Annotated in this window: 51 protein-coding genes, 1 tRNA gene and 1 pseudogene (1 of these 53 only partly in view); 25 read left to right on the top strand and 28 right to left on the bottom strand. The window is 65.9% G+C overall.

All coding sequences use genetic code 11. From position 1 onward, the window contains the following. From U4Y88_RS33460 to U4Y88_RS33425, 8 genes are all read left to right on the top strand, one after another. A protein-coding gene (locus tag U4Y88_RS33460) for a Nif3-like dinuclear metal center hexameric protein (protein WP_224011995.1) crosses the window boundary here: on the top strand, positions 1-603 show its 3' portion. Its footprint begins 144 nt before the window's first position; 603 of the gene's 747 nt are visible here — the last part of the coding sequence; the start codon falls outside the window, past its left edge; it ends in the stop codon at positions 601-603. Between the two features lie 65 nt (positions 604-668). Further along, positions 669-893, top strand: coding sequence for a hypothetical protein (locus U4Y88_RS33455; RefSeq protein WP_224011996.1), 225 nt, complete (start codon positions 669-671; stop codon positions 891-893). Then, entirely contained in the window at positions 874-1,494 is a 621-nt protein-coding gene (gene petA / locus U4Y88_RS33450) for a ubiquinol-cytochrome c reductase iron-sulfur subunit (protein ID WP_224011997.1), read from the top strand. The genes U4Y88_RS33455 and petA overlap by 20 nt, the downstream gene beginning before the upstream one ends. Next, positions 1,494-2,882: a cytochrome b gene (locus U4Y88_RS33445; RefSeq protein ID WP_224011998.1), complete on the top strand. Its 1,389-nt coding sequence runs from the start codon at positions 1,494-1,496 to the stop codon at positions 2,880-2,882. The genes petA and U4Y88_RS33445 overlap by 1 nt, the downstream gene beginning before the upstream one ends. 126 nt (positions 2,883-3,008) lie before the next feature. Beyond that, the gene (locus U4Y88_RS33440; protein WP_224012013.1) at positions 3,009-3,743 is read left to right on the top strand and encodes a cytochrome c1; all 735 of its coding nucleotides are present in this window, start codon (positions 3,009-3,011) and stop codon (positions 3,741-3,743) included. Positions 3,744-3,856: 113 nt separating this feature from the next. Further along, a complete protein-coding gene (locus tag U4Y88_RS33435; RefSeq protein WP_027797364.1) occupies positions 3,857-4,468 on the top strand; it encodes a glutathione S-transferase N-terminal domain-containing protein in 612 nt (203 codons plus the stop codon). 72 nt (positions 4,469-4,540) lie between these two features. Then, positions 4,541-5,083, top strand: a complete 543-nt coding sequence (locus tag U4Y88_RS33430; RefSeq protein ID WP_224011999.1) for a ClpXP protease specificity-enhancing factor — start codon at positions 4,541-4,543, stop codon at positions 5,081-5,083. A gap of 18 nt (positions 5,084-5,101) precedes the next feature. Then, positions 5,102-5,177, top strand: a tRNA-Thr gene (locus U4Y88_RS33425). 51 nt (positions 5,178-5,228) lie between these two features. Here U4Y88_RS33425 and U4Y88_RS33420 read toward each other — a convergent pair. Continuing rightward, positions 5,229-7,883 (bottom strand): Eco57I restriction-modification methylase domain-containing protein, encoded by a 2,655-nt coding sequence (locus U4Y88_RS33420; protein ID WP_321789159.1) that lies wholly within the window; start codon positions 7,881-7,883, stop codon positions 5,229-5,231. A 292-nt stretch (positions 7,884-8,175) separates the two neighbouring features. Between U4Y88_RS33420 and U4Y88_RS33415 the strand changes: the two genes are divergently transcribed. Then, complete coding sequence (locus U4Y88_RS33415) at positions 8,176-9,321, top strand: class I SAM-dependent methyltransferase (RefSeq protein ID WP_321789157.1); 1,146 nt, start codon at positions 8,176-8,178, stop codon at positions 9,319-9,321. A 253-nt stretch (positions 9,322-9,574) separates the two neighbouring features. On the opposite strand, the gene U4Y88_RS33410 is transcribed toward U4Y88_RS33415, so the two are convergent. After that, positions 9,575-9,895 carry a DNA-binding protein gene (locus U4Y88_RS33410; protein ID WP_065062658.1) on the bottom strand — a complete coding sequence of 107 codons (321 nt, stop codon included), beginning with the start codon at positions 9,893-9,895 and terminating at the stop codon, positions 9,575-9,577. A gap of 382 nt (positions 9,896-10,277) precedes the next feature. Between U4Y88_RS33410 and U4Y88_RS33405 the strand changes: the two genes are divergently transcribed. After that, positions 10,278-11,144, top strand: coding sequence for an SAM-dependent methyltransferase (locus tag U4Y88_RS33405; protein WP_321789156.1), 867 nt, complete (start codon positions 10,278-10,280; stop codon positions 11,142-11,144). A gap of 89 nt (positions 11,145-11,233) precedes the next feature. On the opposite strand, the gene U4Y88_RS33400 is transcribed toward U4Y88_RS33405, so the two are convergent. Both U4Y88_RS33400 and U4Y88_RS33395 read right to left on the bottom strand, forming a co-directional pair. Continuing rightward, on the bottom strand, positions 11,234-11,830 hold the full coding sequence (locus U4Y88_RS33400; protein ID WP_321789154.1) for a DUF1415 domain-containing protein: 597 nt from the start codon (positions 11,828-11,830) through the stop codon (positions 11,234-11,236). Between the two features lie 71 nt (positions 11,831-11,901). After that, positions 11,902-12,567 (bottom strand): TetR/AcrR family transcriptional regulator, encoded by a 666-nt coding sequence (locus tag U4Y88_RS33395; protein WP_321789152.1) that lies wholly within the window; start codon positions 12,565-12,567, stop codon positions 11,902-11,904. 183 nt (positions 12,568-12,750) lie between these two features. On the opposite strand from U4Y88_RS33395, the gene U4Y88_RS33390 reads away from it, so the two are divergent. The 3 genes from U4Y88_RS33390 to U4Y88_RS33380 all read left to right on the top strand — a co-directional run bounded on the left by U4Y88_RS33390 (position 12,751) and on the right by U4Y88_RS33380 (position 16,369). Continuing rightward, a complete protein-coding gene (locus U4Y88_RS33390; RefSeq protein WP_321789150.1) occupies positions 12,751-14,034 on the top strand; it encodes an MFS transporter in 1,284 nt (427 codons plus the stop codon). Positions 14,035-14,221: 187 nt separating this feature from the next. After that, on the top strand, positions 14,222-14,824 hold the full coding sequence (locus U4Y88_RS33385; RefSeq protein WP_224012006.1) for a nitroreductase family protein: 603 nt from the start codon (positions 14,222-14,224) through the stop codon (positions 14,822-14,824). Positions 14,825-15,022: 198 nt separating this feature from the next. Next, positions 15,023-16,369 carry an Hsp70 family protein gene (locus U4Y88_RS33380; RefSeq protein ID WP_321789148.1) on the top strand — a complete coding sequence of 449 codons (1,347 nt, stop codon included), beginning with the start codon at positions 15,023-15,025 and terminating at the stop codon, positions 16,367-16,369. A 133-nt stretch (positions 16,370-16,502) separates the two neighbouring features. On the opposite strand, the gene U4Y88_RS33375 is transcribed toward U4Y88_RS33380, so the two are convergent. Beyond that, a complete protein-coding gene (locus U4Y88_RS33375) occupies positions 16,503-16,706 on the bottom strand; it encodes a cold-shock protein (RefSeq protein ID WP_027797379.1) in 204 nt (67 codons plus the stop codon). A 432-nt stretch (positions 16,707-17,138) separates the two neighbouring features. Between U4Y88_RS33375 and U4Y88_RS33370 the strand changes: the two genes are divergently transcribed. Next, positions 17,139-18,734 (top strand): APC family permease, encoded by a 1,596-nt coding sequence (locus tag U4Y88_RS33370; RefSeq protein WP_310632556.1) that lies wholly within the window; start codon positions 17,139-17,141, stop codon positions 18,732-18,734. A gap of 105 nt (positions 18,735-18,839) precedes the next feature. Here the strand turns inward: U4Y88_RS33370 and U4Y88_RS33365 are convergent, their stop codons facing one another. The 7 genes and pseudogenes from U4Y88_RS33365 to U4Y88_RS33335 form a co-directional block, all read right to left on the bottom strand. Continuing rightward, positions 18,840-19,637, bottom strand: a complete 798-nt coding sequence (locus tag U4Y88_RS33365; RefSeq protein WP_224012009.1) for a DODA-type extradiol aromatic ring-opening family dioxygenase — start codon at positions 19,635-19,637, stop codon at positions 18,840-18,842. Between the two features lie 144 nt (positions 19,638-19,781). Beyond that, positions 19,782-20,387 carry a UbiX family flavin prenyltransferase gene (locus tag U4Y88_RS33360; protein WP_321789146.1) on the bottom strand — a complete coding sequence of 202 codons (606 nt, stop codon included), beginning with the start codon at positions 20,385-20,387 and terminating at the stop codon, positions 19,782-19,784. Between the two features lie 144 nt (positions 20,388-20,531). Then, positions 20,532-20,843, bottom strand: coding sequence for a Grx4 family monothiol glutaredoxin (gene grxD, locus U4Y88_RS33355; protein ID WP_224012011.1), 312 nt, complete (start codon positions 20,841-20,843; stop codon positions 20,532-20,534). A gap of 94 nt (positions 20,844-20,937) precedes the next feature. After that, positions 20,938-21,792, bottom strand: a complete 855-nt coding sequence (gene prmC / locus U4Y88_RS33350; protein ID WP_321789144.1) for a peptide chain release factor N(5)-glutamine methyltransferase — start codon at positions 21,790-21,792, stop codon at positions 20,938-20,940. Between the two features lie 42 nt (positions 21,793-21,834). After that, entirely contained in the window at positions 21,835-22,917 is a 1,083-nt protein-coding gene (gene prfA, locus U4Y88_RS33345) for a peptide chain release factor 1 (RefSeq protein ID WP_224016845.1), read from the bottom strand. Between the two features lie 214 nt (positions 22,918-23,131). Next, positions 23,132-24,400, bottom strand: a pseudogene (gene hemA, locus U4Y88_RS33340) (glutamyl-tRNA reductase); the annotation flags it as partial. Between the two features lie 72 nt (positions 24,401-24,472). Continuing rightward, positions 24,473-25,174, bottom strand: a complete 702-nt coding sequence (locus U4Y88_RS33335; RefSeq protein WP_224016854.1) for a response regulator transcription factor — start codon at positions 25,172-25,174, stop codon at positions 24,473-24,475. A gap of 197 nt (positions 25,175-25,371) precedes the next feature. Here U4Y88_RS33335 and U4Y88_RS33330 point away from each other — a divergent pair, with 197 nt between their 5' ends. From U4Y88_RS33330 to U4Y88_RS33320, 3 genes are all read left to right on the top strand, one after another. Beyond that, a complete protein-coding gene (locus U4Y88_RS33330) occupies positions 25,372-25,635 on the top strand; it encodes a hypothetical protein (protein ID WP_321789143.1) in 264 nt (87 codons plus the stop codon). 159 nt (positions 25,636-25,794) lie between these two features. Beyond that, complete coding sequence (locus U4Y88_RS33325) at positions 25,795-27,609, top strand: aminopeptidase P family protein (protein ID WP_321789141.1); 1,815 nt, start codon at positions 25,795-25,797, stop codon at positions 27,607-27,609. A gap of 72 nt (positions 27,610-27,681) precedes the next feature. Continuing rightward, positions 27,682-28,305 (top strand): HAD family phosphatase, encoded by a 624-nt coding sequence (locus U4Y88_RS33320; protein ID WP_321789205.1) that lies wholly within the window; start codon positions 27,682-27,684, stop codon positions 28,303-28,305. Between the two features lie 39 nt (positions 28,306-28,344). Here the strand turns inward: U4Y88_RS33320 and U4Y88_RS33315 are convergent, their stop codons facing one another. From U4Y88_RS33315 to ychF, 3 genes are all read right to left on the bottom strand, one after another. Next, positions 28,345-29,532: a DUF748 domain-containing protein gene (locus tag U4Y88_RS33315; protein WP_321789139.1), complete on the bottom strand. Its 1,188-nt coding sequence runs from the start codon at positions 29,530-29,532 to the stop codon at positions 28,345-28,347. A gap of 289 nt (positions 29,533-29,821) precedes the next feature. Beyond that, positions 29,822-31,486, bottom strand: coding sequence for an energy-dependent translational throttle protein EttA (gene ettA, locus U4Y88_RS33310; protein ID WP_224014239.1), 1,665 nt, complete (start codon positions 31,484-31,486; stop codon positions 29,822-29,824). Between the two features lie 275 nt (positions 31,487-31,761). Continuing rightward, the gene (ychF, locus tag U4Y88_RS33305) at positions 31,762-32,856 is read right to left on the bottom strand and encodes a redox-regulated ATPase YchF (RefSeq protein WP_224014247.1); all 1,095 of its coding nucleotides are present in this window, start codon (positions 32,854-32,856) and stop codon (positions 31,762-31,764) included. Between the two features lie 408 nt (positions 32,857-33,264). Between ychF and U4Y88_RS33300 the strand changes: the two genes are divergently transcribed. From U4Y88_RS33300 to U4Y88_RS33285, 4 genes are all read left to right on the top strand, one after another. Next, a complete protein-coding gene (locus U4Y88_RS33300; protein WP_321789137.1) occupies positions 33,265-34,437 on the top strand; it encodes a UbiH/UbiF family hydroxylase in 1,173 nt (390 codons plus the stop codon). Positions 34,438-34,652: 215 nt separating this feature from the next. Further along, complete coding sequence (locus U4Y88_RS33295; RefSeq protein WP_310632576.1) at positions 34,653-35,384, top strand: DsbC family protein; 732 nt, start codon at positions 34,653-34,655, stop codon at positions 35,382-35,384. Between the two features lie 168 nt (positions 35,385-35,552). Next, on the top strand, positions 35,553-37,343 hold the full coding sequence (locus tag U4Y88_RS33290; protein ID WP_321789135.1) for a PDZ domain-containing protein: 1,791 nt from the start codon (positions 35,553-35,555) through the stop codon (positions 37,341-37,343). A gap of 210 nt (positions 37,344-37,553) precedes the next feature. Continuing rightward, complete coding sequence (locus U4Y88_RS33285) at positions 37,554-38,150, top strand: FMN-dependent NADH-azoreductase (RefSeq protein WP_224014254.1); 597 nt, start codon at positions 37,554-37,556, stop codon at positions 38,148-38,150. A gap of 129 nt (positions 38,151-38,279) precedes the next feature. Here U4Y88_RS33285 and U4Y88_RS33280 read toward each other — a convergent pair whose 3' ends face one another. Then, positions 38,280-39,287: a uracil-DNA glycosylase gene (locus U4Y88_RS33280; protein WP_321789133.1), complete on the bottom strand. Its 1,008-nt coding sequence runs from the start codon at positions 39,285-39,287 to the stop codon at positions 38,280-38,282. A gap of 200 nt (positions 39,288-39,487) precedes the next feature. Between U4Y88_RS33280 and U4Y88_RS33275 the strand changes: the two genes are divergently transcribed. After that, positions 39,488-39,982, top strand: a complete 495-nt coding sequence (locus U4Y88_RS33275) for a class I SAM-dependent methyltransferase (RefSeq protein ID WP_321789131.1) — start codon at positions 39,488-39,490, stop codon at positions 39,980-39,982. A 3-nt stretch (positions 39,983-39,985) separates the two neighbouring features. Here U4Y88_RS33275 and U4Y88_RS33270 read toward each other — a convergent pair whose 3' ends face one another. The 7 genes from U4Y88_RS33270 to rpe form a co-directional block, all read right to left on the bottom strand. Next, on the bottom strand, positions 39,986-40,621 hold the full coding sequence (locus U4Y88_RS33270; RefSeq protein ID WP_310630347.1) for a CYTH domain-containing protein: 636 nt from the start codon (positions 40,619-40,621) through the stop codon (positions 39,986-39,988). Between the two features lie 12 nt (positions 40,622-40,633). After that, complete coding sequence (trpC, locus tag U4Y88_RS33265) at positions 40,634-41,419, bottom strand: indole-3-glycerol phosphate synthase TrpC (RefSeq protein WP_321789129.1); 786 nt, start codon at positions 41,417-41,419, stop codon at positions 40,634-40,636. A 68-nt stretch (positions 41,420-41,487) separates the two neighbouring features. Next, positions 41,488-42,522, bottom strand: a complete 1,035-nt coding sequence (gene trpD / locus U4Y88_RS33260; protein WP_224014263.1) for an anthranilate phosphoribosyltransferase — start codon at positions 42,520-42,522, stop codon at positions 41,488-41,490. Positions 42,523-42,538: 16 nt separating this feature from the next. Continuing rightward, entirely contained in the window at positions 42,539-43,114 is a 576-nt protein-coding gene (locus U4Y88_RS33255) for an aminodeoxychorismate/anthranilate synthase component II (RefSeq protein ID WP_321789127.1), read from the bottom strand. 13 nt (positions 43,115-43,127) lie between these two features. After that, a complete protein-coding gene (trpE, locus tag U4Y88_RS33250; protein ID WP_224014267.1) occupies positions 43,128-44,621 on the bottom strand; it encodes an anthranilate synthase component I in 1,494 nt (497 codons plus the stop codon). 486 nt (positions 44,622-45,107) lie between these two features. Next, positions 45,108-45,824, bottom strand: a complete 717-nt coding sequence (locus tag U4Y88_RS33245; RefSeq protein ID WP_310630349.1) for a phosphoglycolate phosphatase — start codon at positions 45,822-45,824, stop codon at positions 45,108-45,110. Beyond that, positions 45,821-46,513: a ribulose-phosphate 3-epimerase gene (gene rpe / locus U4Y88_RS33240; protein WP_224014271.1), complete on the bottom strand. Its 693-nt coding sequence runs from the start codon at positions 46,511-46,513 to the stop codon at positions 45,821-45,823. Before rpe ends, U4Y88_RS33245 begins: the two co-directional genes overlap by 4 nt. A 286-nt stretch (positions 46,514-46,799) precedes the next feature. Here rpe and apaG point away from each other — a divergent pair, with 286 nt between their 5' ends. Further along, the gene (apaG, locus tag U4Y88_RS33235) at positions 46,800-47,174 is read left to right on the top strand and encodes a Co2+/Mg2+ efflux protein ApaG (protein WP_321789125.1); all 375 of its coding nucleotides are present in this window, start codon (positions 46,800-46,802) and stop codon (positions 47,172-47,174) included. A gap of 110 nt (positions 47,175-47,284) precedes the next feature. Further along, positions 47,285-48,598 (top strand): murein transglycosylase A, encoded by a 1,314-nt coding sequence (locus U4Y88_RS33230; protein WP_321789123.1) that lies wholly within the window; start codon positions 47,285-47,287, stop codon positions 48,596-48,598. A gap of 91 nt (positions 48,599-48,689) precedes the next feature. On the opposite strand, the gene paaK is transcribed toward U4Y88_RS33230, so the two are convergent. The 5 genes from paaK to paaN all read right to left on the bottom strand — a co-directional run bounded on the left by paaK (position 48,690) and on the right by paaN (position 54,422). Continuing rightward, on the bottom strand, positions 48,690-49,988 hold the full coding sequence (gene paaK, locus U4Y88_RS33225; RefSeq protein ID WP_321789122.1) for a phenylacetate--CoA ligase PaaK: 1,299 nt from the start codon (positions 49,986-49,988) through the stop codon (positions 48,690-48,692). Between the two features lie 56 nt (positions 49,989-50,044). After that, entirely contained in the window at positions 50,045-50,512 is a 468-nt protein-coding gene (gene paaI / locus U4Y88_RS33220) for a hydroxyphenylacetyl-CoA thioesterase PaaI (RefSeq protein WP_321789120.1), read from the bottom strand. Position 50,513: 1 nt separating this feature from the next. Further along, positions 50,514-51,305, bottom strand: a complete 792-nt coding sequence (gene paaG, locus U4Y88_RS33215) for a 2-(1,2-epoxy-1,2-dihydrophenyl)acetyl-CoA isomerase PaaG (RefSeq protein WP_224014279.1) — start codon at positions 51,303-51,305, stop codon at positions 50,514-50,516. Positions 51,306-51,425: 120 nt separating this feature from the next. Next, positions 51,426-52,628: a 3-oxoadipyl-CoA thiolase gene (gene pcaF / locus U4Y88_RS33210; RefSeq protein WP_321789119.1), complete on the bottom strand. Its 1,203-nt coding sequence runs from the start codon at positions 52,626-52,628 to the stop codon at positions 51,426-51,428. 93 nt (positions 52,629-52,721) lie between these two features. After that, the gene (gene paaN / locus U4Y88_RS33205; RefSeq protein ID WP_321789116.1) at positions 52,722-54,422 is read right to left on the bottom strand and encodes a phenylacetic acid degradation protein PaaN; all 1,701 of its coding nucleotides are present in this window, start codon (positions 54,420-54,422) and stop codon (positions 52,722-52,724) included. 137 nt (positions 54,423-54,559) lie between these two features. Here paaN and U4Y88_RS33200 point away from each other — a divergent pair, with 137 nt between their 5' ends. Then, positions 54,560-55,336 (top strand): enoyl-CoA hydratase, encoded by a 777-nt coding sequence (locus tag U4Y88_RS33200; protein ID WP_321789203.1) that lies wholly within the window; start codon positions 54,560-54,562, stop codon positions 55,334-55,336. The last annotated feature ends 164 nt before the right edge of the window (positions 55,337-55,500 follow it).

Below are 55,500 nucleotides of genomic sequence, written 5' to 3'. Positions count from 1 at the left end.
CTGGAAGCCGCGCTCGAGTGGGGCGCCGACGCCGTGCTGGTCCATCACGGCTACTTCTGGAAGAACGAGGCGCCGCAGATCACGGGCCGCAAATACCGCCGCCTGAAGACGCTGCTCGCGCACGACCTCAACCTGTTCGCTTTCCATCTGCCGCTCGACTGCCACCCGGAATTCGGCAATAACGCGCAGTTGGGCGCCAAACTCGGCTGGATCAGCGAACAACGCTTCGGCGAGCAGGATCTCGGCTGGATGGCGACGCTGCCCATGCCGATCACGCTCGCGCACTTCTCCGCGCAGGTCGAGCAGACGCTCGGGCGCGCGCCGCTCGTGCTCGGCGATCCCGACTGGCAGCTGCGCCGCGTGGCGTGGTGCACGGGCGCGGCGCAGAGCCTGTTCGACTCGGCCATCGACGCGGGCGCCGACGTGTTCCTCACCGGCGAAATCTCCGAGCCCACTTTTCACACCTCGGCGGAGAGCGGCGTGGCCTTCCTCGCGGCGGGCCACCATGCGACCGAGCGCTTCGGCGTGCAGGCCGTCGGTGCGCATCTGGCCGAAACATTCGATATCGATCATCTCTTTATCGACATCGACAATCCGGTTTAAGTATTCGGCCGTCTTTGCGCGCGGCGTCCGAATCGCGCGACGCCCGCGCGCGTCTCCCAGATCGCATGGATTTATTCACCGGGCATTTACAAGCCGAAAAGAAATGTGCCCTGATTTCTGGGGGAAAACCCCGATTTATCAAGGACTTCGGGCGCTTTTTCGAGATCGCCCCTTGTAAATGCCAACTCCATTCGCGCAAACTAGCGTTCGGCAGCATGCGGGTCATCAACGGCGTGACGGAAAAATCCAACTCAGAAGTGGGGCGATGTGATGCGAGACAAAGAAAATGACCGCGTCGATGGCAGCCGCCGTACCTGGCTGATTGCGACGTCCGTAGCAGGTGGCATAGGAGGCGTGGCCACTGTCGTACCTTTCGTAGGCTCGTTTGCACCATCCGAAAAAGCACGCGCCGCCGGCGCGCCCGTCGAAGTCGATATCAGCGGTTTGCAGCCCGGCTCGCTCATGACGGTCGCCTGGCGCGGCAAGCCCGTGTGGATCCTGAACCGCACCGACCGCATGCTGGCGGACTGCAAGAAGGCCGACGCCGAACTGGCCGATCCCGAATCCGAGCATCCGTTTTCCATCCCGATGCCGGACTACTGCAAGAACGAATACCGCTCGCGCGCCGAGCATCAGCACATTCTCGTGGCCGTCGCCGTGTGCACGCATCTGGGCTGCACGCCGACGCCGCGTTTCCAGGAAGGCCCGCAGCCGAACCTGCCCGATAGCTGGCCGGGCGGCTTCCTGTGCCCGTGTCACGGCTCCACCTACGATCTCGCCGGCCGCGTGTTCAAGAACAAGCCCGCGCCGCAGAACCTCGACATCCCCCGCTACATGTTCACGTCACCGACGCAGATCGTGATCGGCAAGGACGAAAAAGGAGAAGCGTGATGGCCACGGGACAAGAAAAACAGGTGGTGGAGACGACGGGCCTCGCAGGCTGGATCGACAAACGCTTTCCGATGACCGCGACGTGGAAAGCCCACGTCTCCGAGTATTACGCGCCGAAGAACTTCAACTTCTGGTACTTCTTCGGCTCGCTCGCGCTGCTCGTGCTGGTGAACCAGATCGTCACGGGCATCTTCCTGACGATGAACTACAAGCCCGATTCGACGCTCGCGTTCGCCTCGGTCGAGTACATCATGCGCGAGGTGCCGTGGGGCTGGCTGATCCGCTACATGCACTCGACGGGCGCGTCGATGTTCTTCGTGGTCGTCTACCTGCACATGTTCCGCGGGCTGCTCTACGGTTCGTACCGCAAGCCGCGCGAACTCGTGTGGATCTTCGGCTGCGCGATCTTCCTGTGCCTGATGGCGGAAGCCTTCTTCGGCTATCTGCTGCCGTGGGGGCAGATGTCGTTCTGGGGCGCGCAGGTGATCGTGAACCTGTTCTCCGCGATTCCCTTCATCGGCCCGGATCTTTCGCTGTGGATTCGCGGCGACTACGTGGTGTCGGACGTCACGCTCAACCGCTTCTTCGCGTTCCACGTGATCGCGATTCCGCTCGTGCTGATCGGGCTGGTGGTGGCGCATGTCGTCGCACTGCACGAAGTGGGCTCGAACAACCCGGATGGCATCGAGATCAAGGATAAAAAGGACGCGAACGGCATTCCGCTCGACGGCATCCCGTTCCATCCGTACTACTCGGTGCACGACTTCATGGGCGTGTGCATCTTCCTGATGATCTTCGCGGCGATCATCTTCTTCGCGCCGGAAATGGGCGGCTACTTCCTCGAAGCGAACAACTTCGTGCCGGCCAACCCGCTGCAGACGCCGCCCGAGATCGCGCCGGTCTGGTACTTCACGGCGTTCTACGCGATGCTGCGCGCCACGACCGACCCGTTCAAGATCGTGCTGATGATCGTGATCGGACTGCTCGGCCTGTTCGCGCTGGTGCGTGCGCGTGGCAAATGGCGCGCGGGGCTGCCGGTGCTGGCGGTGCTCGTGATTCTGGCGATGGCCTTCACCGAGTCGAAATTCTGGGGCGTGGTGGTGATGGGCACGGCGGTGATCTCGCTCTTTTTCCTGCCGTGGCTCGACCGCGCGCCGGTGAAGTCGATCCGCTACCGGCCGTTCTTCCACAAGGTGTTCCTCGGGATTTTCGTGGCGGCCTTCCTCACACTGGGCTTTCTCGGCACCCGGCCGCCATCGCCGGCGGCCACGCTGATCGCGCAGGTGTGCGCGCTGATCTACTTCGCGTTCTTCCTCGGCATGCCGTTCTGGACGCCGCTTGGCACGTTCAAGCAGCCGCCCGAACGCGTGCGGTTCAAGCCCCATTAACTTGCGAGCGAGGAAGACATGACGATGGCATCTCTCTTTTCGACGCTCGCGCGGGCGCGCAATCTGCTGCGCAACGTTCAGCGCGGTGCTCAACAGCGCGTGTGGCGGGGCGTCGCGACGCTCGCGATGGCGTGCGGCCTGGCGGTGGGTTTGGGGTTTGGGGTCGGAACGGTAGCGGCGCAGGAAAACATTCCGCTCGACCGCGCACCCGATAACGGCGAAAATCTTGCTTCGCTGCAACATGGCGCGCAATTGTTTGTAAACTATTGCCTGAACTGCCACAGTGCGAATCTGATGCGCTACAGCCGGTTGCAGGATCTCGGCATTCCGCAGAAGCAAATCGAAGATAATCTCTTGTTCACGACGGACAAGGTCGGCAACACGATGTCCATCGCCATGCGCCCGGACGACGCCAAGGCGTGGTTCGGGGTGGCGCCGCCGGACCTCTCCGTCGAAGCGCGCGCGAAAGGGCGCGACTGGCTGTATACGTATCTGCGCAGCTTCTACCGCGACGACACGCGTCCGACCGGCTGGAACAACATGGTGTTCGAGAACGTGAGCATGCCGCACGTGCTCTGGGAATTGCAGGGCGTGCGCACCGCGAAGTTCGAAGACACGGTGGACGAGGAATCCGGGGAAAAAGTCCGCCGCTTTGTGGGGTACCAACAGGTCTCGCCGGGGAAGCTCTCGCCGGTGGATTATGATTCTGCCGTGGCCGACCTGGTGGCTTACCTCGGCTGGATGTCCGAACCGGAGCAGAAAACCCGCAAGCAGCTCGGCGTCTGGGTGCTGCTGTTCCTCGGCGTCCTGAGCTTTTTCGCGTGGCGACTGAACGCCGCGTACTGGAAAGATATCAAATAGGCACGTTCTGACCGACGTGGGGCCGGTGTCACGAAACACCGTCTGACGGCCGCTAGGCCTCAGGCGGTGTTTTTGCCCGTCGGCCTTTTGGGTTTATTGAGGAAATGTAAATCATGATGGTTCTGTACTCCGGCACTACCTGCCCGTTCTCCCAGCGTTGCCGGCTGGTGTTGTTCGAAAAGGGCATGGACTTCGAAATCCGCGACGTCGACCTGTTCAACAAACCGGAAGACATCGCCGTGATGAATCCGTATGGTCAGGTGCCGATTCTGGTCGAGCGCGACCTGATTCTGTACGAGTCGAACATCATCAACGAGTACATCGACGAGCGCTTCCCGCATCCGCAGCTGATGCCGGCCGATCCGGTCCAGCGCGCCCGCGCGCGCCTGTTCCTGCTCAACTTCGAGAAGGAACTGTTCGTGCACGTCAGCACGCTCGAAAACGAGAAGGGCAAGGCCGCCGAGAAGAATCACGAGAAGGCGCGCCTCGCGATCCGCGACCGCCTCACGCAGCTCGCGCCGATCTTCCTGAAGAACAAGTACATGCTCGGCGAAGAGTTCTCGATGCTCGACGTCGCGATCGCGCCGCTGCTGTGGCGTCTCGATCACTACGGCATCGAACTCTCGAAGAACGCCGCGCCGCTGATGAAGTACGCCGAGCGTATCTTCAGCCGTCCGGCCTACATCGAAGCGCTGACGCCGTCGGAAAAGGTGATGCGCCGCTAAGGCGGCCATCGCCGTTGCAAACCGGAGGCGGCGCGCTGCTCGCGGGTGGGCCGCCTCGTCAGAGGACTGTTGATGCAAGAGATTTCCACCAAGCCGTATCTGCTGCGCGCGCTGTACGAGTGGTGCACGGACAACGGCTTCACGCCGCATATCGCGGTGCGGGTCGACAACCGCACGCGGGTGCCGCGCCAGTTCGTGCGCGACGGCGAGATCGTGCTGAACATCAGCTTCGAGGCCACGAGCCAGTTGCAGATGGGCAATGAGATGATCGAGTTTCACGCGCGTTTTTCCGGCAAGTCGCACAAGATCGAAGTGCCGGTGTCGAACGTGCTGGCGATCTACGCGCGCGAGAACGGCCAGGGCATGGCGTTCCCGGTCGAAGCGCCGCCGGGCGACGCGAACGACGTGCTGCCTTCGGCTCAGGACGAGCATGAGGACACGGCTGCGCCCGCAGTGGTGCCCACGGCCGGTCCGACGGCGGTGCCGAGCGTCGCGCCTGCTGCCGTGCAGAGCGAGACCGACGAGTCCGCCGTGTCCGCGAAGACCGGCAAGGGCGATTCCGGCGACGACGGTGCTGCAAAGGGCGGTAAGGGTCACCTCAAGATCGTGAAATGAAGTAGAATCACGGGCTACGCCGGCTTAGCTCATCTGGTAGAGCAGTTGATTTGTAATCATCAGGTGGCGGGTTCGAGTCCTGCAGCCGGCACCAAAACAGTTCGAGAAAGGGTTACAGCGCATCAGCTGTAGCCCTTTTTCTTTTTCAGGCGCGGTGTTGCGTGGTGATGCCGCCGCGTTTGCCCGCGCCGCGTCCATCGCCTTCGATCAGCGCGATCTCGTCTTCCCCCAGCCCATACGCCGCGTAAAGCGCGCGGTCGATCTCGCGCATGAGCGCCTCGCTGCGTGGCGCGTGATCACCCGACCGCAGCGCATCGAGTAATCGATCCACGCACTTCACCACGTCCGCACGCGCGCTCGCGTCGCGCGGGACCGGAATCGCATCGATCATCAGTTTGGTGAAGGCCACGCCGCCGTTGTAGCTCGATGCGCCGAATCGCGCGCGCGTGACGAAGGCCGCGAGCGGGCCGTTCAGCACCGCTGCCGCGAACTTGAGCAGGGCGTCGTCGTCCGCGCGCAGGATCAGCGTGGTCTTGCCGGGGATCGTGTCGCCGGCGAGGTCGAGCGTGGCGTCGAGATGCGTGAGCCCCTTCACGATTACTTTCTTCGCCGCGGCCTTCTCACGATACCGATTCGCGAACGCCGCCTCGAAGCGCGCGCGTCCGACGACGGGTTCAGCGTAACGCTGGTCGAGATAGGTCATCGGCTTCACGCCCCAGCGCGAGACGTAGCGCCCGAGCGTGCCGGTATTCACGACGCGATAGTGATCGCGTGCATCGAAGGCGCCGCGCGCTTCCTCGATGCACGGCGCGAGCCGATACGCATCGGCGGTCGCGCATGCGTTTTCGCAGGCGATCAACTCACCGAGCGTCGCATGCGCGCGCGCGAGCCGCTGCACGAACGCGTAGTGCGGCGAGAGCAGCGCGTCGAGCGTCCACGGCGCTTCGAGGTCGCGCTTCGGTGCAAGGGTGAGCGGCGTCAGCCCAGCCGGATCGAGACGCGACGTCTCGATCTTCTCGCAGCCCGACCGCCGATACACCGTCACGATCGCATCGACCAGCGCGTGCTCGAACACGTCGCGGCCCAGCGCGACGATGCGCTCGATCATGTCGAGATGGCGCGCGCGGAACGCCGCGCCGAACGGCTTCGCGAGCCACTTGTCGGGCGTGAGAAACGCCATCGTGCCGTGCGGCGCCGTGAGCGCGAGGCCGAGTTCCATGAACACGATGTAGAGATCCCAGTTGCCGCGCGCGCTCGGCCAGCGTCGCGCCAACTGCTCGCGCAGCGCGCGCTGGCCTTCGTTGATCATGCGCTCGGAGTCGACGTAGGGCGGGTTGGCGAGCACGGCGTCGAAGCCCGCGAACGCGCCGCGTGCGTCGCATAGCGCGGGAAACTCGGTGCGCCAGTCGAAGGCTTGCGTGGTGTCGTGGTCGGTGAATTGGTCGTCGACGCGGCTCAGCACCGCATTGCCTTGCCGAAGATTGGCGGCGAGGTTCGGCAGCGTCGCGAAGCGGCCCGCGTCGTCGTAGGCGGCGTGCGCGAGCAGTTCGAACGCGAGCCGCCGCCGCGCCATGCCGAGCGCGTCGGCATCGATATCCACGCCGAACAGATTCTGCTCGACGATCGCGCGTTTCTCGCGATAGAGCGCGGCGTCGATACGGCGCTGTTGCTCGCGGCCGGGCGCGCCGCCGTGCGGGAGCGACACACTGAGCCGATCGTTCACGACTTCGATGCGCAGGCCCGCGAGCGCGTGGTCGGGCGCGTCGTCGAAGAGGCGCAGACGCGCTTTCAGCACGATCAATTCGTCGAGCGCCGAGACGAGCAGATGCCCCGTGCCGACCGCCGGATCGCACACGCGCAGCGAGGCCAGCAGTGCGCGCGCTTCGTCGCGGCGATTATCTTTGTCGATTTGTTCGGATAACTGATCGAGCGTCGCGCAGCGCCGGCCTTCGAGCAGAGTGAAGCACCCGAGCGCCGCGCCCGTGACGGCCTCGCGCGCCAGCATCATGGCGACGCGGCCCGGCGTGTACCACGCGCCGTCGCGATAGCCGTTGAGCTTTTCGAAGACGAGGCCGAGCGTGGCCGTGTCGATGCGTTGTCGATGCGGCGGCTGGCTGGCGTTCGTCGGCGTGCCTGAATCGAAGCCGAATTCGAATGCGTCGAGGAAATCGAGCAGATAGGTGACGGTGTTGCGCGCGTGCGATGCGGGCGCGGAATCCAGCGCGGTTGCTTCGAACGGCGCGAGCGGGGCGTCGTCCGCGAGCGCGGCGAAGCCGATGCCGAACGCCGCGAGGTCGGCGGACTCGAACATCGCGCCATCGAAACGCGGCAGGTGCGGATGGCCTTCGCCGTTGCCGAACACGTCGTGGCAGAGCGAGTCGAGTTGCGCGAACGTGCCGATGCGCGCGCTGCGCAGAAACGCATACGCGCGGTCGCCCTCGTGCAGCGCGAGCAGGCGCGCTTCGAGCAGCTTGAGGAACACGAGGCGGCCAAGCCACGCGATGCACAGCCGCAGCGCCGTGCGGAACGTCTGTGAAGTTTGTGGGATGTCGCGCGAGTCGATGGCCGCGAGCGCCAGTTCGATCAGCGCGCCCGGCTGGCGCTGCGCGCCGTCGCGCCGCGCAACCACGGTCTTGGCCGCCGCCGCGCTTTCCTGAAGCCCGGCGATATGCAGCAGTTCGGCGTAGAAGTCCGCATCGAGCCCGGGCTTCGCGTGGCGGTTCTTCCCGCGCCGCGCGCTTGATGCGCCCTGTGCGTTCGGTGGACTGGCGGCGCGTCTCGGTGGGTTGGTCTCGGACATGTTCTCGTTGTGGCGCGAGGCACCGTTGCGCGGATCGGCGCTCATTGTACTGGCGGCTATTGGCGCTGAGCGAGGAACCGTCCTGTGCCTTCCGGCCTATGTCGTTCGGCCTATGTCTTCTGGCCGAGTCGACGGATACGCGGCGCTGCGCGATGATGCCTCCATGCCCGCGCGGCGCCCGCACGGCTGTATTTTCGGGCGCACGGCGCGGAACGCGGCCGCGCGCTCTGCTATATGATGGCGCGCGTCTTGCGCCGCCGCGTTGCGGCGCGCCTTAAAGCATTCGAATCCTATGACCGACTTTCCCACCTTGAGCTGGCCCGACACGGACGGCCCGCGCACCGTCCGCTGGCGTTCGGAGGCGGGCGCACCCGCGCCGAAGCGCGTGGTGATCGCCGACGACCGCACCACGGCCGACGACGCCTATCGGCTCGCCTGCGAAGGCACCGCGCTGCTCTGGCACGGCGACTTTCAGAACGCGCGGCAACTGCTGCAGGCCATGGCGCGCCGCGCCGAACGCAAGCCGAAGAAGGGCGCGCCCAAGCCGCCGGCCACGCCGCTCGAAGCATTCCATCTGCATCGCCAGGCGCAGGCGCAGCGTGCGCGCACGCTCGGCATGGTGCTGCTGCCGCTCGAAGGCGACTATGGCATCGCGCTGCGCCGCGCGCCCGACGTGAAGCTCGCGTGCGAGGAAGCGTGGGGCGCGCCCGATGGCGAGCCGTCGGCGGTGTCGCTGCGCGAATTGCTTGGCCTGATCGGCGCGCATGAATGGCGCAAGAAGGGCGTGCCGATTCCCGCGCTCGACGGGGCGCATGTGCATCCGTACTACGGCGTGTTTTCGCCGGTGCGCGGCGAGTATCTCGATCTGATCGCGCGCGTGCCGCTGCCTTCGGTCGAGAAGGCGTTCGACATCGGCACCGGGACCGGCGTGATCGCGGCGGTGCTCGCCGCGCGCGGCGTCAAGCAGGTCGTCGCGACCGATCAGGACGCCCGCGCGCTCGCCTGCGCGCGTGAGAACCTGGAGCGGCTGGGCCACGGTGAGCGCGTCGAGGTGATCGAGGCGGATCTGTTCCCGCCGGGGCGCGCGCCGCTGGTGGTCTGCAATCCGCCGTGGGTGCCGGCGCGACCGGCGTCGCCCATCGAATATGCGGTGTTCGATCCCGACAGCCGCATGCTGCGCGGCTTCCTCGGCGGTCTCAAGGATCATCTGGAGCCGGGCGGCGAAGGCTGGCTGATCCTCTCCGATTTCGCCGAGCATCTGGGTTTGCGCACGCGCGAGGCGCTCGTGGAAATGATCGTCGAGGCGGGGCTGGAAGTGGCGGGGCGCGAAGACATTCGTCCGCGTCACCCGAAGGCGAGCGATCCGAACGATCCGCTATATCGTGCGCGCGCGGCGGAGATCACGTCGCTGTGGCGCCTGAAGGTGCGCAAGGCATGATGCACCGCGCGCGGTTTCGCCAATTCATTCGGAAGCCACGATGAATGAAAGGGCCGAAACAGCGCGAGCGCGAAGATAAAAGCCGGCGATGAGCCGTTGCGTGACGCGAACGGCTCGCACAAAGTGACGATGCGTCGGCGCATCGGCGCATCAGCCGATCTCCAGCGCACGTCGCGCCGCGCGGCCCGCCTGTATGCCGGGCCGTGAAAACGCCGCGCGTTCGCCTGCTTTCCCGCGGTGTTGGCGGTCGTCGCTAACCTGGATACGCCTCGTCGACGGCCAGGCCGGCGAGCTTGAAGATCACGCGTAAAGTCTGGGGTTTGATGTCGCGCCGCGCAGCGAGCGCCGACATCACGAAATCGAGCACTTTGGCGTATTTCAGCAGGATCAGGCAATTCTCGAGATCTGCCGCGCCGTCGCGCATCTCTTCGGCCAGGCGCAGCATCTCGACCGAGATGTCACGCGCCATTTCGAGCTCCAACTGCTGCTTTTCCGTCCACTCGGGCACTTCAACGAGTCTGGCAAGCAGTTCCTGGAATTTTTGCTCAGCGTTACCGTCGGGTATTGTGTTCATTGCATGCCCCATGCAAGGTCGCGCAGCGCCGTGCGTCTTTGCCCAGCGGGGATCTGCGTCATACCTGATTTATCGCTGCCGGCGGACCCGGAGCGACCTCCCATGCGCGCACATCCGGTACTTTGCCGGTCGGTCGCGCCCCAAAAATGGTCCTTTCTGGACATCAGCGGCCTGAGGCTCACCGTGTCTGTTTTAATCAACCCCTCCCTGTCGTCCGGACGTGGGTCAGCGTGACGGACGCTCCAACCATATGACGAATGGGCCACTATCAGGTTCGCGGCCTCGTGCTGCTTTTTCCGTAAAATGACAGATCTATTTGCGTCGCTCTGTCGGTTGCCGCACGTTTCGCGGTTAATGACGCTTCTCATCTTTTTTTGTCCCGATGTCCAGCAAGACCTACGAAATCCGTCCGAATCAGTCGATCGAGCTTCTTAAGGAGCTCCATATCCTGACGCGCGACGGCAAGATGAACCAGGACAGCCGCCGCAAGCTGAAGCAGGTCTATCACTTGTTCCAGTTCATCGAGCCGCTGCTCAACGACCTCAAGCAGGATGGCCGCGACGTCACGCTCGTCGATCACGGTGCGGGCAAGTCCTACTTGGGATTCATTCTGTACGACCTGTTCTTCAAGGGTCTGTGCGACAACTCGCGCATCTTCGGTATCGAAACGCGCGACGAACTCGTGCAGCGCTCGGAGGAACTGGCGGCGCGGCTCGGCTTCAAGGGGATGTCGTTTCTGAATCTCTCGGTGGCCGACTCGATCACGTCGACGCAACTGCCGCCCACGGTCGATATCGTCACGGCGCTGCACGCCTGCGATACCGCCACCGACGACGCGCTGCGCTTCGCGCTCAAGAAGCACGCGCGCCATATCGTCGTGGTGCCGTGCTGTCAGGCTGAAGTGGCGGGCGTGCTTCGCCGCAACAAGGGCAAGTCGCTCGGCCAGGCGCTCACGGAGGTCTGGCGTCATCCGCTGCATACGCGCGAGTTCGGCAGCCAGATCACCAACGTGCTGCGCTGCCTGCAACTGGAGGCGCACGGCTATCAGGTGAGCGTGACGGAGCTGGTGGGCTGGGAGCACTCGATGAAGAACGAGCTCATCGTGGCGCAGTACAAGAATCTGCCACGCCGCCGTCCGGCGGAGCGCCTCAACGAACTGCTCGATACCTTCGGGATTGCCGAACTGCGCGAGCGTTTCTTCGTCGATGAGGGCGAGGCGTCGGCCAGGGAAGCCGCCGAGGAAGTGTGAGCGTGGCGTGTGGCGCGCGGCCAGAGTTTGACGGGCCGCTGCGCACGCTCAGGCGATCATGACGATCGCTGTTTGATCGGCAGGACGCCTTACTGGTCGTCGCGCTGGCTCATCCACGCGCGCCAGCCTTCGAGGCCCAGGCGGCGCATCGTTTCCTGATTGCGCTCGTAGATGTCGGCGGCGTCCGGGAACGCGTCCGCGGCGCGCTCGATGCTCGCCTCGCGCAAGAGATGCAGGATCGGATAGGGCGCGCGATTCGTGTAGTTCTCGATGTCGTCGGGCTCGGTGCCCTCGAACTGATACTGCGGATGGAAGCTCGCGATCTGCAGCTCGCCGTCGAGTCGCAACTGGCCGAGCAGCAGGTCGGCGAAATGGAGCGCGTCGTTGTAGTCGAGGAAATCGGCGAGCGCGTGCGGCAGGATCAGCAGCGTCGTGTCGATGTCCTCCGGGCTGCTATCCGCGAGCGCGCGCAGTTCGGCTTCGAGATCGGTTAGCACACCTTCCAGATCGGTCGCTTCGCTGATTGCGTAACGGATCTGGCCCTTCACATGCACGCTTTTCGCGAATGGGCAGAGATTCAGCCCGATCACCGCGCGCGTGAGCCAGTGGCGCGTGGCGTCGAGAATGGCGGCGTGCTCGGGATGCGCCGTGTCGGGCGTGGCGGGGGTGTTCGGTGTATCGGTCATCGCGGCATTTTACCGGTGCGGTTTGCGCGCCCGCTGCGGCGAACGGCGCGCCATAAATGGATGTCGCGAAATCAGGCGGCGGGCCCGCACGCCGCTTCGATCAACAGTTTCGCCATACGCGGCGCCGCCTGAATCGGGCCGCAGCCGGGGCCGTAGGTCTGGCTCGCGGCGTAAACGCCCTCGACCAGCAGCGCCAGTTCGTTCGCGAGCGACGCGGCGTCGGCCGCGCCCGCCGCCTGCGCCAGTTCGGTGAGGCGCGCCATCAGCCGCGTCTTGTTGTCGGCCACGCTGTGGCGCGCGGGATGCGCCGGGTCGGGAAACTCGGCCGCGACGTTCACGAACGGACAGCCGCGATAGTCGGGCGCCGACGCGCGCGCCGCCAGATCCTCGAACGCCTGCATCAACTGCTTCGCCGGTTCGCCCGGATGCTTCGCGACGCTCGCCTCGAAGCGCTCGAAAAAGCGCACGTCGCAGCGCTTCAGATACGCGACCACCAGATCGTCCTTCGACGAAAATTGCCGGTACAGACTCATCTTGTTCACGCCCGCGCGCTCGACCACGGCTTCGACGCCTACGGCGCGCACGCCTTCGCGATAGAACAATTCGTCGGCGGCGGCGAGCAGATGCTCCTGGGCGCGCGGCCCGGCCGTCTGGGTGCGCGCGCGGCCCGCACGCGCGGCGGCTTTGCCGGGCGCGGTGGCAGCGGGTGCGGTCGGATCTTCGTGGCGCGTGGACATGGCAGTACATCTCGTCGTCAGGGACATGCTTGACATGTTACCGAGCGGTCACTACTATCGCAACACACTTGTGACCGAGCGGTAACAATCCGTTCGATCGACAAGACGCGGATCAAGCAGGCGGATCAAACTGGCAGATCAAACAGGCGAATCAAGCAGGTCAACGAACGTGGAGCAGCACGGATGAACTGGGCAGCGAGGTGGGTCGGCGGGCGTTTCCATTATGGATGGCTCGTGTTGGCGGTGGTGTTCCTGGTGCTGCTGGCGGCAGCCGGCACGCGCGCGACGCCGAGCGTGATGATGGTGCCGCTCGAGCATCAGTTCGGCTGGAGCCGGGCGACGATCTCGCTGGCGATTTCGGTGAACATTGCGCTTTACGGGCTGATGGGGCCGTTCGCGGCGGCGGCGATGCAGCGCTTCGGCGTGCGGCCGACGCTCTTGGCGGCGCTCGCCACGATGGGGGCGGGCGTCGCGCTTTCCTCGCTGATGACGCATCCGTGGCAGATGATCCTGATCTGGGGCGTGATGGTGGGCGGCTCGACCGGCGTGGCGGCGCTGTCGCTGTCGGCGACGGTCGTCACGCGCTGGTTCACCACGCATCGCGGCCTCGCGATGGGCATTCTCACGGCGAGTTCGGCCACGGGTCAGCTCGTGTTCCTGCCGTTCCTCGCGGCGATCGCTCAAAAGCACGGCTGGCAGCTCGTCGTGCTGGTGGTCGCGGCGGCCGCTGCCGTGGTGCTGCCGCTGGTCGCGTTCCTGTTGCCCGAGCGGCCGGCCAGCCTGAAGCTGCGTCCGTTCGGCGAGGAGCCCGATGCGCCCGTCGCGCCGCCCGCGCCCCAGCAGAATCCGATCAAGCTGGCGTTCGGCGCGCTCGCATCGGCGAGCCGCACGCGCGACTTCTGGCTGCTGTTCTTCAGCTTCTTTATTTGCGGCGCGAGCACCAACGGCTACGTGGGCACGCACCTGATCGCCATGTGCGGCGACTACGGCATGACGGAAGTGCAGGGCGCGTCGCTGCTCGCGACGATGGGCATTTTCGATCTGTTCGGCACGACGCTCTCGGGCTGGCTCTCGGACCGCTTCAACAGCCGCGTGCTGCTGTTCTGGTACTACGGCCTGCGCGGGCTCTCGCTGATCTATCTGCCGCACGCGTTCGGTATCGACTTCTTCGGTCTGCCGATCTTCGCGGTGTTCTACGGGCTCGACTGGATCGCCACCGTGCCGCCGACCGTGCGCCTCGCCACCGATGTGTTCGGCAAGGAGCGCGCGCCGATCATCTTCGGCTGGGTGGTCGCGGGCCATCAACTGGGCGCGGCGTTCGCGGCGTTCGGCGCGGGGCTGCTGCGTTCGAGCCTCGGCACTTACACGGTGGCGTCGATGATTTCGGGCGGCTTGTGCCTGATCGCCTCGTTCCTCGTGCTGCGCATCAACCGCGCGCCGCGCACGGCGGGTGCGCAGACGGCCTGATGCAGACGGCCTGAGTTCGCGCGGCCGCGCTCGCCGATTGCACTCGCCCGATTGCGCGAAGCCGACATCCGAAGTGACCGCGAAGGCGGCTGCATCCGCGCCGCCTTCGCCGTTTCAGCGCGTTTCACGCGGCGCGGGTATGCTGTGAGCCCCGGGCGAGCGCCCGCACACCAAGGACACATCAGGCATGACGAAGCAAAAACCCGCACCGACAGCCGTGCCCATCCACGAACTGATCGCAGGCCGCTGGAGCCCGCGCGCCTATTCGAACGAGCCGGTTTCGCGCGAGCAACTGCACGCGGTCATCGAAGCCGCGCGCTGGGCGCCGTCGGGCTACAACCTGCAACCGTGGCGCTTCATCGTGTTCGACCGCACGGCCGACGAGCCGGCGTTCAAGCGCGCCTTCGCGACGCTCGTGCCCTTCAATCAGCAGTGGAACGCGCCGGCGCCCGTGCTGGTCGCGGTGACGGCGCAGACGCTCAACGCCAAGGGTGAGGTGAACCGCACGGCGCAGTACGACGCGGGTGCGGCGGCCATGTCGCTGGTGTTGCAGGCGCATGCGCTCGGTCTCGCCGCGCACCAGATGAGCGGCTTCGACGTGAACGCGTTCCGCAAGGAATTCGGCCTGCCGAACGACGTGGAGCCGCTCGCGATCATCTCGATCGGCCATTACGGCGACGCCGAGAAGCTCGATCCGGTGCTGCGCGACCGCGAGAAGGCGGAGCGCACGCGTGCGAGCGTCGGCGATATCGCTTACGCGAACGCCTGGAAGCAGCCGTTCAAGGGCTGAGCAACGCAGAGCCGGCTGGCCTCCGCGCTGGCTCCTTGCAGGGCAAATCGCGCGGCACCCGTCGCGCGTTTTATTTGCGGGGCCGCACCCCGTCCCTGCGGTTGCTCCGCGCCGCGTTTTCGTGATACAAAGCCGGTCCTCCCAGCCTTCCGTAATGCCGCGTGCGACGTGCCGCGCGGCGTTGCCATGACCCCCGCCATGAGCCCCGCCTTGACCGCCTCCCCGCATCCAGCCTCGAATTCCGCTTCGAAATCCGCGTCGAATCCCGCGTCGAATCCCGCGTCGAATCCCTTTTGCGCGATCGACTTCGGCACCTCCAATTCGGCCGTGGCCTTGCCGGGCGCCGCGCCGGGCGATGCGATGCGCCTCGCGCCGGTCGAAGGCGCGCACACCACGCTGCCGACCTCGGTGTTCTTCAACACCGACGAGCACACGCGCGAGTTTGGCCGCGCGGCGCTGGCGGCTTACATCGACGGCTTCGACGGGCGCCTGATGCGCTCGATGAAAAGCATTCTCGGCTCGCCGCTCGCGGAGAGCACGACCGATCTCGGCGACGGCAGCGCGATCCGCTACACGGAAATCATCGGGATCTTCCTCGATCACCTCAAACGCAGCGCCGAACGCTGCGCGGGCGCGAGCCTCACGCGCGCGGTGCTGGGCCGCCCGGTGTTCTTCGTCGACGAAGATCCGCGCGCCGACAAGCTCGCGCAGGATCAGCTCGAAGCGGCGGCGCGCGCGGTGGGCTTCAAGGAAATCGAGTTCCAGTACGAGCCGATCGCGGCGGCATTCGACTACGAGTCGCGTCTGACGGAAGAGGGGCTGGTGCTGGTGGCCGACATCGGCGGCGGTACGTCGGACTTTTCGCTCGTGCGCGTGGGACCGCAGCGCATGACGCGCCTCGCCCGCAAGGACGACGTGCTCGCGCATCACGGCGTGCACGTGGCCGGTACGGACTTCGACCGCCGCGTCGAACTGGCGACGATCCTGCGCGAGCTCGGCTATCAGTCGCTCGACCCGGAAGGCCGCGAGGCGCCGAACCGCGTCTATTTCGATCTGGCGACCTGGCACCTGATCAACACGGTGTACACGCCCAAGCGCGCCGCCGAACTCAAGCTCATGCGCCATCTGTACCGCGACGCCGCGCACCACGATCGCCTGATGCGTGTGGTCGACTGGCGTCTCGGGCACGCGCTGGCGGCGCATGCGGAGGAAGCGAAGATCGGCGTGTCGGCGGGCGGCCAGACGATGATCGATCTGGAGCAGGTGGAAACCGATCTGCGCCTCGCCTTCGACGACGCGCAACTGGTGGAAGCGGGCCGCGAAGAAACGCGCCGCATCGTGGAAGCCGCGCGCGAGACCGTGCAGGCCGCGGGCGTGGCGCCGGGCGCCGTGAACGCGCTGTATTTCACGGGCGGTTCGACGGGTCTGCTGTTCCTGACCCAGGCGCTCGCCGACGCATTCCCGCACGCGCAACCGGTGTTCGGCGACCGCCTCGCCAGCGTGGCGACGGGGCTGGGTATTCACGCGCAGCGCCTGTTCGCCTGAAGCCGCTTAAAACAACAGCAATAACAAAAGCGACAGGCGACAAAAAACCCCACCTTCAGGAAGAAGCATGGGGTTTTTCTGTAAGCTTGCCAGCCAGGGCCGAGGTTAGAGCCCTGACGGTCGAAGTCGGTATTTAGACCGGCTTGATGTTGGCAGCTTGCTTGCCCTTCGGGCCGGTACGCACTTCGAATTGAACCTTTTGGTTCTCTTGCAGCGTCTTGAAGCCGTCAACCTTGATTTCCGAGAAGTGCGCGAACAGGTCTTCGCCGCCGCCGTCCGGAGTGATAAAGCCAAAGCCCTTAGCGTCATTGAACCACTTGACGGTACCGGTTTCCATATTACTTTCCTAAAAATGAATGAAGGCCGAAGCCACAGAGAGGTGCACGAAAATCAAGGAAGGGGTATGGGACCAGCCGGAGTACCGTTGATGGGCGAACTACGAAAGACCTATTCACACTCGCCGCTTGAAATCCTGCTCGATCTTTATACGGCTAATTCCCTGCCAGGTCAACCGGGACCCAGGGTAACTCCATAGATATTTGAGGCAGGGTCGAAACAAAGCCTTACAAAGCTTGCTAAGTTGCTGTTTTTTTTGTAGTGCGCTCAGTTTTTTAGCGCCTTTTGGCAGTGCAACCGTTAAACTACGCGCCGCGCATGAGTTGCGCCTTCGGGTGCAATCGACCGCGCGCAGGTGCGACCGCCGCTGGAACCCCGCCCGCACAACAGACGGGGCACGCGGTGTCGAACTGCTCTTGATACAGGAGAAGACGTGAAAAGTTCTATTCAACGGAACATCGGCCCGTTCGCGCTGATGTTCACCGGCCTCGGGTCGATTATCGGTTCGGGCTGGCTGTTCGGCGCATGGAAGGCGGCGAAAATTGCCGGCCCCGCAGCCGTCTGCGCCTGGGTGATCGGTGCCGTGGTCATTCTGGCCATCGCGCTCACCTACGCCGAACTCGGTGCGATGTTCCCGGAGTCGGGCGGCATGGTGCGCTACGCGCGCTACTCGCACGGCGCGCTCGTGGGCTTCATCAGCGCCTGGGCGAACTGGATCGCCATCGTCTCGGTGATTCCGATCGAAGCCGAAGCTTCCATTCAATACATGAGCACGTGGCCCTATCCGTGGGCGCACTCGCTGTTCGTCGACGGGTCATTAACGCATTCCGGGCTGGGCCTCTCGGCGCTGCTCGTGATCGTGTACTTCATGCTCAACTATTGGGGCGTGAAGCTGTTCGCGCGCGCCAATAGCGCCATCACGATCTTCAAGTTCATCATCCCGGGTCTGACGATCATCGGCCTGATGGCGACGGGTTTCCACCACGAGAACTTCGGCGAGGCGAGCACGTTCGCGCCTTACGGCTGGTCGGCGGTGTTCACGGCGGTCGCGACGAGCGGCATCGTGTTCGCGTTCAACGGCTTCCAGAGCCCGATCAACCTCGCGGGCGAAGCGCGTAATCCGTCGAAGAGCATCCCGTTCGCGGTGATCGGCTCGATCGTCTGCGCACTCGTGATCTACGTGCTGCTGCAGATTGCGTACATCGGTGCGGTCGATCCGTCCGACGTGGCGAAGGGCTGGAACACGTTCAACTTCAAGTCGCCGTTCGCGGAACTCGCGATCGCGCTGAACCTGAACTGGCTGGCGATCCTGCTGTACGTCGACGCATTCGTGAGCCCGAGCGGCACCGGCACGACCTACATGGCGACGACCTCGCGCATGATCTACGCAATGGAGCGCAACAACACGATGCCGTCGATCTTCGGCAACGTGCACCCGTTCTACGGCGTGCCGCGCCCGGCGATGTGGTTCAACCTGGCCGTGTCGTTCATCTTCATGTTCTTCTTCCGCGGCTGGAGCTCGCTGGCGGCAGTGATCTCGGTTGCGACCGTGATCTCGTACCTCACGGGCCCGATCAGCCTGATGGCGCTCAAGCGCGCGGCATCGGACATCGAGCGCCCGCTGTCGGTGCCGTTCATGAAGGTGATCGCGCCGTTCGCGTTCGTCTGCGCATCGATGATCCTGTACTGGGCGAAGTGGCCGCTGACGGGCGAAATCATTCTGCTGATGATCGTCGCGCTGCCGGTGTACTTCTACTTCCAGGCGAAGCAGGGCTTCGGCGGTTGGGGCGCGGATCTGAAGGCCGCATGGTGGCTGTGCGCCTACCTGCCGACGATGGCCGTGCTCTCGCTGATCGGCTCGAAGCAGTTCGGCGGCCACGACCTGATTCCCTACGGCTGGGACATGCTGGTCGTCGCGATCATCTCGCTGGGCTTCTACTTCTGGGGTGTGAACTCGGGTTACCGCACGCCGTATCTGGAAGAGCGCAAGGAACACGACGAAGTGCTCGAAGGCATCGGCGCACACTAAATGGTGCTCCGGCCGCTGTTCGCAGCGGCAGCCTGAAACGAAGCAGAAAAAGCCCGCCTGAAGCGATTCAGGCGGGCTTTTTTACGTCTGGTGTGTCTGTCAGTTTTACTGCGCCGTAGCCGAACCGAACACGTAGTTCGTCATCGCCAGCGCGCGCTGGTAGGTGCCGAGCGACTGCACGCCGAGCGTGTAGTCGTCGTCGGCGGCACCGAGCGCCGAGAACACCGGTAGCAGATGCTCGTCGGTCGGGTGCATCAGCACCGCGTGCGGTGCCTTCGCGCGATAGTCGAGCAGCGCGTCGATGTCGCGGGCGGCGAGGTGCGACTCGAACCAGTCGGTGAATTCGGCGACGCGCGGATCGGCATCCTCGGGGCGCGCCGAGAAGTCGGCCTGACGCAGGTTATGCGTGATCTGGCCCGAACCGACCACCATCACGCCTTCGTCGCGCAACTCGCGCAGCGCGCGGCCGAGCGCGAAGTGATACGCGGCGTCGGCGCGCGGCTGGATCGACAACTGGGCGACGGGCACGTCGGCGTTCGGGAACATCAGCAGCATCGGCACCCAGGCGCCGTGGTCGAGGCCGTGCGCTTCCTCGTCGACTTCCACGCCCTGCGCGCGCAGCAGCGCCGCCGCGCGTTGCGCGGTCTCGGGCGCGCCGGGCGCCGGGTACTGGATCTCGTAGAGCGCGCGCGGAAAGCCGTAGAAGTCGTGGATGGTCTCGGGCTGCGTCGCGGTGCTGACGGCCGGGCGCTGCGTGTACCAGTGCGCCGACAGCATCAGGATCGACTCGGGGCGCGGCAGATGTTCGGCCAGCTTGACGAAGCCTTCGCGCGGCATCGACGGGTCGATCGGCAAAGTGGGCGCGCCATGCGACAGGAAAAGCGTAGGAGTACGGGTGGTCATGATCGTGAGCCGCGCGAGGCGGCCGGAAAAGTTCGCGTTACGATCAATATAAGACCCAACTCTCGCGAATTAAATGTGCGGCAAGCGAATTGATTGTGTCGCCGATGTTGATAATCGGCGGGGCACGAACACAGCGCTAAAAGCTTAGTCGCCGGTGCTGCGCAGCCCAGGCCACGCGGGCGCGAGCGCCGGTCCGAGCGCGAACAGGTCGAGCACGCGCGCGACTGTGTGATCGACCATCTCGTCGATCGACGCAGGCTGGTTGTAGAAGGCCGGCAGCGGCGGAAAGATCACACCGCCCATTTCGGTCACGGCCGTCATGTTGCGCAGATGCGCGAGGTTGAACGGCGTTTCGCGCACCAGCAGCACGAGGCGGCGGCGCTCCTTGAGCGTGACGTCGGCGGCGCGCGCGATCAGGTTGTCCGAGAGGCCGTGGGCGACGCTCGCGAGCGTCTTCATCGAGCAGGGCGCGACGATCATGCCGTCGGTCGCGAACGAACCCGAGGCGATCGTGGCGCCTACATCGCGCACCGAATGCACGACATCGGCGCGCGCGTGCAGGTCCTCTTTGCTCAGCTGCAACTCGTGCTGGATGTTGAGCCAGCCAGCCGCCGAGATCAGCAGATGCGATTCGACGCCGCCCAGACGCCGCAGCGTCTCCAGAATGCGCACGCCGTAAATCGCGCCCGTGGCACCCGTGATCGCGACGATCAGACGGCGGGGAACGGTGGCGGTGGGGAGGGCATTCACGAGGAAGATCGGCGAAAAAGGCGGGGGAATCTGAGGGAATCCGCGAAGAAGGCGGAAAAGCGCGCCGGCCCGAAAGACCTCAAACCGGCGCGGAACAACGGGCGCAGGGCGCGCCGCCGTTCCGTGGCAAAGCGATTCGGGGGCTTAAGCCGCCGTGAACAGCTGTTGCAGTTCGCCGTTCTGGTACATCTCCATCATGATGTCCGAACCGCCGATGAATTCGCCCTTCACGTAGAGCTGCGGAATCGTGGGCCAGTTCGAGAATTCCTTGATGCCCTGGCGGACTTCGTCGTCCTCGAGCACGTTGACGGTCTTGAACTGATCGACGCCGCAGGCTTTCAGGATCTGCACCGCGCGGCCCGAGAAGCCGCACATCGGAAACTGCGCGTTGCCCTTCATGAAAAGGACGACGGCGTTTTCGTCGACGATCTGCTTGATGCGCTGTTGGGTGTCCATGTCTGACCTTGGGATTGAGTGATGCGGAATACGTTGATTGCAGAGTGAAATGATAGCGGATTTCGTCGGCGCGAGCCGGGCGCGCTCGGCGTGGCTATGCGCGGATCGGGCTGCCGAAGCGCCCGCCGCTGATGCGTTCGATGCCCGCGAGATCCTGTTCCGAGCGCACGTCCGCGAAGCCGCGCGCGTCGAGCAGCGCGCGCACCGCGGCGGCCTGGTCGTAGCCGTGTTCCATCCAGAGCGCGCCGCCCGCGACGAGCCGTTCCGGCGCGCCGTCGACGATCGCGCGCAGGCACGAGAGGCCATCGGCCTCGTCGGTGAGCGCGCCGCGCGGCTCGAAGCGCAGGTCGCCCTGGTCGAGATGCGGATCGCCGTTCGCGATATAGGGCGGATTGCTCACGATGACCTCGAAGCGCAGCGCGGCGTCGAGCGTGTTGTACCAGCTGCCCGCGACGAAGGTGAGCGCGCCGCCGGGACGACGCGCGTCGAGCAGCTTCGCGGCGTTGCGCGCGGCTACGGCGAGTGCGGCGTCCGAGCGGTCGACGGCCCAGACGCGCGCGTCGGGCCGCGCCGAGGCGATCGCCACCGCAATCGCGCCGCTGCCCGTGCCGAGATCGAGCACGCGTGGCTGCGCGATGCCTTCGAGCGCAGCCAGCGCGGTTTCGACCAGCAGTTCGGTTTCGGGGCGCGGGATCAGCACGTCGGGCGTGACGTCGAAATCGAGGCCGAAGAACTCGCGCGCGCCGACGAGTTGCGCGATCGGCTCGCCTGCCACGCGGCGCGCTTCGAGCGCCCGGTAGGCCGCGACCGGCGTGGCGTCGAGCGCGCGGTCGCCGCGCGTGATGAGTTCGGTGCGGCGCCAGCCGAGCACGTGCATCAGCAGAATGCGCGCTTCGAGCGCGGGCAGCGGCGAGGCGCGCAGCAGGGCGTCGGCGGTGAGTTCGCTCATGATGCGGTCAGTTGCGGGGCGATGAGTGAAGAACGGTGCGCTTTAGTCGGCGTCGCCGAGCGAAGCCAGCTGTTCCGCCTGATGCTCGGAGAGCAGCGCGCCGATCAGTTCGCCGAGATCGCCGTCCATGATCGCTTCCAGGCGGTACAGCGTCAGATTGATCCGGTGATCCGTCAGACGCCCTTGCGGGAAGTTGTAGGTGCGAATCCGCTCCGAGCGGTCGCCCGAGCCCACGAGGCTCTTGCGCGTGGCCGCTTCCTTCGCGTGCTGCTCCTGATACTGCTTGTCCTTGATGCGCGCGGCCAGCACCTTGAGCGCGCGATCCTTGTTCTTGTGCTGCGAGCGGTCGTCCTGACATTCCACGACGATGCCGGTCGGAAGGTGCGTCACGCGCACGGCCGAATCGGTCTTGTTGATGTGCTGGCCGCCCGCGCCCGAGGCGCGGAACGTGTCGATACGCAGATCGGCGGGATTGATTTCCACTTCGCCGATTTCGTCGGCTTCCGGCATCACCGCGACCGTGCACGCGGACGTGTGGATGCGCCCCTGCGTTTCGGTGGCGGGCACGCGCTGCACGCGATGGCCGCCCGACTCGAACTTGAGCTTCGAATACGCCGCCTCGCCCGCGATGCGCACGATCACTTCCTTGTAGCCGCCCAGATCGGACTCGCTCGCCGACATCATTTCGATCTGCCAGCGATTGCGCTCCGCGTAGCGCAGATACATGCGCAGCAGGTCGCCCGCGAACAGCGCCGATTCGTCGCCGCCCGTGCCCGCGCGGATTTCGAGGAACACGTTGCGGTCGTCGTTGGGGTCCTTCGGCAGCAGCATCATCTGCAATTCATGCTGAAGCTGCGCCATGCGCTCGCGCGAGGCCTTCACCTCTTCCTCGGCGAAATCGCGCATCGAGGCGTCGCTGAGCAGGTCCTTCGCGGCCGTTTCGTCGTCCTTCGCCTGACGCCACAGCGCGTAGTGCTCGACCACCGGCCCGATTTCCGCGTGCTCGCGCGTGAGCTTGCGGTACTGGTCGCGGTTGGACGTCACGTCGGGACGGCTCAACAGGTCGTTCAGCTCGGCCAGGCGCGTAGTCAGCTGGTCGAGCTTCGATTGCATGCTCGTTTTCATCGGGCGGTACGAAGCGGTTTTCGGGTAGGGCGGCGGGCGGGATGCCCAGGAATGCATGCGCACGCGGCGTGCGCAGGAGTCGCGGCAAAGGCTGCGGCGAATGCCGCTAACGGTCCGAGGAGCCGGACGCGTTGGACGCCGCGTCGAGGTTCGACGCCTGCGTGGAGGTTTCGGGCGCGGCTTCGTCGGCCTTGCCGACCTTGGCCGGCTGGCCGTGGCGATAGAAGCCGCTCATCATTTCGATGAGCGAGTCGCGCTGGTCGCCGCTCGACGAATTGAGCGCCTGCGTCGGACCGTGGATCAGCTTGTTGGTCAGCGACTGCGAGAGCGCTTCGAGCACGGCGGCCGGATCGTCGCCGCGCGCGAGCATCTTGCGCGCGCGTTCGAGTTCGGCGCGGCGCAGCGTGTCGGCCTGCGTGTGCATGTGGCGGATGACCGGCACGATGCTGCGCGTGTCGAGCCACTGCATGAAGTTCGCGACGCGCGTTTCGATGATGGTTTCGGCCTGCGCGACGGCGGCCTGGCGCGAGGCATTGCCTTCGCGCACGATCGTGCCGAGGTCGTCGACGGTGTAGAGGAACACGTCTTCGAGCTGGCCGACTTCGGCTTCGATATCGCGCGGCACCGCGAGGTCGACCATGAAGATCGGACGATGGCGGCGCGCCTTCACTGCGCGCTCGACCGCGCCGAGGCCGATGATCGGCAGCGTGGACGCCGTGCACGACACGATGATGTCGAACTCGTGCATGCGCGAGGGCAGTTCGGACAGCGGAATCGACTTGCCGCCGAAACGTTCCGCCACATAGCGGCCGCGTTCGGCGGTGCGGTTCGCCACCACCAGTTCGCGCGGCTGCTGAGCGGCGAAGTGCGCGGCGCACAGCTCGATCATTTCGCCCGCGCCGATGAACAGCACGCGCTGGTTCGCGATCTTGTCGAAGATGCGCTGCGCGAGACGCACGGCGGCGGCGGCCATCGAGACAGATTGCGCCCCGATTTCCGTGCTGCTGCGCACTTCCTTCGCCACGGCGAAGGTGCGCTGGAACAACTGGTTCAGATAGGTGCCGAGCGCGCCGGCCTCGGTGGCCGTGCGCACCGCGGTCTTCATCTGACCGACGATCTGGGTTTCGCCGAGCACCATCGAGTCGAGCCCCGAGGCCACGCGGAAGGCGTGACGCACGGCTTCGGACTGCGGCAGCGTGTAGACGTGCGGCGCGAGTTCTTCCGCGCGGATGCCATGGTAGTGCGAGAGCCATTCCACGGCGGAATCGCGCGAGCTGTGCGCGTCGGTGGCGCAATAAAGCTCGGTGCGGTTGCAGGTGGAGAGGATGGCGGCTTCGGGCGCGCTGAGGCTGCGGCGCCCGCCGGACCACGCTTCCTTGAAGAGGGCGAGAGCCGGCTTGATCTGTTCGAGCGGAAACGCCACGCGTTCGCGCAAGGCGACGGGCGCGGTGTGGTGATTGATTCCGATCGTTAGAAGCTGCATACCATGGGGCGAAGATTTAGGCGGATATTATAACTTTTCCGCGCATCTGACATTGTCGCCGGCAACGTCGGGCTATTCCGCTGGGCTTATAGGCAGTCTTTCGAGTTGGTAGCCGAAGCCGTACAACGTCGTCAGACGCCAGCCGTGCTCGGGTCCGAGCTGCAACTTGCTGCGCAGCCGCGAGGCGTGTGTGTCCAGCGTACGCGACCTTACGTCGCGGTTCAAATTCCACACGGTTTCGAGGATGCGCGCGCGAGAAACGGGGCGCGAGGCATTGGTGAACAGCAGCAGCGCGAAGCGGAATTCCTTCGGCGTGAGCGTGACGGTCTGGCCCCGGAAAGACACTTCGTAGCGCGCCGAATCGAACAGATAGTCGCCGAAACCGTGGCTCGCGCGGTTGCGCGGACGGCGCACGCCAGCGCGGCGCAGCAGCGCGTCGATGCGGGCGAGCATTTCGGGGCCGCGCACGGGCTTGCTGATGCAGTCGTCGGCGCCCGCCTGGAGACTGCCGACGATCTCGCTCTCGTGCGGCGAGGCCATCAGCATGATGGCGGGCAGGCCGGGCAGCAGGCGGCGCGCGTGCGGGATGAGCTCGTCGCCGCTCTGGTCGCCGCACCAGTGGGCGGCGATCAGCAGGTCGAAGGTATGGTCTTCGAGTGCCGCCATGAGCGGGGCGGCGTGCTGAAAATGCCGGCACGCGTGGCCGCCCGCGATGAGCAGGCGTTCGACGATTTCCGCGTGACGGGTGTCGGGTTCGACAAGGGCGATTCGCATAGCAGTTTCCAGCCGCGCCGGGCCGGGTGCGCTTGCCTTGCGCCATCCCGCCCCCTACACTCAACCGCTACGCGGGAAGCGCCGAGCCGACCGTTTTCCAGTGAAAGCACTGTTGTTAATGAGACAAAAGAAATGCTATTCGCCGCGCCGCGACGGTCCTATCGGACATTTCTGAAAATCCCCAGGACAAATCGCTGATGGGCTGGCTCGGTATCGTCGTGCTCGGCATCGCGGTGGGGCTGGCGGGCTGGTTGTTCCATCCGCTGCGTCGCGCCGGGGGCGCCCAATCCGGCGGCCTTGCGCTGGCTATCGCAGCGGCGCTCATCGGCGCCGCGCTCGCGAAGGTGGCCGGCCGCGCCACGGGCCTGTTCCACGACGGCGAACTGCTCGAATGGCCGGTCTGCACGGCCGTGGCGTTCGTGTTCGTCGCGGTGGCGGTCGCGCTGCGCGCGCGGCGCTGACCTTCCCGCTTTCCGGCACGCCGCCTTGCGCTTTCCTACGCCCGCTTCTGCTTCCGCTTTCGCTTATGCCCGCTCCGTGGCCCGGCCACCGGCTGACGCACCCAAACTCGCATCTTTCGGCACACTTGAGGTGCCGGTCCCACATACGCAGGTGAAACCATGAACGCCCGACTTCCCGAAACGTCCACGATTCCCCAACGCATCGCCGCGCTGCGCGCCGCGATGGCGAGCGCGCACGTCGATGCGGCACTCGTGCCGTCCGCCGATCCGCATCTGTCCGAATACCTGCCGGGCCGCTGGCAGGGGCGCGAATGGCTCTCGGGTTTCACGGGCTCGGTCGGCACGCTGGTCGTGACGCAGGATTTCGCGGGCGTCTGGGTCGACAGCCGCTACTGGGTGCAGGCCGAGCAGCAGCTCGCGGGCACCGGCATCGCGCTGATGAAGATGATGGGCGGCCAGCAGACCGCGCCGCACGTCGACTGGCTCGCGCAGAACGTGCGCGCGGGCGGCACGGTGGCCGTCGACGGCGCGGTGCTCGGCGTGGCCGCGGCGCGCGCGCTGGGCGACGCGCTGACGTCGCGCGGCGTGACGCTGCGCACCGACCTCGATCTGCTCGACGACGTCTGGAGCGCCCGCCCGACGCTGCCGCTCGCGCCGGTCTACGAGCACGCCGCGCCGCACGCCGACACGCCGCGCGCGGGCAAGCTGGAGCAGGTGCGCCGCGCGATGGCGGAGAAGGGCGCGCACTGGCATTTCGTCTCGACGCTCGACGACCTCGCGTGGATCTTCAACCTGCGCGGCGCCGACGTGAGCTACAACCCGGTGTTCGTCGCGCACGCGCTGATCGGCCCGGACGACGCCACGCTGTTCGTCGCCGACGGCAAGGTGAGCGCCGACCTCGCGCAATCGCTCGCGCGCGACAAGGTGCGCGTCGCGCCCTACGCCGACGCCGCGAAAGCGCTCGCCGCGCTGCCCGCCGAAGCGGCGCTGCTGGTCGATCCGCGCCGAGTGACTTACGGCCTGCTGCAAGCGGTCGCGAAGGCCGTGAAGCTCGTGGAGTCGGTCAATCCGAGCACCTTCTTCAAGTCGCGCAAGACCGCCGCCGAAGCCGAACACGTGCGCGCGACGATGGAGCAGGACGGCGCGGCGCTCGCCGAATTCTTCGCGTGGTTCGAAGCGGCGCAGGGCCGCGAAACGATCACCGAACTCACCATCGACGAACAGCTGACGGCCGCGCGCAAACGCCGTCCGGGCTTCGTCTCGCTGTCGTTCGGCACGATCGCCGGTTTCAACGCGAACGGCGCGATGCCGCACTATCGCGCGAGCGCCGAATCGCACGCGGTGATCGAAGGCGACGGCCTGCTGCTGATCGATTCGGGCGGCCAGTATCTCGACGGCACGACCGACATCACGCGCGTCGTGCCTGTGGGCACGCCGAGCGCCGAACAGAAGCGCGATTTCACGCTCGTGCTCAAGGGCATGATGGCGCTGTCGCGCGCGCAGTTTCCGCGCGGCATCCGCTCGCCGATGCTCGACGCGCTCGCGCGCGCGCCGATCTGGGAAGCGGGCGCCGATTACGGCCACGGCACCGGTCACGGCGTGGGCTACTTTCTGAACGTGCACGAAGGTCCGCAGGTCATCTCGCACTACGCGCCCGCCGAGGCGTGGACGGCGATGGAAGAGGGCATGATCACGTCGGTCGAGCCGGGCATCTATCGTCCGGGCAAGTGGGGCGTGCGCATCGAAAATCTGGTGCTGAACCAGCCCGCTGAAAAAACCGAGTTCGGCGATTTCCTGAAATTCGAGACGCTCACGCTCTGCCCGATCGACACGCGCTGCATTGATCTGGCGCTGTTGCGCGAGGACGAGCGCGTGTGGCTCAATGCGTACCACCAGACGGTGCGCGTGCGCGTGTCGCCGCACGTGAGCGGCGACGCGCTCGCGTGGCTCGAAAAACGCACGCAGCCGATCTGATCTCTCTTCCGCCGCGCTTTGACGTTCGCGGAGCAGCGCGGCAAATCAACGGAGCGCAAACGTATGGCGAGCATGGCGATCAAGGCAGTGGTGTTCGACTTCGGTGGCGTGCTGGTCGACTGGAGTCCTGAGTATCTCTATCGCAAGCTGATTCCCGACGACGGCGAGCGCCGCTGGTTTCTCACCCATGTCTGCGCGATGGACTGGGTGGTGCGCCAGGACGGCGGCGAGCCCATCGCCGTCGGCACCGAGGAACTGGTCGGGCGCTTCCCCGAGCACGAAGCGCTGATCCGCGCGTTCTACGAGCGCTGGCACGAGATGATCGGCGGCCTGCTCGAAGGCGGCGTGGCCACGTTCGAGCGTCTGGAGGCGGCCGACGTGCCGATCTTCGGTCTCACGAACTGGTCCGCCGAGACCTTTCCGTGGGCGTGGGAGCGCTTCGGCATCCTGCGGCGCTGCCGCGACGTGGTGGTCTCGGGACGCGTGAAGCTCGTGAAGCCCGATCCGGCGATCTTCCACGAGATGTTCCGCCGCATCGAGGCGCAATTGCCGGGCGTGCAACCCGCCGAAATCGTCTTCATCGACGACAATGCGCACAACGCGCAAGCCGCCACGGCGCTCGGCTGGCACGGCGTGCATCACACGAGCAACGCGCAGACCGACGCCCAGTTGCGCGCGCTCGGCCTGCCGGTCTGAGGCGCGGTTTTCTCGCGCGGTCCTCGCGCTTTCCTTCGCTTATTTCGACGCCGCCGACGCGGGCGTGGCCGGTTGCAGCAGGCTGCGCAGCGCGTCGGCGATGCCCTTCGCGGTCTGCCCCGCGCCCTGCGCCACGCCTTGCGCGCTCACGCCGAGCGCCTGCGCGAAACCCGCGCGCAACTCGGTCATCAGGCTTTCGTCGAGGCGGAATTTCGGATCGTGCAGATTGCCGTCGAGCACGAAGCGCAGCCGGATATTGCCCTTGCGCGTCTTGAGCGCGGCCACGGCGGCGCGCGTCGGAATCGAGAGAAAGGTGTCGAGCGGGTCGCTGCTTTCGGCCAGTTGCAGCTGATGCAGCGTGATCGTGCCGGGCGCGTGGATGCGGTAGGCGCTCACCGTCGCGTTCAGGTCGAGGTCGAGCGTGCCGCCCGTGACGTTCGCCTTCGGCCCCGCCTTTTTCAGCAGATACGGATCGAGCATCGTGATGTCGACGTCGCGCAGCGTCGTGCGCGTCTGCGAGTCCTTGTTCGCGATGCGGACCCAGCCGCCGAAGCTCACGCGACCGGTGTGCTGCGGGCCTTTGAGCGCGCCGGTCACGGAGATGCGCGTCGGCTCGGCGAGCGCGGGCAGATGCACGTGATCGACCGACGCCTGCGCATCGCTGACCGTCACGCGCCACGGCGGATTGCCCACCGAGCGGTCGTAGAAGTCGAACACGCCATTCTCGAAACCGATGTGGTCGATCAACTTGTCGGCGGGAAGCTGGGTTTTGTCCGAAAGTGCGGTGTCCGAACCGCCCGATTCCGGCGGCGCGGCGGCGGCCATTTCCTTGCGCAGATTCGGCAGGATCTGGATCGTGCCGTTCTGGCGGCGCAGGACCGTCATCGCGAAGTCGCTGACCGTGACGTCGCGGATATGCACGCGATGCGCGAGCAGCGCGCGCAGATCGGGCGTGATGGTGATGCGGCGCGCGTGCAGCGTGTCGGCGGTGGGCCAGTCGGGCGGCGGCTTGAGGCGCACGTCGTCGAGTTCGACCGAATCGAGCGTGAACGCGACGTGGATGCGCGACGCCGTGCCGACGGGCGCGAGCGCCGCCTCGATGCGCGATTTCGCCTCGCGCTGCAACGCATAGAGGCCGCCGAGCGCGCCGAGCACGAGCACCGCAACGACGATCGCCGCGATCAGGACGATGCGGAAAACAGCGCGCGGACGATTCGGCGTCGACATGCGGGGCACCTTGCGGAAACGAAAGGGCGTGAGACAGCGCGTGCAGCAGGGCATGCAGCAGGGCGTGCAGCGGCGCAGGACTGCGCGGCAATGCGCAAAGGCAGTAGCGTAGCGCGTTCCCAGCAACCGGCATGCCGCGCGTGGCGGTGCCGCGTGGGTAATCACGCGGATCGTGTGCGGATCGAGCGCAACTCGCGCGCGCAAAAAAACGGCGGCCCGCAGGCCGCCGTCGTTCGCTGCGCCGCTCAGCGGCGGCGCGCGATGGGGGAGTTCAACGCAATCAGCGCAATCAACGCGAGATCGGCTTGTAGCGCAGACGCTTCGGACGCGCCGCTTCCTCGCCCAGACGCTTGATCTTGTCGGCCTCGTATTCCTGATAGTTGCCGTCGAAGAACGTGACTTGCGAGTCGCCTTCGAACGCCAGGATGTGCGTGGCGATACGGTCGAGGAACCAGCGATCGTGCGAGATCACCATCACCGAGCCCGCGAATTCGAGCAGGGCGTCTTCGAGCGCGCGCAGCGTTTCGACGTCGAGGTCGTTCGACGGTTCGTCCAGCAGCAGGACGTTGCCGCCCGAAATCAGCGTCTTGGCCAGATGCAGACGGCCGCGTTCACCGCCCGACAGGTTGCCGACGATCTTCTGCTGGTCGCCGCCCTTGAAGTTGAAGCGGCCGATGTACGCGCGCGACGGCGTTTCGTACTTGCCCACCGTCAGCACGTCGGCGCCGCCCGAGATTTCCTCGAACACGGTCTTGCTGGCGGCCAGCGCGTCGCGGCTCTGGTCGACGTAGGCGAGCTTGACCGTCGGACCTTGCACGATTTCGCCCGAATCCGGCTGCTCCTTGCCCGTGAGCATGCGGAACAGCGTCGACTTGCCGGCGCCGTTCGGTCCGATGATGCCGACGATCGCGCCCGCCGGAATCTTGAAGCTGAGGTCGTCGATCAGCAGACGGTCGCCGTACGACTTGCTGACGTTCTTGAACTCGATGACTTCGTTGCCCAGACGCTCGCCCGCCGGAATGAAGATTTCCTGCGTTTCGTTGCGCTTCTGGTAATCGGTGCTCGACAGTTCCTCGAAGCGCGCGATACGCGCCTTCGACTTCGCCTGACGGCCCTTCGGATTCTGGCGCACCCACTCCAGTTCCTTCTTGATGGCCTTCTGGCGCGCCGATTCCGTCGCTTCTTCCTGCTTCAGGCGCTCTTCCTTCTGGTCGAGCCAGCTGGAGTAGTTGCCCTTCCAGGGAATGCCGTGGCCGCGGTCGAGTTCGAGAATCCACTCGGCGGCGTTATCCAGGAAGTAGCGATCGTGGGTCACGGCGACGACCGTGCCCGGGAAGCGCGTGAGGAACTGTTCGAGCCACTCGACCGATTCGGCGTCCAGGTGGTTGGTCGGTTCGTCGAGCAGCAGCATGTCGGGCTTTTCGAGCAGCAGCTTGCACAGCGCCACGCGGCGCTTTTCACCGCCCGAGAGATTGCCGATCTTCGCGTCCCAGGCCGGCAGACGCAGGGCGTCGGCGGCGATTTCGATCTGCTGTTCGGCGCTGCCGTCGGTCGTGGCGAGGATCGCTTCGTACTTGGCCTGCTCGGCGGCCAGCGCGTCGAAGTCGGCGTCCGGCTCGGCATAGGCGGCGTAGATTTCGTCGAGCTTCTTCTGCGCGCCGAACACTTCGCCCAGACCTTCCTCGACGGCTTCGCGCACGGTCTTTTCCGGGTCGAGCTGCGGTTCCTGCGGCAGATAGCCGATGTTCAGGTTGGGCATCGGCGTGGCTTCGCCTTCGATGTCTTTGTCGACGCCGGCCATGATCTTGATGAGCGTGGACTTGCCCGAACCGTTCAGGCCGAGCAGACCGATCTTCGCGCCCGGGAAGAACGACAGCGAAATGTCCTTCAGGATCTGGCGTTTGGGCGGCACGATCTTGCCGACCCGGTTCATGGTGAAGACGTATTGGGCCATGAGAGTGTCTTTGGAGTCTGAAAAACGGGAGAAAAAGGGGCGGAATTCTGTCTTGAAACGCGGCGCGAGCCGCGTGCAGACCGCGCGATGATCGCCATCGGGCGGGATGCGCAAACCGCTATTGTACGGGGCGCGGGCGGCGCGGGAGAGATGGGCGGCCGCGGAGGGCGACAATCGGCCCGGCGCATCGTCGCCCGTAAAAAAGCCCGCTTGCAAGCGGGCTTTTTCGGCGCTTCCGGCGAACGTTGCTTAGACGTTGTGCCTGGACGTTGCGCTTAGACGTTAAACAGGAAGTTCATCACGTCGCCGTCGTGCACGACATATTCCTTGCCTTCGGCGCGCATCTTGCCGGCTTCCTTCGCGCCGGTTTCGCCCTTGTACTGGATGTAGTCGTCGAACGCGATGGTCTGCGCGCGGATGAAGCCGCGCTCGAAGTCCGTGTGGATCGCGCCGGCGGCCTGCGGGGCCGTGTCGCCGACATGGATCGTCCACGCGCGCACTTCCTTCACGCCTGCCGTGAAGTACGTTTGCAGGCCGAGCAGACGGAAGCCCGCGCGGATCACGCGGTCGAGGCCCGGCTCCTGCATGCCCATGTCGGCGAGGAACGCGGCCTTGTCTTCGTCGTCGAGGTCGGCGATTTCGGCTTCGATTGCGGCGCACACGGCCACGACCGGCGCACCTTCGGCTTCGGCGTGCTTGCGCACGGCGTCGAGGTACGGGTTGTTCTCGAAGCCGTCGTCCTTCACGTTCGCGACGTACATCGTCTTCTTCGCGGTGATCAGGCAGAACGGCTTGAGGAGCGCCAGCTCGTCTTCGTTCAGGTCGAGCGCGCGCACGGGCTTGGCCTGGTCGAGCTGCGCGCGCGCTTTTTCGAGCACGGCGACGAGCTTCGCGGCTTCCTTGTCGTTGCCCGACTTGGCGGCCTTCGAGTAGCGCGTGAGCGACTTTTCGACGGTGGCGAGGTCGGCGAGCGCCAGTTCGGTGTTGATGACTTCGATGTCGGCGAGCGGATCGACCTTGCCCGCGACGTGGATCACGTTTTCGTCTTCGAAGCAGCGCACGACGTGTGTGATCGCATCGGTTTCGCGGATGTTGGCGAGGAACTGGTTGCCCAGGCCTTCACCCTTGCTCGCGCCCGCGACCAGGCCCGCGATGTCGACGAACTCGACCACGGCCGGCACGACGCGCTCGGGCTTGACGATCTCCGAGAGCGCCTTCAGGCGCGGATCCGGCACTTCCACGACGCCGACGTTCGGCTCGATCGTGCAGAACGGATAGTTCTCGGCGGCGATGCCTGCCTTGGTCAGCGCGTTGAAGAGGGTGGACTTGCCGACGTTAGGCAAGCCGACGATGCCGCATTTGAGGCTCATGGAAATCTCTGCATGTCAGGGTGGCGACGTGCGGCGCGCCGGGCTCGGGCGTCCGCTGCCTGGCAGTGCCGGCGCTCGCCTGGAGGCGAGCCGGGGACGGCCCGGAATGCACGTCGGGGGCGTGACGCGAAGTCACGAAAACCGTAATTGTAACCTTGTCCGCGCGCGGCTTTGGTGAGCGGTGCGCCGCAATGGCGGGGCGCGGAAAAGGGCGCTATCGGCGGGCATGCCGCGCATGCCGCGAAACGGCGCGCGGCTCGACCGGAATCCGCTGAATCGAATGTCGGCCGATGCGCCGCCGATGCGTCGCCGATGTGTCGCCCCGCGCGCCGCCGCACCCGCTTGCCGCACCGCAACATCGCGCCCATCCGGCCCTGTCTCACAAGGGCCCGCGGCTATAATGCGCGGATGACTGCAAGCAACCAGACCTTTGACGTCGCCGTGATCGGCGGCGGGCTCGTCGGCAAGGCGGCGGCGCTGGCGCTGACCCAGAACGGCCTGCGCGTGGCGCTGCTCGCGCAGCCTTGCGCGCCGCTGCCGCCCGGCGCCGTGTTCGACGCGCGCGTCTACGCCTTTTCGCGCAGCTCGCAGGCGCTGTTCGAGCGGCTGCGGGTCTGGCAGGCGGCGGACGCCACGCGGCTCACGCCCGTCTACGACATGCGCGTGTTCGGCGACGCCGCCGCGGAACTGCACTTCTCGGCGTATCAGGCGTCGGTGTCGCAGCTCGCGTGGATCGCCGAATCGTCGCTGATCGAGCGCGCGATGGACTCCGCGCTGCATTTCCAGCCCAATCTCACGTGGATCGACTCGCGCGCGCAAACGCTCGACGTCAATCCCGGCGCCGCCGTGGTCGGCCTCGCGAACGGCCGCACGATCGAGGCCGATCTGGCCATCGGCGCCGACGGCGCGCATTCGTGGGTGCGCGCGCAGATCGGCGCGAAGGTCGAGCGCCGCGACTATCGGCAAACCGGCGTGGTCGCCAATTTCCGCGCGGAAAAACCGCACGGCGAATGCGCGTATCAATGCTTCCGCGACGGCGAGATCATCGCGTTGCTGCCGCTGCCCGATCAGCACGTGTCGCTCGTCTGGTCGGCGCAGACGGATCACGCCGACGAACTGCTCACGCTCGAACCGGAGCAGCTCGCCGCCGAAGTGGAGCGCGTCACGCAGCGCCAGCACGGCGCGCTCGAATGCGTCACGCCCGCGCGCGGCTTCCCGCTCTCGCTGCAAACCGTCGACAAGCTGATCGCGCCGCGCGTCGCGCTGGTCGGCGACGCCGCGCATCTGATCCACCCGCTCGCGGGTCAGGGCGTCAATCTCGGGCTGCGCGACGTGGCCGCGCTCGTCGATGTCGTCACGCAGAAGGAAGCGTTCCGCGATCTCGGCGACACGGTTCTGCTGCGCCGCTACGAACGCGGCCGCCGCGAAGACATCCAGAAGCTCGTCGTGGCCACCGACGGTCTGCAGCGTATCTTCGCCGTGCCCGGCACGCTCGCGCGCGCCGTGCGCAACACCGGCATGGCGTTTGTCGGCGCGCAGCCGCTCGTCAAGCGCTGGCTCGTGGCGTCGGCGCTCGGCTGAATTCCCGACTGGCTTCCGTCTGGGCACGCACGCACGCGCGGGACATTTCCGGTACCGCGCCGCGAGGCAGCTTAGAATGGATGTTTGAGCCAGCGGCGAAGAATCGGGACGTTCCGCGACGCCGCTTCGCCAACGGGTTCGCCGCGAACCCATCCGCAACGTTTCGCGCGCGACGCTTCGCATCGCGCCGCGCGCCCGAATCAGGAATGCTTCACATGCAAAAGCGTATTCGCATTGCCGCGCTCGCCCTCGCGACGGTCGCTTCGGTGCTCGGCTGCTCGGCGCAAGCCGACCAGACCACGGACAAGATCAAGACGGCGCTGCAGTCGCGCCTCGGCATCGACAGCGGCGACATCAAGGGCATCACCAAGGCGCCGGTCGCGGGCCTCTACGAGGTGAACCTCGGCTCGCAGATCGTCTACAGCGACGCCAACGGCGACTACGTGCTGACCGGCGACCTCATCGACGCCAAGGCGCACCGCAATCTCACCGAATCGCGCCTCGCCGAAATCAACAAGATCGACTTCTCGAAGCTGCCGCTCGAAAACGCGGTGAAGGTCGTGAAGGGCGACGGCAAGCGCAAGATCGCCGTGTTCTCCGACCCGAACTGCCCGTACTGCCATCAGCTCGAAACCACGCTGAAGTCGGTCGACAACGTGACGGTCTACACCTTCCTGTATCCGGTGCTGTCCCCGGATTCCACGCAGAAGGCCAAGCAGATCTGGTGTTCGTCGGACCGCGCGAAGGCGTGGGAATCGTGGATGGTGGACCGCAAGGCGCCCACGGCCGCCGGCACCTGCAACACCGCCGCGATCGACAGCAATCTCCAGCTGGGCGCGAAGATGAACGTGACCGGTACGCCCACCGTGATCCTCGCCGACGGCACCCGCCTGCCGGGCGCGGTCAGCGCGGACCGGCTCGAAAGCGCCTTGAGCGCCGCTCGCTGACGCGAAACCCGATACGCCGGCCGCCTTTGCGGCCGGTGCTTTTTTGTCCGCCGTTTTTTTGCTGCAGAGTTCTATCGACGCGCGCGACGCGATCCGCCACGAATGCGCCGCCGCCGCTGTCCGCGAACCCCGCCGAACCCGCTGAACCGAACACCACCGATCCCGCCGATGAAGCCGATCCGATACACCATCGTCCCGAAGAACCCCGCCGCGCATCTGTTCGAAGTGACGCTCACCGTCGACGATCCCGCGCCGGACGGCCAGCGCTTCATGCTGCCCGTGTGGATTCCGGGCAGCTACATGGTGCGCGAGTTCGCGCGCAACATCGTTACGCTGCGCGCCGTCAACGACGCGGGCCGCAAGGTGCGCGTGAGCAAGACCGACAAGCACACGTGGCAGGCCGCGCCGGTGAAGGGCGCGCTCACGCTGCGCTACGAGGTCTACGCGTGGGATCTCTCGGTGCGCGCCGCGCATCTGGACGACACGGCGGGCTTCTTCAACGGCACGAGCGTGTTTCTCGCGGCGCTCGGCCATGAAGAGGCGCAGCACGTCGTCGATATCCAGCGCCCGGACGGCCACGCGTACCGTCACTGGCGCGTCGCCACTGCGCTCACCGAGGCGCGCGGCACCAAGCGCTACGGCTTCGGCGAGTACGCGGCCATGAACTACGACGAGCTGATCGACCATCCGGTGACGCTCGGCGACTTCACGCTCGCGAGCTTCAAGGCGCACGGCGTGCCGCACGACATCGTGATCGCCGGGCGCGTGGTGGCGCTCGACATGGAGCGCCTCGCCGCCGATCTGCAGAAGATCTGCGAGGCGCAGATCTCGCTGTTCGAGCCGCGCACGAAGCGCGCGCCGATGGAGCGCTACGTGTTCATGACGCAGGCGGTCAGCGACGGCTACGGCGGCCTCGAACACCGCGCCTCGACGGCGCTGATCTGCAACCGCACCGATCTGCCCGTGAAGGGCAAGCCCGAGACCTCGGACGGCTACCGCACCTATCTCGGCCTGTGCAGCCACGAGTACTTCCACACCTGGAACGTGAAGCGCATCAAGCCCGCCGCGTTCGTGCCGTACGACTTCACGCGCGAGGACTACACGTCGCTGCTGTGGCTGTTCGAAGGGTTCACCTCGTACTACGACGACCTGATCCTCGTGCGTAGCGGCCTGATTTCCGCCGACGATTACTTCGGCCTCGTCGGCAAGACGGTCGCCGGCGTGCTGCGCGGCGCGGGGCGTCTGAAGCAGAGCGTCGCCGAAAGCTCCTTCGACGCGTGGGTGAAGTACTACCGCCAGGACGAAAACGCGGCCAACGCCATCGTCAGCTACTACACGAAGGGCTCGCTCGTCGCGCTCGCATTCGATCTGACGATTCGCGCCGAAACCAGCGGCCGCAAGTCGCTCGACGACGTGATGCGCCTGCTGTGGCAGCGTTACGGCCGCGACTTCTATCGCGGCAAGCCGGTGGGCGTGGGCGAGGACGACGTCGAGGCGCTGATCGCCGAGGCGACCGGCGTGGAACTGGGCGCGCTCTTTAGCGACGCGGTGCGCGGCACGCGCGATCTGCCGCTCGCGGCGCTGCTCGAACCGTTCGGCGTGAAGCTCGAAGGCGAGCCGGAGCGCGGCGCGAAGCCGTCGCTGGGCGCGCGCCTGCGCGGCGGCGCGGAGGCCACGCTGGCGGTCGTCTACGAGGGCGGCGCGGCGCAGAAGGCCGGTCTCTCGGCCGGCGACACGCTGGTGGCGCTCGACGGCCTGCGCGTGACCGGCTCGAACCTCGACGGCCTGCTCGCGCGCTATCAGCCGGGCGCGAAGGTCGAGATCCACGCGTTCCGCCGCGACGAACTGCGCGTCGCGCGTCTGACCCTCGATCAGCCCGATGTCGCGCGCTACAAGCTCAGCGTCACCGACAAGCGGCCCGCGCCGCGTGCCTTGCGCGAGCGCTGGCTGGCGGTCTGATGCTGACTGGACGGGCATCGGCGCGCGCGGGTTGTCAGCGGGCGTCGGCGAGAACGGCTGGATCTCATCGATCCGGCCGTTTTTTTATCCCGGGGATTGTTCTACCGTTGCAACAATCCGTCATCGGCGGAGGTCTTTTTCGCGAGGCGGCAAAAAAACACAATGCCTTCACTCGCGCAACGTTGCGCAAACAGACCCGAAGGAGCCACCATGACCACGATCCTGCAAATCAATTCCGCCGCCCGCTCGCAAGGCGCCCAGTCGACGCTGCTCGTCAACGAACTGACGGAGAAGCTGCAACAGTCGAACGCCGGCGCGAAGGTCGTCACGCGCAACCTGCAAGCCGACCCGCTGCCGCACCTCGACGACGCCGTGCTCGGCGCGTTCTTCACGCCCGCCGACCAGCGTTCGCCGGAACAGCAAGCGATCGCCGCGCGCAGCGAAGCGCTGATCGCCGAACTGCAAGCCGCGGACATCGTCGTGATCGGCGCACCGCTGTACAACTTCGGCATCTCGTCGCAACTGAAGACGTACTTCGACTGGATCGCCCGCGCCGGCATCACGTTCCAGTACACGGCGAACGGTCCCGAAGGCCTCGTGAAGGGCAAGAAGGTGTTCGTGGTTTCGGCACGCGGCGGCAAGTACCAAGGCACCCCGCACGACAGCCAGACGCCGTACCTGAAGTCGTTCCTCGGCTTCCTCGGCATGACCGACGTGAGCTTCATCTACGCTGAAGGCCTGAACATGGGCCCGGACGCAGCCAGCGCCGCACTCGCGAGCGCACGCGAGGCAATCGCGGCTGCCTAAGCCCGATTCCTCCGCTGCAAAGCAAAACGCCACGAAAGCGATTTCGTGGCGTTTTTTCTTGCGCGCGCGCTTCGTGGGGCGCGGGCGCTGGGCGGATCAGTGAATCCGCAGATCCGCTGGATTCGCAGATCAGGCCAGCACTTCGCCGACCTCGGGCAGACGCCATTCGATCGGCGCGCGGTCGTGCGCCTGCAAATACGCGTTGGCCTGCACGAAGTGCCCGCAGCCCAGAAAGCCGCGATGCGCCGACAACGGTGACGGATGCGGCGCTTCCAGCACGCAATGCTCGCCGTTGCCGAGCAGCGCGCGCTTGTTCTGCGCGTGCGCGCCCCACAGCATGAACACGAGATGCTTGTGGCGCGTGGCCAGTTCGTGGATCAGCGTGTCGGTGCAGCGTTCCCAGCCGCGTTTCGCGTGGCTCGCCGCGTTCGCGCGCTCGACCGTCAGCACGGTGTTGAGCAGCAGCACGCCCTGACGCGCCCAGGCGTCGAGACAGCCGTGCGCGGGCGCGTCGATGCCGAGACTCGCCGCGATTTCCTTGAACATGTTGCGCAGTGACGGCGGCGGACGCACGCCCGGCGGCACCGAAAACGCGAGACCGTGCGCTTGCGGCGTGCCGCGGTCGTCGCCGTGATACGGGTCCTGGCCGAGGATCACCACTTTCACGTCGTCGGGCGAGGTGAGGCGCAGCGCGCGGAACACATCGGCGGGATAAACGGTCTTGCCGGCGGCGCGCTCGTCGTCGACGAAACGGCACAGCGGCGCGTAGGCGTCGCTCGCGGTGAACGGCGTGAGCAGGTCGCGCCAGGCGTCGGGCAGGGCGGCGAACTGGTCTTCGAGGCGCGGCGTGTCGGAAACCTGGGACATGATGGCTAGCTGGGTGTCGGATGCGTGGGTGTCAGGCGCAGCGGCGCTCGCAAGCGCGGGTTGCGCCGCGTGCGCCGGAATCGGGTTCGCGAGTGCGGGCGCCGGGAATTCGTCGGCGTCGAACAGCGAGAAAATCGTGATCTGACGCGGATCGACCTCGGGCTGCGCCGGTTCGTCGAGCGTGGCCTGCGCGGCGTCGGGCGCTTCGTCGTCGAAAAGCGAAGTCTGCACCGGCTGCGCGAGGCGCGTCGTGCGTTTTGTGGGAGTCATGGGCGGCAAGTGTCGCAGCAATCGCGCGGGGATTCAATGCAGTGCGGCGCGATCCGGTGCGTTTCGAGACGCGCTTCGAGGTGCGTTTCGGTGCGCGGCGAACGGGGCATCGACGATTCAGTCCGGGGATTTTTGATATGGGTGTTTTTGAGCGCGCCCTATAGTCCCGTGCGTACTAACTGACATCGACAGAGGCTGACGTGAGCAACACCAAGACACTCGATTTAGGCTGCGGCCCGAATCTGAAGAATCCGTTCAATGCGAACGAGCTCTACGGGGTCGACGTTCGCAATCTGGGGCCGAACATCGTCTCCGCCGACCTCGTGATCGAGCCGATTCCGTTCGAATCCGGGATGTTCGATTTCGTCACGGCGTTCGATTTCATCGAGCACGTGCCACGGCTGCTCTACGCGCCGCAGCGCCGCAACTGCTTTGTCGAGCTGATGAACGAGATCTGGCGCGTGCTGAAAGTCGGCGGGCAGTTTCTTTCGCTGACACCGGCCTATCCGCACGCATCCACGTTTCGCGACCCGACGCACGTGAATTTCATCACCGAAGAAACGTTCCCGCTTTACTTCGACGACAAGCACCGGTGGGCCGACATGTACGGCTTCACCGGCGCATTCGAGATCATCGAGCAGCAGTGGCACGGCCCGCATCTGCTGTCGCGGATGCGCAAGGTCGAGTTGGCCTGAGTTTCAGCCTTCGCGCAGCTGGTAACCGCGCTGCGCCTTGCTGATGTCGTCGGGCGCGAGACCCGGCAGCGCTTGCGCGAGTTCGGCCGCGAGCGCGCGCAGCGCGGCTTCGCCATCGTCCTTCGCGGCCTTCAGTTCGAGCTCGATTTCGCAGATCGGCGTGCTGCGCGCCTCGCCGTTCACATCGGCCGTGATTTCGCCCTGATCGACGGCCGCTTCCACCTGCGCGCCGCCGACGTCGAGCGTCCACAGCGTGCGCGTGAAATCGGTGCGAAAGAGCGGAATGAGCGCCGAAGCGGCGCCGGACAGCGCCGTCGAGACGCCCGATTCGTCGCACTCGTGCAGCAGCCTGTCGATCTCGAGCGCCTCGCCCGCGACCGGCATTTCCCACTCGTGACGCGCGTGCAGACCGTTCTGCGACACGCCCACCGTCTTGAACGTTTGCAGCCAGCCCTCGGGCGCGCGGCGCAGTCGCAGCGCGCTTTTCGCGCGCGCGAGCGTGAGCTGCGGCGTGTCGAAGTAGATGTTTTCGAGCCGGATCGGATGACCCGGCGCGCCCGCGCGCGCTTCGAAGAAACGCAGCGCCGCGTCGACCTGGTCCTGCGGCAGCGCGAGCTTGATTTCGCGTTCGATACCCATGTCGCTACGCGCTCAGAAGAACATGCGCGCGAGTTCCGCGCCCGGCTGTTCCGCGCGCATGAACGCCTCGCCGACGAGGAAGCTATGCACGGACAGCTCGCGCATCTTTTCGACATCGGCGCGCGAAAGAATGCCCGATTCCGTCACGACGATGCGGTCTTCGGGCACGTCGTCGAGCATGCCGATGGTGGTTTGCAGCGTGGTTTCGAAGGTGCGCAGATTGCGGTTGTTGATGCCGATGAGCGGCGTCTTCAGCGTGAGCGCGTGATCGAGTTCGGCGCGGTCGTGCACTTCGACGAGCACCGCGAGACCGAGCGAATGCGCGAGCGCTTCGAGGTCGCGCATCTGGCCCGGTTCGAGCGCGGCGGCGATCAGCAGGATCGCGTCGGCGCCCATCGCGCGCGCTTCGACGATCTGGTACGGATCGACGATGAAGTCCTTGCGCAACACCGGCAGGTCGCACGCGGCGCGCGCGGCTTGCAGATACGCGACGCTGCCCTGGAAGAACTGCACGTCGGTGAGCACGGACAGGCACGCGGCGCCGTGACCGGCGTACGAGCGCGCGATCTCGGCGGGATCGAAGTTTTCGCGCAGCACGCCTTTCGACGGGCTGGCCTTCTTCACTTCGGCGATCACGGCCGCCTGGCCGTTCGCGTGCTTCGCGCGCAGCGCGCCGACGAAGTCGCGCAGATCGCGCGAACTCGCCGCGAGACGCAGTTCTTCGAGCGGGGCGCTCTGTTCCGCGGCGCGCACTTCTTCGCGCTTCACGGCGATGATTTTTTCGAGGATGTCGCTCATGGTTTCAACAAAATTCGGCTAAAAACGGTGCGGGATCAGCGTGTTAATCAGCGTGTCAACTACGCAGGTCACGCACGCTTGAACTGTTGCGTGAAGCGTACCAGTTCGTCGACTTTGGCGCGCGCGCGGCCGCTGGCGAGCGTTTCGCGCGCCAGCGCGATGCCGTCGGCGATCGAGTTCGTGACGTTGGCCGAGTAGAGCGCGGTGCCCGCGTTCAGCGTGACGATTTCGCGCGCCGTGCCCGGCTCGTTCGCGAGCGCGCCGAGCAGCATCGCCTTCGACTCGTCGGCGTTTTCGACCTTGAGCGAGCGGTTCGAGACCATCTGCAGGCCGAAGTCTTCGGGGTGGATTTCGTACTCGCGAATCTCGCCGTCCTTCAGCTCGCCGACCAGCGTGGCCGCGCCGAGCGAGACCTCGTCCATGCCGTCCTTGCCGTACACCACGAGCACGTGCTTCGCGCCGAGGCGCTGCATCACGCGCACCTGAATGCCGACGAGGTCCGGGTGGAACACGCCCATCAGCTGATTGGGCGCGCCGGCCGGATTCGTGAGCGGGCCGAGGATGTTGAAGATGGTGCGCACGCCCAGTTCGCGGCGCACGGCGGCGATGTTTTTCATCGCCGGATGATGGTTGGGCGCGAACATGAAGCCCATGCCCGTTTCGGCGATCGACGCGGCCACCTGGTCCGGCTGCAGGTCGATGTTCACGCCGAGCGCTTCGAGCACGTCCGCGCTGCCCGACTTGCTCGACACGCCGCGATTGCCGTGCTTCGCGACCTTCGCGCCCGCCGCCGCGACGACGAACATCGACGCCGTGGAGATGTTGAACGTGTGCGAGCCGTCGCCGCCGGTGCCGACGATGTCGATGAAGTTCGAGTTGTCCTTCACTTCGACGTGGTTCGCGAACTCGCGCATCACGGTCGCGGCCGCCGCGATCTCGCCGATGGTTTCCTTCTTGACGCGCAGGCCCGTGATGATGGCCGCCGAGAGCACGGGCGAGAGCTCGCCGCGCATGATCATGCGCATGAGATGGAGCATCTCGTCGTGGAAGATCTCGCGGTGCTCGATCGTGCGTTGCAGCGCTTCCTGCGGGGTAATGGACATGGTGCTCGCCTCCGTATCAAGCGCTGTGGGTCTGCTTCAGGAAATTCTCGAACAGCGCGTGGCCGTGCTCCGAGAGGATCGATTCGGGATGGAACTGCACGCCTTCGACCGCGAGTTCGCGGTGACGCACGCCCATGATTTCGCCGTCGTCGGTCCACGCGGTCACTTCGAGGCAATCGGGCAGCGACTCGCGCTCGATCGCGAGCGAGTGATAGCGCGTGACGTTGAAGTGCTTCGGCAGATCGGCGAACACGCCCTTGCAGTCGGTTTCGATCTGGCTGACCTTGCCGTGCATGATGGTTTTCGCGCGCACCACGCGGCCGCCGAACGCCTCGCCGATAGCCTGATGGCCGAGGCACACGCCGAGAATCGGCGTCTTGCCCGCGAACTCGCTCAGCACGGCGAGCGTGATGCCCGCGTGCTGCGGGTTGCTCGGTCCCGGCGAAAGGCAGATGCGCTTCGGGTTGAGCGCCTTGATCTCGTCGATGGTGATTTCGTCGTTGCGATACGTGCGCACGTCTTCGCCGAGTTCGCCGAAGTACTGGACGATGTTGTAGGTAAACGAATCGTAGTTGTCGATCATGAGCAACATGGTCTTTCTCCGCTCAGAAGTCGCTGTCGAGGCCGTCCTGCACCTGCTCGGCGGCGCGCAGCACGGCGCGCGCCTTGTTTTCCGTTTCTTGCCATTCCGACTCGGGCACCGAATCGGCGACCACGCCGGCCGCGGCCTGCACATACAGATTGCCGTTATGGATGACGCCCGTGCGGATCGTGATCGCCAGATCCATCTCGCCGTTGAACGAGAGGTAGCCGACCGCGCCGCCGTAGAGGCCGCGCTTCACCGGTTCGAGTTCGTCGATGAGTTCCATCGCGCGCACCTTCGGCGCACCCGAGAGCGTGCCGGCCGGGAAGGTCGCGCGCAGCACGTCGAAGTTGCTCACGCCGGGCTTGAGCTTGCCTTCCACCGAACTCACGATGTGCTGCACGTGCGAGTACTTTTCGATGATCATCTGGTCGGTCACGGACACCGAGCCGATCTCCGCGATGCGGCCCACGTCGTTGCGCGCGAGGTCGATCAGCATGACGTGCTCGGCGATTTCCTTCGGGTCGTTGAGCAGTTCGGTCGCGAGTTCGGCGTCGCGCTCAGGCGTGTTGCCGCGCGGACGCGTGCCCGCGAGCGGACGGATCGTCACGATGCGGTCCTCGCCGCGCTGCTCCTGACGCACCAGGATTTCCGGCGACGCGCCCACCACGTGGAATTCGCCGAAGTTGTAGTAGTACATGTACGGCGACGGGTTCAGCGAACGCAGCGCGCGATAGAGCGAGAGCGGATTGTCGCGATACGGCTTGGTCAGGCGCTGGCCGACCTGAACCTGCATCAACTCGCCCGCGGCGATGTATTCCTTGGCCTTGCGCACGGCCGCGAGGTAATCGTCCTTCTTGAACTCGCGGAACGTTTCGGTGCGCACGCTCGCGCTCGTGACCGGCGGCTGCACCGTCGTGCGCAGGCGCTGCTTGAGTTCGCGCAGGCGCAGCTTGGCCTTCGTGTAGGCCTCGGGCGTTTGCGGATCGGCGTAGACGATCAGATAGAGCTTGCCCGCGAGATTGTCGATCACCGCGACTTCCTCGGCGAGCAGCAGCTGGATGTCGGGCAGGCCGAGGTCGTCGGGCGGGCAGGTGTCGGCGAGCTTCTTCTCGATGTAGCGCACCGCGTCGTAGCCGAAGTAGCCGGCGAGGCCGCCGCAGAAGCGCGGCAGGCCGGGGCGCTGCGCGACCTTGAAGCGCGACTGGTACTGCGCGATGAATTCGAGCGGGTCGCCGTCGTGGGTTTCGATCACCTGGCCGTCGCGCACGACTTCCGAGATGCCGTTGCTCACGCGCAGCAGCGAGCGCGCGGGCAGGCCGATGAACGAGTAGCGCCCGAACCGCTCGCCGCCGACGACGGATTCGAGCAGAAACGAGTTGGCGCCGCCGCGCTCGGGCTGCGCGAGCTTCAGATACAGCGAAAGCGGCGTTTCCAGATCGGCGAGTGCTTCGGCGATCAGCGGGATGCGGTTGTAGCCCTCGTTGGCGAGAGACTGGAATTCGAGTTCGGTCATGTTCCGATCCTGTTCGTGCTGCCGGTCGCGGCGTGGGGTGCGGGCCCAGTGCGGCTCAAAAGGGGGCGCGCGGTGAACGCGAAGGCGTCTGTTTTGAGTGCTAGTTGGCCGCTGGCGCTCGCTCGTGCGGCCCACGGACGCACAAGGCGTCTGCCGGGCCGGCGTGCGGACGATCGGAGGCGGAAGCGAGACGTAGGCGCTGGCGGCCCGGCACGCGACGAATCGACATGCAAGGATCGCGACAGCCCACGGCAAGACCAGCCGACGGTTGACCGCAACAGTTTAGAGACGAGACACGCGCGAGAGCGCAGCGAAGTAAAAAACGGAGCTGAAGGGGAAGCGAACTTGAGACAAGCACGCGACTTCAGCGAACCTCGAGTGAGGTTAGCGCGACCAGCGACGCCAGGGCCAGGCTCCCCGGTCGATGCTGCTCAGACTCCGTTTTTTATTCAGAAACATGAGGGTCGTTGACGTTCAGTTGAGAACTTAAGTCAGATCATTGTGTGCTGCGACCGCCTTGGCGGCGTCGAGCAGCGTGGCAACTATACCATCCGACTCAATTTTTTGTACAGGCTGGCCGTGGTTGTAGCCGTAAGGCACCGTGAGCGTGGCCATGCCGGCCGCGCGGCCCGCGATCGCATCGTTCTCCGAATCGCCGATGGCCACCGCCGACGCCGGATTCACGCCGAGCTGCTCGCACGCCGTGAGCATGGGCAGCGGGTCGGGCTTTTTCTTCGCCAGGCTGTCGCCGCCCAGCACGACCTCGAAGTATGGCGAGAGGCCGTACTGCTGGAGCAGCTCGACAGCGAAGCGGTGCGGCTTGTTCGTCACGCAGGCGAGCTTGATGCCCTGGGCGCGCAGCGCGGCGAGGCCCACTTCCACGTCCGGGTACAGATGCGTGTGGCGGCCGTTGATCTTCGCGTACTCGTCCTGATAGATCGCGAGCGCCTCGTCGAAACGCGCCTGGGCGTCGTCGGCGGGAAAACGCGGGGCCAGCACGCTCTTGATCAGATGCTCCGAGCCTTTGCCCACGTAGCCCATGACCTCTTCGCGCGTGGTTTCCTCGGCGTCGAACTGCGCGAGCATGCCGTTCAGGCCCGCGGCGAAGTCGTCGGCGGTATCGACCATGGTGCCGTCGAGGTCGATCAGCGCCGCCTCGATGCGCGGCGCGGTGAATTTGACGGCCTTGAAGTCGGCGCTCATTGCGCGCCGGCCTTCACGGTGGCGAGCTGGGCACGCATCTGGTCGATCACGGCCTTGTAGTCGGGCTTGCCGAAGATGGCCGAGCCGGCCACGAAGGCGTCCGCGCCCGCCGCCGCGATTTCGGCGATGTTGTCGACCTTCACGCCGCCGTCCACTTCCAGATGGATCTCGCGGCCGGTGCGCGCCGTGTACGCGTCGATCTTCGCGCGCGCCTCGCGCAGCTTGTTCAGCGCCTCGGGGATGAACGACTGGCCGCCGAAGCCCGGGTTCACCGACATGATCAGCACGAGGTCGACCTTGTCCATCACGTGGTCGAGGTAGTTCAGCGGCGTGGCCGGGTTGAAGACGAGACCGGCCTTGCAGCCGTGGTCGCGGATCAGCGACAGCGTGCGGTCGATATGGTCCGAGCCTTCCGGGTGGAAGCTGATGAGGTTCGCGCCGGCCTTGGCGAAGTCGGGCACGATGCGGTCGACCGGGCGCACCATCAGATGCACGTCGATGGGCACGTCCACGTGCGGGCGGATCGCCTCGCAGACCAGCGGGCCGATGGTGAGGTTCGGCACGTAATGGTTGTCCATCACGTCGAAGTGGATCCAGTCGGCGCCGGCCGCGACGACGTTGCGGACTTCCTCGCCAAGACGCGAGAAGTCGGCGGACAGGATACTGGGGGCAATGCGGAATTGCGTCATGGCGGTAAGCGGAAATTAGACGTAAAAACCGTATTTTAGCGTCAGCGCGGCGGGGCGCACGCCTGCGGGACGCACGTTGGCCATTCGGCCAGGACGCGCTCGCGGCGGTCCGCGGCGGTTGCGGGTGCCTGCCGCATCAAGCAGAATGCAATTTCGCGCGGTCCGCCGCGACGGCGGCGCGCGGACGCCTTGCACCGCGTAAGAATTTACGACCCCGGTCGTGCCGCAGTGGGCGAAACCATCGTGGTCCGAAACCCGCGGGTCAGAAACAGCGATTGGAAAGAGGATGAGTCAGTACGAATTCAGCGTGACGTCGCAGGTGCGCTACCTGCCCGAAGAGTCGGATCCCGAGCGCCGGCAATATGCGTTTGCGTACACGCTGACCATCCGCAACACCGGCCAGGTGAGCGCGCAGCTGATCGCGCGCCATTGGATCATTACCGACAGCGACGAGAAGGTCCAGGAAGTGAAGGGTCTGGGCGTGGTCGGCCATCAGCCGCTGCTCAAGCCGGGCGAGCAATTCGAATACACGAGCTGGGCGATGATCGCCACGCCCGTCGGCACCATGCGCGGCGAGTACTTCTGCGTGGCGGAGGACGCCGAGCGTTTCGAGGCGCCGGTGCCCGAGTTCGTGCTGCGCATGCCGCGCACGCTGCACTGACATCCGTTGAACCGTTCCCCGATTTCGCGGTCTGCTAGTCCTGACGCCCGTCGTGCGGCGCGTGCGGGGCGCGCTTGTGCTTCTTCCTGCCCGACGCGGTCCACACAACGATGAAAATCAGCAGGAACAGCGCGAGCAGCGCTTCCAGACCAAACATGAGCATCGGGTATTCGTCGAGCAGATCAGACATGGCGGCATCCATCGAGAGCAAACATTGTAGGCGCGTTTTCGCGCGCTTTTCCGGGGTGATGCCGGGATTAACGGCGCTGCGCGAGCGCGCGCGCCGCGGCTTCGGAAAGGCGGGGAACGCCAGCTTCGGGCGCATCGGCGGCCTGGTCGGCGCCGCGTCGCTGGCGGCGCTGCTGGCCGCGTGCGGCGGCCCGAGCTACGTGCGCACCACGCCGCCCAAGGGTTCGCCCACATTGCCCGCGCAGATCGCGGCGCAGCGGCTCACGCCGGTTGCGTGGCAGCAGGTGCCGGGCTGGCAGGACGATTCGCTGATCGGCGCGACGGCGGCACTGCGCGCGAACTGCACGCGCCTCGCCCGCGAGCCGCGCTGGCAGCGCGCCTGCGCGGCGGCTTCGCAACTCGACGACCTCGACGCTTCCGGCGCACGCGCCTTCTTCGAGGCGTACTTCACGCCTTATCAGTTCGCCAATAACGACGGCACGCTCGACGGCCTCGTCACCGGTTACTACGAGCCGCTGCTGCATGGCTCGCGCACGCGCCACGGCATCTATCAGACCGCGCTTTATCGCTGGCCGTCCGGCTATCGCGCGGGCGCCGCGCTGCCGCCGCGCGCGCAGCTCGAACGTGCGGGCATCCTGAGCGGCAACGAACTCGTCTGGGTCGACGATCCGATCGAGGCGTTCTTCCTGCAGGTGCAGGGCTCGGGCCGCATCGTGATGGAAGACGGCAGCGTGATGCGCGTGGGCTTCGGCGGTACGAACAATCAGCCGTACAAGTCGATCGGACGCTGGCTGCTCGATCGCGGCGAACTCACGCCCGCGCAGGCCACGATGCAGGGCATCAAGGCGTGGGCGCGCGCGAATCCGACGCGCGTCGACGCGCTGCTCGACACCAATCCGCGCTTCGTGTTTTTCCGCGAGATGCCGTCGGGGGAAGGCTCGGCGCAAGGCGGCACCGACGGCCCGATCGGCGCGCTCGGCGTGCCGCTGACGCCGGAGCGTTCGATTGCGGTCGATCCGTCGTCGATTCCGCTCGGCACGCCGGTGTTCTTGACGACCACGCGTCCGCTCACGAATACGCCGCTGAACCGCCTCGTGTTCGCGCAGGACACCGGCTCGGCGATCAAGGGCGGCGTGCGCGCCGACTACTTCTGGGGACTCGGCGACGATGCGGGCGACCTCGCGGGCAAGATGAAGCAGGGCGGCCGCATGTGGCTGCTGTTCCCGAACTCCTGAGCTTCGAGTTGCTTGATCGCATGAAAAAAGCCGGCTGATCAGCCGGCTTTTTTATTGGCTGCGCGATTGATCTATGCGCGCTCGTCTGGCCTTACTTCGGCCGCTTGTCGATCACGCGCCTGGCCTTGCCGACCGAACGCTCGATGCCGTTCACGTCGAGCACATTGATCTTCGCCGTCACGCCGATCAGCGCCTTGATGTCATAGGCGAGCGCCTTCGCGGCCGCATCGAGCGCGCCATAGTCGGGCGCGGTTTCCGGGCACGGCTCGCAGTTGAGCGTCATGACATCCATCGGACCTTCCTTCGTGAGAATGATCTGATAGTGCGGTGCGAGCGCGGGCTGCTTGAGCAGCAGTTCCTCGATCTGCGTGGGGAACACGTTCACGCCCCGGATGATCAGCATGTCGTCGGAGCGGCCCGTGATCTTTTCCATGCGGCGCATCGTGCGCGCGGTGCCGGGCTGCAGGCGCGTGAGATCGCGCGTGCGATAGCGCACGATGGGCAGCGCTTCCTTCGTGAGCGAGGTGAAGACCAGTTCGCCGAATTCGCCGTCGGGCAGCACTTCGCCGGTTTCCGGGTCGATGATCTCCGGGTAGAAGTGGTCTTCCCAGATGGTCGGGCCGTCTTGCGTTTCCGCGCACTCCGAGGCGACGCCCGGACCCATCACTTCGGACAGACCGTAGATGTCCACGGCCTTGATGCCCATGCGTTTCTCGATGGCCGCGCGCATGTCGTTGGTCCACGGCTCCGCGCCGAAGATACCGATGCGCAGCGACGAACTGGCCGGGTCCATGCCTTGACGTTCCATTTCGTCGGCGATCGCGAGCATGTAACTCGGCGTGACCATGATGATGTCGGGCCGGAAGTCCTGGATCAGCTGCACCTGCTTTTCGGTCTGGCCGCCGCCGAACGGAATCACCGTGAGACCGGCACGTTCCGCGCCGTAGTGCGCGCCGAGGCCGCCCGTGAACAGGCCATAGCCGTAGCTCACGTGCACCTTGTCGCCGCGCCGCGCGCCCGCCGCGCGCACGGAGCGCGCGACCAGATTCGCCCAGGTGTCGATGTCTTTTGCCGTGTAGCCGACCACGGTGGGCTTGCCCGTCGTGCCCGACGACGCGTGAATGCGCGAGATCTGCTCCTGCGGCACCGCGAACATCCCGAACGGGTAGCTGTCGCGCAGATCCTTCTTGGTGGTGAACGGGAAGCGCGCGAGGTCGGCGAGCGACTTCAGCTCGGACGGGTGCACACCCGCTTCGTCGAACTTGCGGCGATAGACCGGCGAGTTCTCATACGCGTGGTTCAGCGACCATTTCAGCCGTTCGAGCTGAAGCGCCGCGAGTTCGTCGCGGCTGGCCGTTTCGATGGGCTCGAGCGGCAGCGGGTTAGTCATCGATGTCTCCAGTTGCTTTAAGTATGAATGCGTTGCGGGCGAGTTCGCTGGGCGCGTCACGCCTCGACAGGAATCACGTTGCCGCGGATCTGCGCGGATTTGCCTCTGAACATGGCAACGGTCTCGCCGGCGCGATTCGTCACGCGGATGTCGTAGATGCCGTTGCGGCCCGACAGCACCTGTTCGACGGCTTCGGCGGTGAGCACGTCGTCGGGCTGCACGGGGCGCAGAAATTCGATCGAGCAGCCCGAGGCGACCGTGTTGAGGTTGTACGAGTTGCAGGCGAACGCGAAGGTCGAATCGGCGAGCGTGAAGATCAGGCCGCCGTGACAGATCTGGTGACCGTTGAGGAATTCGGGCCGCACGGCCATCCGAAGCCGCGCGTAACCGGCGCGCACGTCGAGCAGTTCCATCCCGAGCGCGCGGCTGCAACCGTCGGCTTCGTACATGGCCTGCGCGGTGGCGCGGGCGAGTTCGTCGGGCGTCATGTCGCCGAGCGCTCGCGTGGAGATCGATGTGGACATATCAACGGCCCTCGAAGCGCGGCGCGCGTTTCTCGACGAAGGCCTGCACGCCTTCCGCGTAGTCGTGGGATGCACCCAGTTCGCGTTGCAGATCGCGTTCGAGATCGAGCTGCTGATCGAGCGTGTTCGTGGCCGACGCGCGCAGCGCCTCGCGCGTGGCGACGATGGCGCGCGTAGGTTGCTTCGCGAGTTGCGCGGCGAGCGCGGCAGCGCTGGCGGCGAGTTCGGCGTCGTCGGTCACTTGCCAGACGAGGCCCCAGCTTTCCGCTTTTTCGGCGCTCAGCTTGTCGCCGGTCATGGCAAGGCCGAGTGCGCGAGCCATGCCCACGCGCTTCGGCAGGAACCACGTGCCGCCCGAATCGGGAACGAGGCCGATTTTCACGAACGCCTGAATGAAGCTCGCGGAGCGCGCGGCCAGCACGAGGTCGCACGCGAGCGCGAGATTTGCGCCCGCGCCCGCCGCGGTGCCGTTGACGGCGGCGATCACGGGCATCGGCAGCGCCTGCAGCCGTTTGATCAGCGGATTGAAATGCTCGTCGATGAGCGCCCCGAGGTCGGTCATCGCGCCAGGCGTGAAGTCGAGGTCGGCGAGATCCTGGCCCGCGCAGAAGCCGCGGCCCGCGCCGGTGAGCACGAGTGCGCGCGCGCCGGCGGCTTCGACTTCGTCGAGCGCCGCCGCGAGCTCGCGGTGCATGGCGCGCGTGAAGCTGTTGAGCTTGTCCGGGCGGTTCAGCGTGACGGTGGCCACGCGCGTGGTTGCGTCGGTCTCGACGCGGATCGCTTCAAAGGGCATCGGTTGTCTCCTCCATGCCTGCTTTTCGGGACTGCTTTCAGGACTTCCTGACCCGCCGCGCTGCGTCGTCCGGCGGGTCGCTGTGCTGCTGCCAGGTTGGCGCTGTCGCGCCGTTTGCCGTCAAACGCGCTCGATGGCCAGCGCGATGCCCTGGCCGACGCCGATGCACATCGTGCACAGCGCGTAGCGGCCCTGCGTGCGTTCGAGCTGATGCAGCGCCGTGGTTACGAGCCGCGCGCCCGAGGCGCCCAGCGGATGACCGAGCGCGATCGCGCCGCCGTTCGGGTTCACGCGTGCGTCGTCGTCGGCGAGGCCGAGTGCGCGCAGCACGGCGAGACCTTGCGACGCGAACGCTTCGTTGAGTTCGATCACGTCGAACTGGTCGAGCGTCATGCCGAGCTGCGCGAGTAGCTTCTGCGTGGCGGGCGCGGGCCCGATGCCCATGATGCGCGGCGCGACGCCGGCCGTTGCCATGCCGAGCACGCGTGCACGCCGACGCAAACCATATTGGGCGGCGGCTTCCTCGTTGGCCAGCAGCAGCGCGCAGGCGCCGTCGTTGACGCCCGAAGCGTTGCCGGCCGTCACTGTGCCGTCAGGCTTCACCACGCCCTTGAGCTTGCCGAGCGATTCGAGCGAGGTCTCGCGCGGATGTTCGTCCAGCGTGACACGCACAGGATCGCCTTTCTTCTGCGCAATCTCGACCGCGACGATTTCCTGCGCGAGCGTGCCGTCCTTCTGCGCGCGCGCGGCCTTCTGCTGGCTGCGCAGCGCGAACGCGTCCTGATCGGCGCGGCTGATGTTGAATTCCTCGGCGACGTTTTCCGCCGTTTCGGGCATCGAATCGACACCATATTGCTGCTTCATCAGCTTGTTGACGAAACGCCAGCCGATGGTGGTGTCGTGGATATTCGCGTCGCGCGCGAACGCGGACGCGGCTTTGCCCATCACGAACGGCGCGCGCGTCATGCTTTCCACGCCGCCCGCGATCATCAGGCGCGCTTCGCCGGCCTTGATTGCGCGCGCGGCGCTGCCGACGGCGTCGAGGCCGGAACCGCACAGGCGGTTGAGCGTGCCGCCGGGCGCTTCGGTGGGCAGGCCCGCGAGCAGTGCGGCCATGCGTGCGACGTTGCGGTTGTCTTCGCCTGCCTGGTTGGCGCAGCCGTACAGGATGTCGTCGAGTGCGCGCCAGTCCACGCCGGGGTTGCGCTCGACGAGCGCGCGGATGGGCACGGCGGCGAGGTCGTCGGCGCGCACGTCCTTGAGGGCGCCGCCGTAGCGGCCAAACGGGGTGCGAATCGCGTCGCAGATATAGGCTTCGGTCATCTCAGGTTCCTGCACGAGCGCGGAGTGCGCTCATGCCTTGCATGCTAGAGGGTCGGGCAGTCGTGCGCCATTCGGCCGAACGGCCTAGGCCATTCAGCCGACTGCAACGGGCGCCGCTTTGGGTTCAACATGAACGCGGCTCTGAACCACGCGGAAGCGGTTCGCCACGAACGCGGCGTCGGCCAGCGCGGCGTTCGCGGCGGGGTTCGCGCCGGTGCCGTGGAAGTCCGAGAAGGCCGCCGACTGATTGACGAACACGCCGCCTGTGAGATTGACCGACAGCGCCACGCCGCCGGTGATCGCCGCTTCGTGGGCGGCTTCGATCACTTCGTCGCTCGTGCTGTAGACCGAGAGCGTGAGCGCGCCGTGGTCGCGCGCGGTCGCCCCGGCGAGGGCCAGCGACTGGGCGGTGGAGTCGGTGGCGATCACGAACGAGATCGGGCCGAACCATTCGCGCGTGATCGTCGCGGCGTCGCGGCCCGCATCGAGTGCGAGCACGAGCGGCGTGCGCACGCGTGCGCCCGGGAATTGCGGATGGTCGAGCGCATGGCTGTCGGCGAGCACGTTGCCCAGCTTGCGGGCTTCGTCGACGCGTGCGGTCACGCCGTCGTTCTGGATCGCGCCGAGCACTTCAACGGCGCGTGCCGGATCGGCTACGAATTTCGTGACGGCTCCCGCGATGGCCTGTGCGACCTGATCGAAGCTCATGTGGCCTTCGGCGGTCTCGATGCCGTCGCGCGGCACGTAGATGTTCTGCGGCGCCGTGCACATCTGGCCCGAGTAGAGCGAAAGCGAGAAGGCGATGTTGCGCGCGGCGGACTTCAGATCGCTCACGGAGTCGATCACGATCTGGTTCACGCCGGCCTTTTCGGTGTAGACCTGCGCCTGATGCGCGTGTTGTTCGAGCCAGTCGCCGTTCTGCGTGCTGCCAGTGAAGTCGATCAGCTTGATTTCGGGGCGCAGGGCGAGTTGCTGGACGAGCGCGCCGTCGTTGGGATCGGTCGCGAGCAGCGTGACGACGTTCGGATCGAAACCGGCTTCACGCAGCACCTCGCGCGCGATGCGCACGGTGATCGCGAGCGGCAGGATCGCGCCCGGGTGCGGCTTGACGATCACCGTGTTGCCCGTCGCCAGATCGGCGAACAGGCCGGGGTAGCCGTTCCAGGTCGGGAACGTGCAGCAGCCGAGCACGAGGCCCGTGCCGCGCGGTACGACCGTGAAGCGCTTTTGCATCGCGAGCGGCGGGTTCTTGCCCTGCGGCTTTTCCCAGTGCGCGTCGGCGGGAATGCGGCGCAGCTGGTCCCACGCGTAGGTCACCGCTTCGAGCGCGCGGTCCTGCGCGTGCGGGCCGCCTGCTTGGAACGCCATCATGAAGGCCTGGCCGGTCGTGTGCATCACGCTATAGGCGATTTCGAAGCTCGCGCGGTTCAGGCGTTCGAGAATTTCGAGGCTCACGCCCACCCAGGCCTTGGGGCCCGCGGCGCGCCAGTCGCGTTGTGCTTGTTGAGCGGCGTCAATCAACTGGTCGGGCGTCGACTTCGGGTAACGCGCGCCGAGCACAAAACCGAATGGCGAGGCCTCGCTGCCGACGGTTTCGCCGCTGGCAGGCTGCTCGAGTTCGAACGGGTGATTCAGGTGCGCCTTGAACGCGGCTTCGCCGTCTGCGCTGGCGGATTCACCGTACACTTTGGGGCTCGGCATTTCGGCGAACGGGCTCCAGTAGCCGCGCGTCTCGATGGCGGCCAACGCCTTCTGCAGCAGGCCTTCGTGCTTGTCGAAAAACGGATGTGTCATGGCTCGACTTGAATTGAGGGGTTGGATGAGGCCCGCGCCAATTAATTGACCGACCGGTTGGTTGGCAAATGTTAGCATTAGTCAAACTTCGGCGTAAAAGAAATTTTTGGGACTTTTCTATTAGGGAAGGAGGACGTATGGAGTACGAAAACATCCTGGTCGAGACGCGCGGCAAAGTCGGTCTGATCACGCTGAACCGGCCGAAAGCGCTGAACGCACTCAACGACGCCTTGATGGACGAACTGGGCGCGGCGCTCAAGGCGTTCGACGCGGATGAGAACATCGGCGCGATCGTCATCACGGGCAGCGAGAAGGCGTTCGCAGCAGGCGCCGACATCGGCATGATGGCGACCTATAGCTTCATGGATGTCTATAAGGGCGACTACATCACGCGCAACTGGGAGACCATTCGCTCGATCCGCAAGCCGATCATTGCGGCGGTTTCGGGTTTCGCGCTCGGTGGCGGCTGCGAACTGGCGATGATGTGCGACATGATCTTTGCCGCCGATACGGCGAAGTTCGGCCAGCCGGAGATCAAGCTCGGGGTGATTCCGGGTGCGGGCGGAACGCAGCGTCTGCCGCGCGCGGTGTCGAAGGCGAAAGCGATGGACCTGTGTCTGACGGCGCGCATGATGGATGCGGCCGAGGCGGAGCGCGCGGGCCTGGTGTCGCGCGTGATCCCGGCGGCGGATCTGCTGAACGAGGCGATAGCGGCCGCAACTACGATCTGCGAATACTCGCTGCCCGCTGTGATGATGGCCAAGGAGGCGGTGAACCGCGCCTACGAGACGACGCTGGCCGAGGGCGTGCATTTCGAGCGCCGCCTGTTCCATTCGCTGTTCGCGACGGAAGATCAGAAAGAGGGGATGGCTGCGTTCGTGGAGAAGCGTAAGCCGGCGTTCAAGAACAAGTAGGCGGCCGGGTAGTCGCCTGGTAGTCCCGTCGGGCCGGTGGCGGAATTATTTTCCGCCACCCCCTTGCGCTGTAGTGCAGGGAGCGCTAATATTCGCCCCCTTCGCTGCACGCAGCACCGCAACGAAGCCCGCGACGAGAAACCCGCGGGTCGGTTCTTCAACAA

This window comes from Paraburkholderia sp. J94 (assembly GCF_905220285.1).
GTDB lineage: Bacteria > Pseudomonadota > Gammaproteobacteria > Burkholderiales > Burkholderiaceae > Paraburkholderia > Paraburkholderia tropica_A.
The sequence above is the reverse complement of the archived record's forward strand: the minus strand, read 5'-3'. Positions and strand labels throughout refer to the sequence as shown.

Coding starts and splice junctions, on each gene's coding strand:
- U4Y88_RS33455 (WP_224011996.1), top strand. CDS start 669: ATGGATTTATTCACCGGGCATTTACAAGCCGAAAAGAAATGTGCCCTG.
- petA (WP_224011997.1), top strand. CDS start 874: ATGCGAGACAAAGAAAATGACCGCGTCGATGGCAGCCGCCGTACCTGG.
- U4Y88_RS33445 (WP_224011998.1), top strand. CDS start 1,494: ATGGCCACGGGACAAGAAAAACAGGTGGTGGAGACGACGGGCCTCGCA.
- U4Y88_RS33440 (WP_224012013.1), top strand. CDS start 3,009: ATGGCGTGCGGCCTGGCGGTGGGTTTGGGGTTTGGGGTCGGAACGGTA.
- U4Y88_RS33435 (WP_027797364.1), top strand. CDS start 3,857: ATGATGGTTCTGTACTCCGGCACTACCTGCCCGTTCTCCCAGCGTTGC.
- U4Y88_RS33430 (WP_224011999.1), top strand. CDS start 4,541: ATGCAAGAGATTTCCACCAAGCCGTATCTGCTGCGCGCGCTGTACGAG.
- U4Y88_RS33420 (WP_321789159.1), bottom strand. CDS start 7,883: ATGTCCGAGACCAACCCACCGAGACGCGCCGCCAGTCCACCGAACGCA.
- U4Y88_RS33415 (WP_321789157.1), top strand. CDS start 8,176: ATGACCGACTTTCCCACCTTGAGCTGGCCCGACACGGACGGCCCGCGC.
- U4Y88_RS33410 (WP_065062658.1), bottom strand. CDS start 9,895: ATGAACACAATACCCGACGGTAACGCTGAGCAAAAATTCCAGGAACTG.
- U4Y88_RS33405 (WP_321789156.1), top strand. CDS start 10,278: ATGTCCAGCAAGACCTACGAAATCCGTCCGAATCAGTCGATCGAGCTT.
- U4Y88_RS33400 (WP_321789154.1), bottom strand. CDS start 11,830: ATGACCGATACACCGAACACCCCCGCCACGCCCGACACGGCGCATCCC.
- U4Y88_RS33395 (WP_321789152.1), bottom strand. CDS start 12,567: ATGTCCACGCGCCACGAAGATCCGACCGCACCCGCTGCCACCGCGCCC.
- U4Y88_RS33390 (WP_321789150.1), top strand. CDS start 12,751: ATGAACTGGGCAGCGAGGTGGGTCGGCGGGCGTTTCCATTATGGATGG.
- U4Y88_RS33385 (WP_224012006.1), top strand. CDS start 14,222: ATGACGAAGCAAAAACCCGCACCGACAGCCGTGCCCATCCACGAACTG.
- U4Y88_RS33380 (WP_321789148.1), top strand. CDS start 15,023: ATGAGCCCCGCCTTGACCGCCTCCCCGCATCCAGCCTCGAATTCCGCT.
- U4Y88_RS33375 (WP_027797379.1), bottom strand. CDS start 16,706: ATGGAAACCGGTACCGTCAAGTGGTTCAATGACGCTAAGGGCTTTGGC.
- U4Y88_RS33365 (WP_224012009.1), bottom strand. CDS start 19,637: ATGACCACCCGTACTCCTACGCTTTTCCTGTCGCATGGCGCGCCCACT.
- grxD (WP_224012011.1), bottom strand. CDS start 20,843: ATGGACACCCAACAGCGCATCAAGCAGATCGTCGACGAAAACGCCGTC.
- prmC (WP_321789144.1), bottom strand. CDS start 21,792: ATGAGCGAACTCACCGCCGACGCCCTGCTGCGCGCCTCGCCGCTGCCC.
- prfA (WP_224016845.1), bottom strand. CDS start 22,917: ATGAAAACGAGCATGCAATCGAAGCTCGACCAGCTGACTACGCGCCTG.
- U4Y88_RS33335 (WP_224016854.1), bottom strand. CDS start 25,174: ATGCGAATCGCCCTTGTCGAACCCGACACCCGTCACGCGGAAATCGTC.
- U4Y88_RS33330 (WP_321789143.1), top strand. CDS start 25,372: ATGGGCTGGCTCGGTATCGTCGTGCTCGGCATCGCGGTGGGGCTGGCG.
- U4Y88_RS33325 (WP_321789141.1), top strand. CDS start 25,795: ATGAACGCCCGACTTCCCGAAACGTCCACGATTCCCCAACGCATCGCC.
- U4Y88_RS33320 (WP_321789205.1), top strand. CDS start 27,682: ATGGCGATCAAGGCAGTGGTGTTCGACTTCGGTGGCGTGCTGGTCGAC.
- U4Y88_RS33315 (WP_321789139.1), bottom strand. CDS start 29,532: ATGTCGACGCCGAATCGTCCGCGCGCTGTTTTCCGCATCGTCCTGATC.
- ettA (WP_224014239.1), bottom strand. CDS start 31,486: ATGGCCCAATACGTCTTCACCATGAACCGGGTCGGCAAGATCGTGCCG.
- ychF (WP_224014247.1), bottom strand. CDS start 32,856: ATGAGCCTCAAATGCGGCATCGTCGGCTTGCCTAACGTCGGCAAGTCC.
- U4Y88_RS33300 (WP_321789137.1), top strand. CDS start 33,265: ATGACTGCAAGCAACCAGACCTTTGACGTCGCCGTGATCGGCGGCGGG.
- U4Y88_RS33295 (WP_310632576.1), top strand. CDS start 34,653: ATGCAAAAGCGTATTCGCATTGCCGCGCTCGCCCTCGCGACGGTCGCT.
- U4Y88_RS33290 (WP_321789135.1), top strand. CDS start 35,553: ATGAAGCCGATCCGATACACCATCGTCCCGAAGAACCCCGCCGCGCAT.
- U4Y88_RS33285 (WP_224014254.1), top strand. CDS start 37,554: ATGACCACGATCCTGCAAATCAATTCCGCCGCCCGCTCGCAAGGCGCC.
- U4Y88_RS33280 (WP_321789133.1), bottom strand. CDS start 39,287: ATGACTCCCACAAAACGCACGACGCGCCTCGCGCAGCCGGTGCAGACT.
- U4Y88_RS33270 (WP_310630347.1), bottom strand. CDS start 40,621: ATGGGTATCGAACGCGAAATCAAGCTCGCGCTGCCGCAGGACCAGGTC.
- trpC (WP_321789129.1), bottom strand. CDS start 41,419: ATGAGCGACATCCTCGAAAAAATCATCGCCGTGAAGCGCGAAGAAGTG.
- trpD (WP_224014263.1), bottom strand. CDS start 42,522: ATGTCCATTACCCCGCAGGAAGCGCTGCAACGCACGATCGAGCACCGC.
- U4Y88_RS33255 (WP_321789127.1), bottom strand. CDS start 43,114: ATGTTGCTCATGATCGACAACTACGATTCGTTTACCTACAACATCGTC.
- trpE (WP_224014267.1), bottom strand. CDS start 44,621: ATGACCGAACTCGAATTCCAGTCTCTCGCCAACGAGGGCTACAACCGC.
- U4Y88_RS33245 (WP_310630349.1), bottom strand. CDS start 45,824: ATGAGCGCCGACTTCAAGGCCGTCAAATTCACCGCGCCGCGCATCGAG.
- rpe (WP_224014271.1), bottom strand. CDS start 46,513: ATGACGCAATTCCGCATTGCCCCCAGTATCCTGTCCGCCGACTTCTCG.
- apaG (WP_321789125.1), top strand. CDS start 46,800: ATGAGTCAGTACGAATTCAGCGTGACGTCGCAGGTGCGCTACCTGCCC.
- U4Y88_RS33230 (WP_321789123.1), top strand. CDS start 47,285: ATGAAAATCAGCAGGAACAGCGCGAGCAGCGCTTCCAGACCAAACATG.
- paaK (WP_321789122.1), bottom strand. CDS start 49,988: ATGACTAACCCGCTGCCGCTCGAGCCCATCGAAACGGCCAGCCGCGAC.
- paaI (WP_321789120.1), bottom strand. CDS start 50,512: ATGTCCACATCGATCTCCACGCGAGCGCTCGGCGACATGACGCCCGAC.
- paaG (WP_224014279.1), bottom strand. CDS start 51,305: ATGCCCTTTGAAGCGATCCGCGTCGAGACCGACGCAACCACGCGCGTG.
- pcaF (WP_321789119.1), bottom strand. CDS start 52,628: ATGACCGAAGCCTATATCTGCGACGCGATTCGCACCCCGTTTGGCCGC.
- paaN (WP_321789116.1), bottom strand. CDS start 54,422: ATGACACATCCGTTTTTCGACAAGCACGAAGGCCTGCTGCAGAAGGCG.
- U4Y88_RS33200 (WP_321789203.1), top strand. CDS start 54,560: ATGGAGTACGAAAACATCCTGGTCGAGACGCGCGGCAAAGTCGGTCTG.